This window comes from Streptomyces sp. NPDC008238 (assembly GCF_042956445.1).
Taxonomy (GTDB): Bacteria; Actinomycetota; Actinomycetes; order Streptomycetales; family Streptomycetaceae; genus Actinacidiphila.
This window is the reverse complement of sequence record NZ_JBIBGK010000018.1, coordinates 1-53,884: the sequence shown is the minus strand read 5'-3', so window position 1 is coordinate 53,884 and position 53,884 is coordinate 1. Positions and strand designations below refer to the sequence as shown.

The following is a 53,884-nucleotide window of genomic DNA, read 5'->3' as shown; positions in this document are numbered from 1 at the left end:
CACGGCCGTCGACGAACTGGTCACCACCGGCCTGCTCGTCCGGCGCCACGGGAGCGGCATGTTCGTCGCCCCAGCGAAGATCACCCAGGAACTCGCACAGGGGGAGAACGCCTTCAGCCTGCCGCAGGCCTCCGGCCACTGGCTCAGCCGCGTCCTGGAGTTCGCCACGGTGCGGGCGGGCGCCCGCGTCGGCCGCAAGCTCCGGGTGTCGCCCGCCGCCGAGATCGTTTACATCGCCCGGCTCCGCCTCGTCGACGGCGAGCCGATGGCCGTCGAGTACCTGCACGTACCGGCCGACCTCGTACCGGGCCTGCGCGCGGCCGACATGGAGGCCGGGGACTTCTACGCCTGCCTGCGGGAACGGCACGGCGTCCACGTCCACGAGGCCGTCCAGTCCATCGAGCCCACCGTCGCCAACGAGGAAGAGGCCCGGCTGCTGCAAGTGCCGGTGCTCTCCCCCGCGCTGCTCTTCGACCGCCTCACGAGCGACGCCGCCGGCCGCCCCGTGGAGTACGTGCACTCCCTCTACCGCGGCGACCGCTACCGCATCGTCTCCCGCCTGTCCCTCGCCGGCTCGGCGTCCGCGACCCTGCCCGTGACGGCGGGCCACCACCCGGGCATGCCCCCCGACGAACGCGCCGCCCCGGCCGGCACGCTGGCCCACGTGGTGGGGGACGTACAGCCCCGCGGATGAGGACCCGCGACCCCGTACACACGTGCGCCCCGCAGCCCCTATGATCACTCCGCTCCCGTGTCCACCGGAGCCGCGCACGACCCGAGACAGGCCATCCACGATGTCCAGCAAGTCCCCCAAATCCCCCTTTCTGCTTGCCCGTTGCGCACAAACGGCGATAGCCGCGGCCGCGATCCTGGACGTGTTCCGGGCGGTGGCGCTCCGTGACCACTACCTCCATCCCACGCGGCACAGCTCGGGCATGGTCTCCATGGTCTTCGTCTACGCCATGAACCTCGCGATCGTGCTCTTCCTCGTCTGGCTCGCACGGGCACGGCACAACGCGCACCTGCTGACGCCTCAGGCGTCCCTCCCGAGCCGCGGCTGGACCATCGGCGTGTGGTTCGTCCCGCTGGTCAACTTCTTCGTCCCGCGTCAGGTGCTCCTGGACATCGGGCGCGCGAGTTCGGTCTCGTGGCAGGAGACGCGCGACAGGACGCTCGTGAACCTCTGGTGGGCGGCCTGGATCGGACACGGGCTGGCGCTCTGGACCGCGGGCTACGTCGATCCGACCTCGATCCCCCTGGTCGCGCTCGCGGAGGCGTTCATGATCGCCGCAGCCGCACTCGCGGCCATCCTCATCGAGCGCATCACCACACTCCAGGACGCCGCACTCGGCACCCCGGGCGCCCTCTCCCCCGTCGCGCAGTCATGAGGCAGGCCACGGCCGTGACCGGCTACGACATCGTGCGGGTCTTCTGCGGACCCGACGGCGGACACGGCGACCGGATCGCCGTGGTGCGCGACGGGAGCGCCGTCACCGACGAGCAGGACCGCCTCGCCTTCGCCCGGCGGTCGGGCTCCGGCGAGACCGTGTTCGTCGACGATCCCGAGCGGGGCATCATCGACATCCGCTCCACCGACGGGCGGCTCCCCTTCGCCGGCTCCCCCTGCATGGGCGCCGCCTGGCTGCTGGACGCCCCCGAACTCATCACCCCCGCCGGCGTCGTGGGCGTGCGCCTGGACGGCGAGTTCACCTGGCTGGAGGCCAGCCCCGCCTGGGCCCCGCCCCGCACGCTGCGGCAGTACGACTCGCCCGAGGAGGTGGACGCGCTGCCCGTACCGCCGCCCGGCGAGTGGGTCTACGCCTGGGCCTGGGAGGACGAGCCCGCCGGACGCGTCCGCGCCCGCGGCTTCCCGGGCCGCGGCGACGGCGTCGCCGAGGTCGAGGCCACCGGGTCGGCGGCGCTCCTGCTCACCGACCGCCTCGACCGCGCCCTCAACATCGCCCAGGGCCGCGGCTCCCAGATCCTCACCGCCCCCGCACCGGACGGCCTGGTGGAACTCGGCGGCCGCGTCCACCTGGAGCGCGCCATCCCCGGCACCCCCACCAGGACCCGCCCCGCGATCACCCTGGCCACCCCCGGATCGTCCCGCCGCCGCATCCATCTGCTCGACCTCTGACCCGAGCACTGCTCTCCTCGTCCACCGCCGGGGCGGCGCATGCCCTGTGCCGCCCCGGTCCGGCGCCCTGGACGCATCACCGGCGGACGCAGGGGATGAACGGCCGCCGGCGGTCGGTCAGCCGGGGCGGGCTCCATGCGGCAGATCATCGGCCACACACCGATATTCCCTGGCCGCTGCATCCCGCCCCACCGCATCATGCACGCATGACCGAACGGTTGTTGGACAGCGCGTGGCAGTACGTCGGGGGGATCCTCCACCTCGAGGACCTGCCGATGCTCGCGGCGCACGCACTGGCCGACGGAGACGACTCGACCGCGCTGCGGGAACTCGCGGGACTCTCGCGCCGCGACGATCCGGCCGGGATCCGCGAGCTGTACCACCGGGCCCTGCACGAACTGGACATCGCGCTACCGGACGACGAGACCGCCGGCAGGCGTGTGCTCCTCGACCGTGCGCAGGGGCTCCTCCAGGGTGACCTGACCGCGGTCGAAGCGGCGAACGGCCTCTTCGGAGCCGCGGCCCTCACACCGGAGGAGACGCACTTCCTGGACACCGCAGCCGTGTACAGCGAGTGGCTGCTCCCCGCACTCCTGCCCGGCTGGGAACGTGAACTGCGCGCCGCGGCGCTCGCCCTGGTGGCGGCCGCCGGCCGGCCGTGACCCGGCGCCGGCTACGACCGGCGGGCGTACCACGCGTGGCCCAGCGCCAGCACGCTCAGGCCGAACATCAGCACGCCCAGGGGGACGTGGAGCGCGGGCCGGTGGGCGATGCCCAGCACCACTTGGACCGAGGCGAGGGCGAGGAAGCCCGAGGCGTACAGGATCGGGCGGGGCGATCCGCCGCCCGGCCGCCAGGCGAGGACCGCGGCGAGCACGTACAGCATCGACGCCGCGTACATCACCCGCGCCCCGGCACTGTGCAGCGCCTCGCCGTGGGACGAGGACAGCAGCAGCCCGGCGGTGGCCGCCTGGAAGAAGATCGCCGCTGTCTGCAGGGCGACGGCGACCTGCAGGAACGTGAGGCTGCGGTGTTCTGCCGTTGTGGGTGTGGCCATGGCTCGGTCCCTCGTCTTCCCTCTCGCGGCGGCGGACCGGTACGGTCCCCGTCAGTCCGACGACCCGGACCCGCGAACTGTCAGGAGGCGCCCCGCCTGACGAACGGCGGCGTTTGTTCGTCGTAGGGGTGGGAGCGGAAGCGGACGGGACGGACGAGGGAGCGGTCAGGGCGATGAGCACCCCATTCCAGCCGGGGAGGGACGGGTCCGAGCCGGGCCTTCGCGCGGTCGTCGGCGAGCGGCGTCAGTTGATCAACCTCGCCTACCGGTTGCTCGGTTCGCTGGCCGAGGCCGAGGACGCCGTGCAGGAGACGTACGCCCGCTGGTACGCGATGTCGCGGGAGCAGCAGGAGACGATCGCGTCGCCCGGGGCCTGGCTGACGACGGTGGCGAGCCGCGTGTGCCTGGACCTGCTCGGGTCGGCGCGCGTCCGGCGCGAGCGCTACGTCGGCTCGTGGATACCCGAGCCGCTGCCGGACCGCTCGGAGTGGACCGGTGGGACGGCCGGTGGCGGCGCAGGGCCCGGGTCGGCCGACCCCGCCGACCGGGTCACCCTGGACGAGTCCGTGACGATGGCCTTCCTCGTCGTGCTGGAGTCGATGACGCCGGCCGAGCGCGTGGCGTTCGTCCTGCACGACGTCTTCCGGTTCCCCTTCCCCGAGGTCGCCGGGATCGTCGGGCGGACGCCGGCGGCCTGCCGGCAACTGGCCTACTCGGCCCGGCGGCGGGTCCGCGCCGCGCGGGGTCCGGCGGCGCCGGCGGCCGGGCAGGCCGGGGTGGTGCGGGACTTCAAGGAGGCGTGGGAGGCCGGGGACATCAAGGCCCTGGTCGGCCTCCTGGATCCCGACGCCACGATGGTCGCCGACGGCGGCGGGCTGGCCGGCGCCGTGCTCCGGCCGGTCGAGGGCGGCGAGCGCATCGCCCGCTACCTGGTCCACATGGCCGGCCGGACCCCGGGGCTGACGCTGCTGGAACGGACGGTCAACGGCCGGCCCGGCCTGGTCGCCCGGCACGCCGGGGTCACCGTGACGGTGGCGGCGTTCGACCTCGCCGGCGGCCGCGTCTCCCGCATCTGGGCGGTCCGCAACCCGGACAAGCTCCGCCCGTGGGCCGGGAGCGACCCCTCCTGACGACGGCGCTTCCGCTCGGGCCCGGGCTCAGGCGACGTCCGCGCTGCCCTCGCGGTACACCTTCGCCCAGGCGATGCGGCCGTCCCGGAGCCCGTAGAACGCCGCGATGGGGCAATTGCGGCGCTCGCCGCGGTGGGTGAGGGTCTCGGTCATCCGGCAGGCCGCGCGGTCCCCCTCGGCGATGACGTCGTGGACCTCCGGGGTGGGGAGCAGCCCACGCATGGCCTCGTCGAAGAGCGCGGTGAGCGCGGCGCGGCCGCGCACCGTGGTGGTGCCGGTGATCCACACGGCGTCGTCGGTGTAACCGGCCAGGAGGGCTTCCAGGTCACGGGCGTTGAAGGCCCGTACGTGCGCGTGTATCGCCGCCGCCGCGTCGGTTGTCGTCACGGGGGCCAGTGTGGCAGGGACCCGTGGGACCGGCCTGGCGGTGGCCGGTCCCACGGGTCCGCGGATCCGCCGGGTGTCAGTTGACGCTGACGGCGGACCAGGCTGCGGCGACGGCCGCGTACTCGGCGCTCGCGGCGCCGTAGAGGTCGGTGGCGGCCTTGAGCGTGGCGGTGCGGGCGCCCGCGTAGTTGGTGCCGGAGGTCATGTAGACCGTCAGGGCCCGATACCAGATCTTGCCGAGCTTGTCGCGGCCGATGCCGGACACCGTGGAGCCGTTGCAGGTGGGGCTGTCGTAGCTGACGCCGCCCACGATCCTGGCGCCGCTGCCCTCGGCGAGCAGGTAGGCGAAGTGGTTGGCGACGCCGGACGAGTAGTGGACGTCGAGGTTGCCGACCCCGGAGCTCCAGCAGTCGGCGGAGCTGCCGTCCTTGGAGGGCTTGTCCATGAAGCGCAGCGCGGGCTTGCCGAAGCCGGGCTTCACGATGCGCTCGCCGATGAGGTAGTCGCCGGTGTCGGAGGAGTTGCCGGCGTACCACTCGACCAGGGTGCCGAAGATGTCCGAGGTGGCCTCGTTGAGGCCGCCGGACTCCCCGGAGTAGGTGAGCGCCGCGGTGCGCGAGGTGACGCCGTGCGACATCTCGTGCCCGGCGACGTCGAGCGCGACCAGCGGCCCGAAGGTGGTGCCGTCGCCGTCGCCGTACGTCATGCAGAAGCAGCTGTCGTCCCAGAAGGCGTTGTTGTAGTTGTTGCCGTAGTGGACGCGGTTGTACGAGCCCTTGCCGTCCCCGGCGATGCCGCTGCGGCCGTGGACGGACTTGTAGTAGTCCCAGGTCTCGTCGGTGCCGTACTGGGCGTCGACGGCGGCCGTCGCGCGGTCGGCGGTGGTGCCGGTGCCCCAGTGGTTGTCGGCGTCGGTGAAGAGGACCGCGGGGGCCCGGGAGAAGCAGATGCCGAAGATGCACAGGTCGGTCTTGTTCTGCGCGTCGCCGGTGTAGGTGTTGCCGCGGGTGGGGTCCTTCAGCTGGTAGGTGCTGCCGCTGAGGGTGGTCTCCAGGGACACGGTGCCGCCGTACAGCGACGCGCCGTCGCCGGTGGCGGTCTCCAGGGCGTCCCAGGCGTCGATGCGGGCGCCCGAGCGGGCGTCGGTGAGCAGGACGCGGGCGGCGGGGTTGCCCAGGCTGTCGAGGCCGACGGCGGTGGTGCGCCAGGCCAGCCGGGGTGTGCCGTGCAACGCGTCGACGACGAGCTGCGGCTTCGCCTTGGCCTGCCGGAACGTGGTCCCGCGGTGGGCGGAGCGCAGGGCCGCCACGCCCTTGTCGGCGGCGGTGGCGGCCGGGACGGCCGGGGTCGTGCCGGGCACGGCCAGGTCGGAGCGGGTGGCGCGTTCGGCGCCCTCGTAGGCGCCGCCGGGGGCGAGGTGGACGACGAGGTCGCCGCCGAGGACGGGCAGTCCGCGGTAGGTGCGGTCGTAGCGGATGTGCTGGGCGCCGTCCGCGTCGGTGACGACGTCGCGCACGGTCCGGCCCTGCGCGGGCGTGACGGCGAGCCGGGTCGCGTGGGCGGTGACGGCGGCGTCGGCGCGGGCGACGCCGGTGGCCCGGGAGGGGAGGTCACGGCCGGACGCGGTCGCCGAGGACGGCGTCAGCAGGGCGGCGGTGACGGCGGTCGCGGCCAGCGCCGCGGATATGACGGTCGCGGCACGTCTGGTGCTGGGCTGCATCGTGCTCCTCTGGTGGGGGCGTGCGCGGTCCCCGCATCTGCGTCCGGCCACGGTGGGGCGGGCCCGGGTGCGGAGGTGAGGCGGTGCCAGATTTAAGTGCCCATGACATTCGGATGTCCAGAGCGCGTCCGTGGTCCACACACGGGAATCGGCCGAAGCACACACGGTGGTCACGCGTCGGGCGCGGTCAGCCCGTTGACCGGCGCGGAGCGGCCGCGCGGTTCAGCCCGGTGACCGGCGCGGACCGGCCCCCGTCGGTCGGTCCGCGCCGGTCAGCTCCGGTCGAACGCGCCGTGCCTCCCCGCTCCCGCGGAAAAGCGTGCCGCGCCCTCCCCCGCTTCCGCGAGGGACACCCTGCCGTGCCGCAACTCGGCCTCCAGCGCGGCCGTTTCCCCCAGCCCCTCGGCCTCCAGCACCGCGAGCCGGTCGTGCCGTACGCAGGTCTGCGGGAAGGCCGCGATCTCCTCGGCGAGCCGTTCGGCCGCGGCCCGCGCCCCGCCGGCCGGGACGACCCGGTTGACCAGGCCCATGGCGTACGCCTCGGCCGCGTCAACCGGACGTCCCGTCAGGATCAGGTCCATCGCCCGCGAGGTGCCGATCAGCCGCGGCAGCCGTACCGTCCCGCCGTCGATCAGGGGCACGCCCCAGCGTCGGCAGAACACTCCGAGCACCGCGTCCTCCTCGGCGACCCGCAGGTCGCACCAGAGGGCCAGTTCCAGGCCGCCGGCCACCGCGTGACCCGAGATCGCCGCGATGACCGGCTTGCCCAGCCGCAGGCGGGTGGGCCCCATGGGCCCGTCCCCGCCGCTCCCCTCGGTCACGTCGGTCACCTCGTTGCCGCGCGGGGTGCCGATGGCCTTGAGGTCGGCACCCGCGCAGAAGGTGCCGCCCTCGCCCCACAGCACGGCGACCGAGGCGCCGGGGTCGGCGTCGAACTCTCGGAAGGCGTCGGCCAGTTCGCGCGCCGTCGGACCGTCGACGGCGTTGCGCGCCGCGGGGCGCGAGAGCACCACCGTGGTGACGGGTCCGCTGCGCTCGACACGTACGGGCATGGCCTGTTCCCTCCGCCGCCGATCACCCCTGCCGGGTCAGGAGAGGTTATCGCCGTGGGTCAGGGTCTCCCAGGCGACGAAGAGGTTGTTGCTGCCGGCCGGACGCTGGGACTGGGTCAGCGCCTGGGTGTTGGTCATGGCGATGCCGAGCCGGTTGTGCAGCGCGTTGTAGCCGACCTCGGTCACCGGTCCGAGCCCGAGGTTGAGGTGCCCGCCGCACAGCCAGGACGGCACGGCCTCGCCCCGCTGGTACTTGGACTGGAAGCCCAGCGCCTGCCGGAGCCGCTCGCCGACCTGCGGGTAGAGGTCCTCGCCCTGGATGCGGCTGGTCTCCGCGACGTGCGAGATCGAGGAGATGCCGTAGCCGGTGTGCGTGAAGTCCCGGCAGGTCTCCTGGGTCAGACCGGTCACGAAGGTGGACTGCCCCTGCCAGTAGCCGACGATCTTGTCCCGGGTGTCGAGCCCGCTGCCGGGCACGGTCCTGGGCAGCGCGCCGTCGGTGTCCAGGTACACGTACGCGGCCACGCGGTTCAGGTAGCGCGTGACGGCCTTGTCGTACGAGGCGCGGTCGTCAAGGAAGACGGAGATGCCGACGGCGGCCTCCATCATGCTCAGCTCCCAGTTGCCGTTGCTCTTGGAGCCGTTGATGACCTCGGGGAGGTAGACGTTGCGCAGCATGGTGGCGAAGCGGTTCACGTTCGGCCAGCCGGTGTAGGTGTAGCGGATGATCTCCGCGGCGCGCGGCCACACCGAGCCCGCCCAGCCGGTCTGCAGCGGGGCGTTGCTGTTGGTGTGGTCGGTGATGGTGGCCGACCAGGCGTCCATCAGCTGGATCGCCTTCTGCGCGTACTTGGCGTCACGGGTGACGTACCAGGCCAGCGCGTTGGTGTAGGCCGCGATGGCGTCCTCGCGCTCGTCGGTGCAGCCGTAGTTGGGGTTGGAGTACGAGCCGCACTCGACGACCGCGCGCGGCTTGGGGGTGCGCGACTGCGAGGCGTAGGCCGACGCCATCATCTGGTCGTACGCGCCCTTCCAGGGCTGTGCCCCGGCCTGCACCTTTCCGCGTACGAAGTCGAGTTGGGCACGGCTGACCAGGACGCCGGGGTGGCTGAACGCGGCCGGCGCGGCCTCGGCGCGGCCGCCGCCGGGCAGCGCGGCCAGAAGGGCGGCGACCAGCGCCGCGACGAGGGCGAAGATGCCCTTGGTGAGGAGACCTTGGGACCTGTGGGACATGGGGGGACGCCTTCCCAGGAGACGGCATGTTCACATGGGTGAACTGTGAATGCACCCGTGAACACTGCGATTGAGGGATGACGGTAGGACTAGACCAATACGCCGTCAAGTCCCCTGGCATGGACGGCTGATACCTGCCACCGCGCCCCGTACGGCTGTGCGACACCGCCGCGGCGGAAGGACACGTATCTGACCCGCGCTCACCCCCCGGCACCGCCGGCGGCCCTCGGCCGGCGGCGCTCCGATGGCGGCCCCGTCCCCCCTCCCCCAGGCTCGATACGCATCCGTCCTCCCGAAGGGGTCCCCATGGAACTGCACCTCGTGGGCAAGGTCGCGGTCGTCACCGGAGCCGGCCGGGGCATCGGCCTGGCGGTGACGCGGGCGCTCGCGCGAGAGGGGGTCCGCGTCGTCGCGGGCAGCCGCAGTGTCACCCCCGAGACGGAGGCCCTCGTGGAGGCATACGAGGTGACCCCCGTGGCCGTGGACCTCGCCGACCCGGAGGGCCCCGCCGAGCTCGTGCGGCAGGCCGCGGAGCGTTACGGCTCCGTCGACATCCTGGTCGGCAACGTGGGCTCGGGGACGTCCCGCGGCGGCTTCCTCGAGGTGGACGACGAGGAGTGGCGGCGCGTGTTCGAGATTTCCTTCTTCAGCGCCGTCCGCACGGCCCGCGCCGCGATCCCCCACATGCTGGAGGCGGGCGGCGGCGCGATCGTCAACGTCACCTCCGTCAACGCGCGCCTGCCCTTCCCGACGGTCGTGGACTACTCGGCCGCGAAGGCCGCGCTGGCGAACCTGACGAAGTCCCTGTCCGAGGAGTTCGCCCCGCACGGCGTCCGCGTCAACGCGGTCGCCCCCGGCCCCGTCCGCACGCCCTTCTGGACGGCCCCGGGGGCCTTCGCCGACCAGGCGGCCGCGGCGGCGGGGACCACCGCCCAGGAGGCGCTGGACGAGGTCGTGCCGCGCAGCATGGGCATCTCCACCGGGCGCATCACCGAGCCCGAGGAGGTGGCCGCCCTGATCGCCTTCCTCGCCTCCCCCGTCGCCGGCAACGTCACGGGGGCGGAGTTCACCATCGACGGCGGCCAGGTCAAGACGACCTGACGCCGCGCCGGAACGGGAAAACAGGGGCGGCCGACCCCGTCCCACGAGTCGGCCGCCCCCTCACAGGGCTCTCCCCCACGGTGAACCCCGTGGCCTTGGTTCACGGCATCGACGTCAGAAGGCGAAGACGCCGGCCGTGTCGCTGCCGCGCAACACGCACGGGTTGCCGAAGGTCTGCGCGAAGGTGACGCGCCGGCCCTCCCAGACCCCGTCCGCGGTGACCACGACCGGGTCCCAGATCCGGGTGCAGACGACCCCCTGCGAGCCCGCCGTCATCGCCGCGAAGTCCCCGTGGACGGCGGCGAGTTCCGCACAGGCGGCGACCGGGTCGGGGTGGTCGCCGTACGGGGTGGGCCGGCAGCGCAGCACGACTGCCCGCTGTATCGTCGCCGTCGCGGGGTCTTCTCCCTTCCCCAGGGACAGGACGAGCGCGGACGGCGCGTACAGGCTCGTCGCCCCGGCCGGCCGGGCCTCCGCCGAGCCGGCCACGACCCCCGCCGAACACACCGCCGCCACCAGGGCCAGGCAGGTCCCCACCGCACTGAACCGCATAGCGAACACTCCTTCGGCACTCGATCCGGATATCGGACGTCGAGGAGTGTTGTGCATCGGGCGCCCGCCCGTCACATCGCCTCCGCGACTTTCGGTCACCGGTTGTTCACAGTGTGTACTATCCGTTGTGTCGCACTTGCGGTGGGCTGGGCGTCCGGGTGAATGGACTCAGTGGAACCCGGGCCTCCGTGAAAGCGCCTTCACGGATCGGCACATCGTCTCCACATCGGCCGAAAGCAGCGGGCCGCCGCCGTGTTCAGCACACGACGACGGCCCGCGGGGACGGTGCCGGGAGGCGCTATCCGGTGTAGCCCGCGAAGATCCGCGAGAACTCGTAGGGCGACTGGGGGATGTTGGTGCACATGTACAGCGCGCCGGTGCAGGCGTTGCGGTCCCGGGTGGTCTCCCAGAAGGCGAGCATCCCCAGATGCTTGCCCTGGGCGAAGCCCACCAGCTGGCGGGCGTCGGCCTGGTCGTAGATCCGGCCGTCGTCGTTCTGCCCGAGCATCGGCGTGACGCCGACCATCGCCCACACCTGGGCGTCGGACTTGCCGGGGTAGAGGGACTTGAGCTGGGCGAAGGTGCTGTTGGCCGCCTGGATCGCGGCGTCTCCGTAGTCGGCGCTGCGGTAGTAGTCCATCGCCATGATGTTGACGACGTCGAGGTTCACCCCGGCGTCGCGGGCCGAGCGCACGACGCCCAGGCCGTCCGCCGTGAGCCCCTCCGGCAGGACGGGCAGGGTGAGGGAGATCCGCAGCCCGGGGTGGGCCTGCTGGAGGCGGGCCAGCGCCTGGGAGCGACGGGCGACGGACGCCGGGTCGGCGGTGGCGGCGCCCTCGATGTCGAAGTCGGCGTAGGTCAGGCCGTAGGCGTTGACGACCGCGTTGTACTCGGCGTACAGCGCGTCCACGGAGCCGCAGGCCTGGGCGAGTTCGATGCCGGTGGCGCCGCCGAAGGAGATCTTGACGTCACCTCCGGCCGCGCGGATCGCGTCGATCTGGTCCTTGTTCCAGCCGTCGCGCGGGTCGTAGGCGTTGAACCACATCGCCTTGCACGACGAGGCGGTGATGAAGGCCATGGTGAAGCTCTTCAGGCCGCTCGCCGAGGACAGCGTGGTGAGGCTGGGCGTCGGCCAGGCGCCCATGTCGACGTAGGGGGCGGTGCGCACGCCGCCCGGGGGCGGGTTGGTGCCGCCGGAGGTGGTCGTCCCGCTGACCGCGCCGCTGTACGCGGAGGTGTTGCCCGCCGCGTCCTTGGCGCGGACCCGGAAGGAGTAGCCGGTGCTCGCCTGCAGCCCGGTGGCGGTGTAGGAGGTGCCGGTCACGGCGACGGGCGTGCCGCCGTCCCGGGAGACCTCGTAGCCGGCGACGCTGCCGGAGTTGTCGGTGGAGGCCGTCCAGCGGACGGTGAGGGAGGAGGAGGTGGCCGAGCCGACGCTCACCCCGCCGGGGACACTGGGCGCGGTGGTGTCCGGGCCACCGCCGGAGCCGGTGCAGGAACCGCCGTTGAGCTTGCAGTTCGCGGGCGCGCCCGTACCCGAGGAGACCCAGCCGAAGGCGGCCGTCGCGCCGGGCGCCAGCGTGCCGTTGTAGTCGCGGTTCTTGAAGGTGTAGTGGCTGCCGCTCTGGGTCATCAGGGTGTCCCAGTACGAGCCGACGCTCGTCCCCGACGGCAGGTCGAACTCGACGGTCCATCCGCTGAGGGTGGTGGTGCCGCCGTTGGTGATCGTGTACTGCCCCTGGTATCCGGTGTCCCAGGTGGCCGTCTTGACGAAGGCCGCGCTCGGGGCGGCCGCGGCGGCGGGCGGGGCGAGGAGCAGGACGAGCGCTCCGACGAGCGCGGTGACCGCGGCCAGAGTTCTTCGCATCCGGGCCTCCCGTGGGGGGAACACGCAGTTGGTCTGTACCAAATGCATTTGGTGTAGACCTATCGAGTTGATGCGTGCGCGTCAAGACGTGGGGCGGTCCGGGATCCGGCGGCCGTACCACCCAGGGGCGGCCGGGCCGGTGCGATCGGGTGACCCGGCGGCCGGGCGCGCCCGCGGGCACCCGCCGGGCGGGCATCATCGCTGGAGGCCGGGGCCGGTGCTCCCCCTCCCCGATCGTGCCGGGCGGCCGGGAGTCGTCATGCACATCCTGCTCATGGCGTCGGCGTTCAACAGCCTGACGCAGCGCGCGTACACGGAACTCGGCGAGCTCGGACACACCGTCGCCGTGGAGGTCACACCGGACGGCGACGCGATGCGCGCGGCGGTCGCCCGCCACGAACCGGAACTCGTCGTCGCGCCCATGCTGACGGCGGCGATCCCCGAGGACGTCAGGACCGCCCGCACCTGCCTGATCGTGCACCCGGGACCGCCCGGCGACCGCGGCCCGTCCTCCCTGGACCGCGCCGTGCAGGAGGGCGTCGCCACCTGGGGCGTGACGGTGCTGCAGGCCGAGGAGGAGATGGACGCGGGCCCCGTGTGGGCCGCGGTGGCCTGCGCGGTGCCGCCGGTCGGCAAGAGCGACTGGTACCGGGGAGAGATCTCTGACGCGGCGATGGAGGCCGTCCTGCTCGCGGTCGACCGGTTCGCCTCCGGCGCGTACGTCCCCCGGCGGCAGGGCGACCCGGCCCTCGGGGCGGTCGTCCGGGTCCGCCCGGTGCTCCGGCAGGACGAGCGCCGCATCGACTGGGCCGCCGACCCGACCGCGACCGTGCTGCGCAAGCTGCGTGCCGCCGACTCGCGGCCCGGCGTCCTGGACGAGCTCCTCGGCGCCCCCTGGTTCCTGCACGGCGGCCACCCCGAGGACCGGCTGCGCGGCGAGCCCGGCCGGCTGCTGGCCACCCGGGCGGGCGCGGTGTGCCGGGCCACCCGGGACGGCGCCGTGTGGATCCCCCGGCTGCGGCCCCGTCGCGCGCCGGGCGGCCCGCCCACGTTCGCGCTGCCCGCCGTCACCGCCCTCGGCGCGCTCCTGCCGCCGCTGCCGGAGGACCCCCTGCCCCCGCAGTGCGCCGGCGACCGGGACAGCTGGGCCGACATCCGCTACCACGAGAACGGCGCCGCGGGCGTCCTGTCGTTCACCTTCGCGGGCGGCGCCATGTCCGCCGCCGCCTGCCGGCGCCTCCTCACGGCGTACCGCCACGCCTGCACGCGGCCCACCTCGGTACTGGTGCTGGGCGGGGCCCGGGACGTGTTCTCCAACGGCATCGACCTGAAGGCCATCGAGGCCGCAGCGGACCCGGGGGCCGAGTCCTGGGCGGCCATCACGGCCATCGACGACCTCGTCGAGGCCGTCCTCACCACCACCGACCGCCTGGTGGTCGCCGCGCTCGGCGGCAACGCGGGCGCGGGCGGGGTGATGCTCGCCCTCGCCGCCGACGAGGTCTGGTGCCGCCAGGGCGCCGTGCTCAACCCGCACTACCGCCTGATGGGCCTGTACGGCTCCGAGTACTGGACGTACACCCTGCCGCGCCGGGTCGGCCCCGCCATGGCCGCACGCCTGACCGAGCGGGCGCTCCCGGTCGGCGCGGCCGCCGCCCTGCGGATCGGCCTGGTGGACCGGCTGCTGATGTGCGGCCCGCAGGAGTTCGGCGCCGACGTGGCCCGCCTCGCGGCCCGCCTGGCCCGTACGGCGGGGACCGGGCCCCGTATCGCCGCCAAGAAGGCGGAGGCCGAACGCCGGGAGGCGGAGCGTCCCCTGGCGTCCCACCGCGCCGAGGAGCTGTCCCGCATGCGCGAGGCTTTCTTCGACCCCCACGCCCCCTACCACTCCCTCCGCTCCGCCTTCGTCCACCGCCGCACCCCCACCGGGACCCCGCCGCACCTGTGGGAGACCCCGGCCCCCTCCTGCCCCTGAGACCGCCGCCCCCGGCACGTGAGGCCGGGCGCCCGTCACCTGTCACGACACCCAGCCGGGAGCGCCCCAGGAGCCCACGCCGGAGCCGCGCGGGAACCCGGAGAACGCCGCCCCCACTCGGGATACGGTCCTGGCCACCGCCGCGGCGACGACCGCCCCGCAGCGCGGGAGGTTGCGCGCGCTCGGACGGCCCGGCGCCCCGCGACAGCGAACGGCCGGGAGCGAGAGGGCCAGGAGAGCCGGCCACCGGCGCCCGGCAGCTCCCCCGCGCGCCTGGCCGCGCGGGAGCACCCTTGGCCATGGCTCAAGGGTCTGCGCCAGGCACCGCGGGGCGGTCACCGTATTGGCCCTCTTCGACGTCCCCTCCCGGCGAGCCACTCGCTATCAAGGGGGATAGATGCCTTTATGTGGCATTTGTCGCTCGATGAGGAGGCATCCCGATGGATGCGACTGCTTCGACCCAGAACGACGCCGCGCGGACCCCGGCAGCGGGGGACGAGGAAGCCCCGATCCACATTCTCTGGATCAACGCGGGGCTGAGTTGCGACGGCGACTCGGTGTCGCTGACCGCCGCGACCTTGCCCAGCATCGAGGAGATCGTCCTGGGCGGCCTTCCCGGCCTCCCCAAGATCCAGGTGCACTGGCCGCTGATCGACTTCGAGTGCGGTCCGGTGGGGGGCGCCGACACCTTCATCGAGTGGTTCTTCAAGGCCGAGCGCGGCGAGATCGAGCCGTTCGTCCTGGTCGTCGAGGGGTCCGTCCCCAACGAGGCGATCAAGGCGGAGGGCTACTGGTGCGGCTTCGGCGACAACCCCGAGACCGGCCAGCCGATCACCACCAGCGAGTGGATCGACCGTCTCGCGCCCAAGGCCCTGGCCGTGGTCGCCATCGGCACGTGTGCCACCTACGGCGGCATCCACGCCATGGAGGGCAACCCGACCGGCGCCATGGGCGTGCCGGACTACCTGGGCTGGGAGTGGAAGTCGAAGGCGGGCATCCCGATCGTCTGCGTGCCCGGCTGCCCGATCCAGCCCGACAACTTCGCCGAGACGCTGACGTACCTGCTCTACCAGGCGGCCGGCTCCGCGCCGATGATCCCGCTGGACGACAAGCTGCGCCCGGCCTGGCTGTTCGGCGCGACCGTGCACGAGGGCTGCGACCGGGCCGGCTACTACGAGCAGGGCCAGTTCGCCGACCGCTACGACTCGCCGCAGTGCCTGGTGAAGATCGGCTGCTGGGGCCCGGTCGTCAAGTGCAACGTCCCCAAGCGCGGCTGGATGGACGGCATCGGCGGCTGTCCCAACGTCGGCGGCATCTGCATCGCCTGCACGATGCCCGGCTTCCCGGACATGTTCATGCCGTTCATGGACGAACCGCCCGGTGCGCGGCTGTCGAGCACCGCCAGCGGCGCGTACGGCGCCGCGATCCGGCGGCTGCGCTCCATCACGGCCAGGACCGTGGACAAGGAGCCCAAGTGGCGTCACACCGGCCGGAAGCTCACCACCGGCTACAAGGCGCCCTGGTGACCCCACGGCACCGCCCCGGCCACCGGCCACCCCCCTCCCCCGCCTGACGAAGGGCACGCACACACCATGGCTCCGAAGACGAAGACGGCCGGAGACGGCAGTGGCCTGATGGAGATGTCCTGGGATCCGATCACCCGGATCGTGGGCAGCCTCGGCATCCACACGAAGATCGACTTCAAGCAGAAGCGCGTCGCGGAGTGCTACAGCACCTCGTCGGTCTTCCGCGGCTACAGCGTCTTCATGCGGGGCAAGGACCCCCGCGACGCGCACTTCATCACCAGCCGGATCTGCGGGATCTGCGGCGACAACCACGCCACCTGCTCGGTCTACACGCAGAACATGGCGTACGGGGTGAAGCCGCCGCACCTCGGCGAGTGGATCATCAACCTCGGCGAGGCCGCCGAGTTCATGTTCGACCACAACATCTTCCAGGAGAACCTGGTCGGGGTCGACTACTGCGAAAAGATGGTCCGCGAGACCAACCCGGGCGTCATGGAGCAGGCCGACCGCACCGAGGCCCCGCACGCCGGGGACCACGGCTATCGCACCATCGGCGACATCATGCGCTCGCTGAACCCGCTCGAGGGCGAGTTCTACCGCGAGGCGCTCCAAGTGAGCCGCTACACGCGGGAGATGTTCTGCCTGATGGAGGGCCGGCACGTCCATCCCTCCACCCTCTACGCGGGCGGCGTCGGCACCATCGCGTCGGTGCAGCTGTTCACCGACTACCTGACCCGGCTGATGCGGTACGTGGAGTTCATGAAGCGCGTCGTGCCGCTCCACGACGACCTCTTCGACTTCTTCTACGAGGCCATGCCCGGATACGAGGAGGTCGGCCGGCGCCGTGTCATGCTGGGCTGCTGGGGCGCGTTCAACGACCCCGAGCACTGCGACTTCACCTACGCCAACATGACGGACTGGGGACGGAAGATGTTCGTCTCCCCCGGCATCGTGGTGGACGGGAAGCTGGTCACCAACGACCTCACGCAGATCAACCTGGGCATCCGCATCCTGCTGGGCAGCTCCTACTACCAGGACTGGGAGGGCCAGCAGCAGTTCGTCACCCACGACCCGCTCGGCAACCCGGTCGACCCGCGCCACCCGTGGAACCAGCACACCATCCCCGCGCCGCAGAAGCGCGACTTCGGCGACAAGTACAGCTGGGTGATGTCCCCGCGCTGGTTCGACGGCAAGGACCACCTGGCGCTGGACACCGGCGGCGGCCCGCTCGCCCGGCTGTGGTCCACCGCCCTCAACGGCCTGGTCGACATGGGGTACGTGAAGGCCACCGGGCACAGCGTGGTGATCAACCTGCCCAGGACGCTCACCAAGCCGGAGACCACCCTCGAGTGGAAGATCCCGCAGTGGAGCAACGCCCTGGAGCGCAACCGGGCCCGCACCTACTTCCAGGCCTACGCCGCAGCCTGCGCCCTCCACTTCGCCGAGATGGGGCTGGAGGAGGTCCGCGCGGGCCGCACCCAGACGTGGGAGAAGTTCGAGGTCCCGGACGAGAGCATCGGCGTGGGCTTCACCGAGGCGGTGCGCGGTGTCCTCTCGCACCACATGGTCATCCGCGACGGCAAGATCGCCAACTACCACCCGTACCCGCCGACCCCGTGGAACGCCAGCGTGCGCGACTCCTACGGCACCCCCGGCCCGTACGAGGACGCCGTGCAGAACACCCCGATCTTCGAGGAGAACTCCCCGGAGAACTTCAAGGGCATCGACATCATGCGGGCCGTGCGAAGCTTCGACCCGTGCCTGCCCTGCGGCGTCCACATGTACGTAGGCGGCGGACGCACGGTGGAGAAGCTCCACGTCCCCACCGGCCTGAGCGGTATGGCCGGATGAGCGCCGAGCAGACGGCGCGTCGCGTCGAGGAGATCCTCGACGCGTTCGCGGCCTCCGGCGACGGCGAGACGGCACGCGCCGCCGAGGAACTGGTGCGCACCCTCATGGAGTTCTACGGCGCCGGCCTCGCCCGTGCGGTCACCCTCCTCGAGAACGGCTCGACGGATCCGCTCGCGGTGCTGATGGCCGACGAGATGGTCGCGGGCCTGCTGACCCTCCACGACCTGCACCCCGAGGACACCCTCACCCGGGTCGGCCGTGCCGTGGAGGCCGCCCGCGCCGGGGCGACGGTGGGCGTCGAGCACTTCGACCCCGACACCGGCACGCTGCGGCTGAGCGCCCGCGAGGACGGCGGCTGCGGCTGCCCCAGCACCATGGACGCCACCCGGCAGCGCATCGAGGCGGCCCTGTCCTGCTTCGCCCCGGAGGTGTCGGTGGTCGAGATGCCGGCCTCCGGCCCGGCGGCGGGCGAGCCCGCGCTGCTGCAGATCGGCAACCGTCCGCCGGGGGCGCCGTGAGTCCCCGTACCACCGGGGCCGGACTGCGCCGTTTCGTGGCGCCCCGGCAACCCACGCCCGAACGCTGCGAACTGTGCGGGGTGGAGCTGACGGGCCCGCACCGGCATCTGGTCGACGCCGGACAGCGCGCGCTGGCCTGCGCCTGCGTGCCGTGCGCGCTGCTCCTCGAACGGCCGGGCGCCGGCGGCGGCCGTTTCGCCGCCGTGCCCGACCGGGTGCTGAGCGACCCCGGGTCGGTGCCCGACGCGGCCACCTGGCAGCAGCTGCGCATCCCCGTCTCGGTCGCCTTCTTCTTCCACAACTCGGCGCTCGGCCGGCCCGTGGTGCTCTACCCGAGCCCGGCCGGCGCCACCGAGAGCGAGGTCGAACCGGCCACCTGGCAGGCCGTGTTCGGCGGCTCGCCGCTGGCCGGCACCCTGCGGCCGGACGTGGAGGCCCTGCTGGTCCGCCGGGACGACGGCGCGCAGGACGGCGGCGAGTGCTTCCTGCTGCCGGTCGACCGCGCCTACGAACTGGTGGGCCGGCTCCGGCTGAACTGGCAGGGGTTCGACGGCGGTTCCGGCGCCCGCGCCGAACTGGCCGCCTTCTTCGACGACGTACGACAGCGGGCCGCGACCGCGGCGCCGCGGGAGGGGTTGCCGACGTGACCGAGCTGGACTTCGGCTGCACGGGCGTACGGGCCGATCCGTACGCCGCCGGACCGACGCTGGTCTTCCGGCTGCGCATCACCGCCTCCGGCGGGGAGCGGGTGCACGCCCTCGCGCTGCGCTGCCAGTTGCGCATCGAACCGGCACAGCGGGCCTACGGCGACGACGCGGAGGCCCGGGGCCTCGGCGACCTCTTCGGCGAGCGGGCGCGCTGGGGCAGCACCCTGCAGCCCCTGCAGTTCGCGCAGGTGCCGCTGATGGTGCCGGGCTTCACCGGCGAGACCGAGGTGGACCTGCCGGTGCCGTGCACCTACGACATGGACGTCGCCTCCGCGAAGTACTTCGAGGCCCTGGAGAACGGCGAGGCGCCGCTGCTGCTGCTCTTCTCCGGCACCGCCTTCGTCGGGCCGGGCGGTTTCCAGGTGCGGCCGGTGCCCTGGGACAAGGAGGCCGTGTGCCGCATGCCGGTGAGCGTGTGGCGCGAGGCGATCGACGCCCACTTCCCCGGGTGCGGCTGGATCCGGCTGCCGCGCACGGCGCTGGAGTCGCTGCGGTCCTTCCGCAGCGCCCACGCCCTGCCCTCATGGGAGGCGACCGTCGAGGCCCTGCTCGCCGGCGCCGCCGCCCCGGCGGGGGGTGCCCGGTGACGGCAGCGACGGAACACTTCGCGACCGCCCGTCAGGCCGCCGACGCCGTCCTGTTCGAGGGCTACGTGCTCTACCCGTACCGGGCGTCCTCGGCGAAGAACCGCATGCGCTGGCAGTTCGGCGTGCTGGTGCCCCCGGTGTGGGCGGCCGCGTCCGGCGAACCCGTGCTGCAGCGCACCGAGATCCTCATGGAGCCGCGCGCGGACGCCGCGCTCCACGCGGAGCTGCGCTTCCTGCACGCCCAGCGGCGCACCGTGGAACGGGTCCTGCTCGACGGCGAGTTCGAGCTCGTCGACGAACTCCCGCTGCCGGACCGGGTGCTGGTCCCGTGGGACGAGGGCGTGGAGGAGCGCGTCGAGCTGTCCGTCGACGTCACGGCGCTGACCGCCGAGGACCTGGTCCTGCCGTTCACCGTCCCCGCGACGGAGGACAGCGAGATCGTCACCGGCGAGGGCGGCTTCCCCGCCGGGCGCGTCGTGCGCCGCCGGGCACGCCTCGAGGGCGTCCTGCGGCTGTCGGCGGAGGAACTGCCCGGCCCCTACCGGGTGCTGCGGCTGACCGCCGTGGCGGAGAACACCGGGAGCGCCCTGGCCTCGAACCGGGAGGAGGCGCTGCCGCACGCACTGGTCTCCGCGCATCTGATGCTGCGGCTGACCGCCGGCTACTTCGTGTCCATGACCGACCCGCCGGAGTGGGCGAAGGCCGCCGTCGCCGAGTGCCGCAACGAGAACACCTGGCCGGTGCTGGCGGGCGACCACGCCGCGGCGAACGTGGTGCTGTCCTCCCCCATCATCCTGGAGGACCATCCGCGGATCGCCCCGGAGAGCCCCGGCGCGCTCTACGACGCCACCGAGATCGACGAGATCCTGGCGCTGCGCACCGCCGCCCTCACCGACGAGGAGAAGCGGCAGGCGCGCGGCACGGACGAACGGGCCGCGGCGGTGATCGACCTGGCGGACTCCATGCCGCCGGAGGTGATGGAGCGTCTGCACGGCGCGGTGCGCGAGCTGCGCCAGGTCACCGGTCCGCAGGCCCCGGCCGCGCAGGCGCCGGCGACGCCCTGGTGGGACCCGGGCGCCGACGCCTCGGTCGACCCGGCCCGGGACCGCGTCATGGTCGGCGACACCTGGGTGGCCGCCGGCAGCCGTGTCGTGCTGCGCCCGGGGCGACGGCGCACCGACGCGCAGGACCTGTTCCTGCAGGGGCGCAGCGCCCAGGTCGAGGCGGTGCTGCACGACGTGGACGGCGGGGTGCACCTCGCGGTCACCGTGGACGGCGACCCCGGCGCGGAGATCCGCCGCGAGCAGGGCCGCTTCCTGTACTTCCAGCCCGACGAACTCGCCCCCCTGGAGGACGCGTGAGCACGGGAGGCGTGCTGGTCGCGGGCATCGGCAACGTCTTCCTGGGGGACGACGGCTTCGGCGTCGAGGTGGTGCGCCGGCTGTCGGGGCACCCGCTGCCCGACGGTGTCCACGTCACCGACACCGGCGTCCGGGGCGTGCACCTGGCGTACCAGCTCCTCGACGGCTATCGCAGCGTGGTCCTCGTCGACGCCGTCGCGCGCGGCGGCTCCCCCGGCACGCTGCACCTGATCGAGGCGCCGCCGCCCGGCGGCGAGGGGCCCGGCACGGCCCTCGTCGACGGGCACCGGATGACCCCGGACACGGTGCTGGCGCTCCTCGACACCCTCAGCGCGGGGACGGGTGCCCCCAGGCCCTCCCGGGTCCTGGTGGTGGGCTGCGAGCCGGCCTGCCTGGAGGAGGGCATCGGCCTGAGCGCTCCGGTGGCCGCGGCCGTGGACGAGGCCGTGCGCCTGGTGCTGCGCGTCGTCGGCGAGGAGAGCGACCGGCCCGCCGACCCGCACGCGGTGGCCTGACCGGCCCGCCGCGCCGCGGAACGCAGCGACGAGCAGAAAGGAGCACCCCGCCATGTGGAAGATCGCCCTGAGCGCGGTGGGCGCGGCCGTGGCCGCCCTCGCCATGTCCCGCGTCCTGCCGGACGTGAAGCGGTACCTGCACATCCGGTCCATGTGAGGCCGAACGGGTAGGCCGGTGCCGGCCCGGCGGCGTGGCGGGCCGGGTGTCCCGGGAGCCGGGCCTTCAATGGAGCCGCGTGAGCCGCCGGCACCGCCCGCCGGCCCGCCGGCAGCCGGGGCCCGGCCGGTACCCGCACACCGGAGAAGAGGCCGATGCACGAGATGTCCATCGCAGTGGCGGTGGTGGAGCAGGTCGAGGAGGCCGCCGCCCGGCTCGCGGAGGGTACGGGCGCGGCGCCCTGCGCGGAGTCCGTCCACCTGGAGGTCGGCGAACTCGCCGGTGTCGTGGCGGACGCCCTCGCCTTCAGCTTCGACCTCGCCTGCACCGGCACCGTACTGGAGGGCGCGGCCCTCACCACCGAGACCGTCCCCGGCCGGGCCCGCTGCGCGCGCTGCGCGCGGGACTGGCCCACCGGCATGCCCCCGCGGCTGACCTGTCCCGGCTGCGACGGCGCGGCGACGGAGCTGCTGTCCGGCCGTGAACTGCGGATCACCGAGGTGCGGTGGGCCGGGCAGCGGCAGCCGGCCGCCACACTCCCCGAGGAGCGCTGAGAGCCATGTGCAAAGTGACCGATCTGCGGCAGTCCGTGCTCGCCAGGAACGACCGCGGCGCACAGGACCTGCGGGAGGAACTCGCCGCACGCGGGACCGTCATGGTGAACCTGCTGTCCAGCCCGGGCAGCGGCAAGACGGCGCTGCTGGAGTCGGAACTGGGGCTGGCCCGGCTGCGCGGGGTGCCGGTGGCGGCGCTCACCGCCGACCTCGCCACCGAGAACGACGCGACCCGGCTGGCCCGCTCCGGTGCCCCGGTGCGGCAGGTGCTGACCGACGGGCTGTGCCACCTGGAGTCGGCGATGGTGCGGCGCCACGTCGACAGCTGGCTGCCGGAGGGCACGCACCTGCTGTTCGTGGAGAACGTCGGCAACCTGGTGTGCCCCGCCTCGTACGACCTCGGCGAGTCGCTGCGGGTGGTGCTGGCCTCGGTGACCGAGGGCGAGGACAAGCCGCTGAAGTACCCGACGGCCTTCGGGCTGGCGCATCTGGTGGTCGTGACGAAGTCCGACATCGCCGAGGCGGCCGGCTTCGACGAGGCGGCCTTCCTGGCGGCCGTGGCGCAGGTCAACCCGGGTGTGGAGGTGGTCCGGACGTCCTCGCGGGACGGCGAGGGTGCCGGGGTGCTGCTGGAACGGGCGCTGGCCGTGCACGCGGGCGCCGCGGTACACCGTCCCGTGATGGCGCGCACCGCCGTCCAGCACGGTCACGCGCACGACCACGACCACGGTCAGGTGCCCGCGGGTGAGAAGGCGCACCCGCACGAGGACTCCGCCGGGCACACCCGCTCCGTGGGCCACACGCACTGATGCCCGGGCAGCCGGGGCCCGCGGCCCGGACCGCGCAGCGCCGCCGGGTGCTGGTCCGGGGGGTCGTGCAGGGGGTCGGCTTCCGGCCGTTCGTGTTCGGCCTCGCCTGTGAACTGGGGCTCGCCGGGCACGTCGGCAACACCGGGGACGGGGTGGTCGCCGAGGTCGAGGGCGCCCCCGGCGCGGTCGCGGCCTTCTGCGACCGGATCGGCCCCGAGGCACCGCCGCTGGCGGTGGTCGAGTCGGTCTCCCACCGCCCCGTGCCCCTCGCGGGCGGCGCGGACTTCACGATCAGCCCCTCCCGCCCCGGCGACACCGCCTCCCGCACCCTGGTCTCCCCCGACACGGCCACCTGCGAGGCGTGCCTGGCCGAGCTGCGCGACCCCGCGGACCGCCGCCACCGGCACCCGTTCATCACCTGCACGCACTGCGGACCGCGCTTCACGATCGTCACCGGCCTGCCCTACGACCGGCCCAACACCACCATGGCCGGCTTCCCGATGTGCGCGGCCTGCCGGGCCGAGTACGAGGATCCCGCCGACCGCCGCTTCCACGCGCAGCCGGTCTCGTGCCACGACTGCGGTCCCCGGCTGCGGCTGGTCGTGCCCGGCGGCGTGCGCGCCGGGCTGGAGGGTGAACCGCTCGCGGGGGCACGGCGGTTGCTCGCGGCGGGCGCGATCCTCGCGGTGAAGGGCCTGGGCGGCTACCACCTGGCCTGCGACGCGGGCAACGAGGAGAGCGTGCGGCTGCTGCGGACGCGCAAGGGCCGCGGTGACAAGCCGTTCGCCCTGATGGCCCGGGAGCTCGCGGACGTCGAACCACTGGCCCATCTCGGCCCGGCGGAGCGGGAGTCGCTGACCGGCAACCGCCGGCCGATCGTGCTGCTGCGGCGCCGCGCGGGGGTGCGCGCGGTGGCGGAGGCCGTTGCGCCGCGGGTGGCCGACCTCGGTGTGATGCTCCCGTACACACCCGTCCACCACCTGCTGCTGGGGCTGCCGGGCGACCCGCCGGGGCCCCGGCTGCTGGTGATGACCAGCGGCAACCTGGGGGGCGAGCCCATCGTCACCGACGACGGGCAGGCCCTGGAGCGGCTGGCGGGGCTGGCGGACGCCTGGCTCACGCACGACCGGCCCATCCATGTGCCCTGCGACGACTCGGTGGTGCGGATCTGCGACGGCGAGGAACTGCCCGTGCGGCGTTCGCGCGGCTACGCGCCCCTCCCCGTGCCGCTGCCCGTCCCGGTGACGCCCGCGCTCGCCGTGGGCGGCGACCTGAAGAACACCTTCTGCGTGGGCGAGGGCCGGCATGCCTGGCTGTCGGCCCACGTCGGCGACATGGACGACCTGGCGACGCTGACCGCCTTCAGCGACGCGGAACGGCAGTTGGAGCGGATCACCGGGGTCAGGCCCGAACTGCTGGCCGCGGACCGGCACCCCGGCTACCGCTCGGTGGGCTGGGCGGTGCGCGCCGCGGGCGGCCGGCCGCTGCGGCAGGTGCAGCACCACCACGCACACGTCGCGGCGGCGATGGCCGAGGCCGGACTGGACGGCACGGGCCAGGTCGTCGGCGTCGCCTTCGACGGCACGGGCCACGGCGACGACGGCGCGGTGTGGGGCGGTGAGTTCCTGCTCGCCGACTACGCGGGCTTCCGGCGGGCGGCGCACCTGGCGTACGTCCCGCTGCCCGGCGGTGACGCGGCCGTACGCCGCCCCTACCGGATGGCGCTGGCGCACCTGAGGGCGGCCGGGCTCCCCTGGACGCCCGGCCTGCCGTGCGCGGACGCCTGCCCGGAGGGCGAACGAGCCGTCCTGGACGTTCAGTTGGCGCGCGGGCTGCACTGCGTCCCGACCTCCAGCATGGGCCGGCTCTTCGACGCGGTCGCCTCGCTGGCCGGGGTGTGCCATGTGGCGGGGTACGAGGCGCAGGCCGCCGTCGAGCTGGAGGCGGCGGCCGTCGCGGCGGGCGGTGTGCCCCCCGAGGGCTACGCCTTCGTACCGCGGGAGGGCGCCGGTGCCGGCGGGGCGACCGTCTGCGACCCGGGCCCGGTGCTGGCGGCCGTCGTCGCGGACCTGGTCGCGGGAGTGCCCGCCGGGGTGATCGCCGGACGATTCCACCGGGCGGTGGCCGACCTCGTCCGGGGTGTGTGCGGCGCCCTGCGGGAACGTCACGGCCTCGGCACGGTGGCGCTCACCGGCGGCGTCTTCGCCAACGCGCTGCTGTCCTCCGCGTGCGCCCGCGACCTGCGCGCGGACGGGTTCACGGTGCTGCGCCACCGGCTCGTGCCGCCCAACGACGGGGGCCTGGCGCTCGGCCAGCTCGTCGTCGCTGCCGCCGCCCGCGGCATCCCCCACCATCTACAGCGAGGAGACAGCTGATGTGCCTGGCGGTACCCGGCAAGGTGCTGGAGATCGAGGAACGTGACGGCACCAAGATGGCGGTCGTCGACTTCGGCGGCGTGGTGAAGGACGTGTGCCTGGAGTACCTGCCCGACCTCCAGGTCGGCGAGTACGCCATCGTCCACGTCGGCTTCGCGTTGCAGCGGCTCGACGAGGAGTCGGCCCGGCAGACGCTCGCCCTCTTCGGGAACCTCGGGCTGCTGGAGGAGGAGTTCGGCGACCCCTGGCAGCAGGCGGCCGCCGACGCGGGAACGACGGCGGAGGCGGAGCGGTGAAGTACATCGACGAGTTCCAGGACCCGGAGCTGGCCCGGAGACTGCTGGACGACATCCACGCGACGGTGACCAGGCCCTGGGCGCTGATGGAGGTGTGCGGCGGCCAGACCCACACCATCATCCGGCACGGCATCGACCAGCTCCTGCCGAAGGAGGTGGAACTCATCCACGGCCCCGGCTGCCCGGTCTGCGTGACCCCGCTGGAGGTCATCGACAAGGCGCTGGAGATCGCCTCCCGGCCCGGGGTGGTCTTCTGCTCCTTCGGCGACATGCTGCGCGTCCCCGGCACCGGGCGCGACCTGTTCGGCGTGCGCGGCGAGGGCGGTGACGTACGTGTCGTCTACTCCCCGCTGGACGCGCTGCGGATCGCCCGGGAGAACCCGGACCGCGAGGTCGTGTTCTTCGGGATCGGCTTCGAAACGACCGCCCCGCCCAACGCGATGACGGTGTACCAGGCGCGCAGGCTCGGCATCCCCAACTTCAGCCTGCTGGTGTCCCACGTCCGCGTCCCGCCGGCGATCGAGGCGATCATGCGCTCCTCGGACTGCCGGGTGCAGGGGTTCCTGGCGGCCGGCCACGTGTGCAGCGTGATGGGGACGGAGGAGTACCCGGAGCTGGCGGACGGCTTCGGCGTGCCCATCGTCGTCACCGGTTTCGAGCCGCTGGACATCCTGGAGGGCGTCCGGCGCGCGGTGCGCCAGCTGGAACGCGGCGAGTACCGGGTGGAGAACGCCTACCCGCGCGCGGTGCGGCCGGAGGGCAACCCCGCGGCCAAGGCGATGCTCGCGGACGTCTTCGAGATCACCGACCGCGCGTGGCGCGGGATCGGCGTCATCCCCGACAGCGGGTGGCGGCTGTCGGAACGCTACCGGGAGTACGACGCCGAGCACCGGTTCTCCGTCACCGGCATCACCACGCGGGAACCGGCGGAGTGCCGCAGCGGCGAGGTGCTGCAGGGTCTGATCAAGCCCCACGAGTGCGAGGCGTTCGGCGGTGTCTGCACACCCCGCACCCCGCTGGGCGCCACGATGGTCTCCAGCGAGGGGGCCTGCGCCGCGTACTACCTCTACCGCCGGCTCGGCGGGACCAGCGCACCCCTGGAGGCGAGCCCCGTTGGCTGACTTCACCGAGACCCTCGCCGCCCCGGACTTCTCCGGCTGGACCTGCCCGGCGCCGCTGCGCGACCAGCCGCGGGTGGTGATGGGCCACGGCGGCGGGGGCGCGCTGTCCGCGGAACTCGTACGGCACGTCTTCGCCCCGGCCTTCGGCGGCGAGGTGCTGTCCGGGCTCGCCGACTCCGCGGTCGTGACGCTGGGCGGGGCCCGGCTGGCGTTCTCCACCGACTCCTACGTGGTGCGGCCGCTGTTCTTCCCCGGCGGCAGCATCGGCGACCTCGCCGTCAACGGCACCGTCAACGACCTGGCGATGAGCGGTGCCAGGGCCCTCTACCTCTCCTGCGGCTTCATCCTGGAGGAGGGCGTGGAGATGCCCCTGGTGGGGCGGGTCGCCGAGGCGCTGGGCGCGGCCGCGCGCACCGCGGGGGTGGAGGTCGTCACCGGGGACACCAAGGTCGTCGAGGCCGGCCACGGGGACGGGCTGTACGTGAACACCGCGGGCATCGGGCTGGTCCCCGACGGGGTCGACATCCGTCCGCAGCGCGCCGCGCCGGGCGACGTGGTCATCGTCAGCGGGGAGATCGGGGCGCACGGCGTCGCCGTGATGAGCGTGCGCGAGGGCCTGGAGTTCGGGGTCGAGATCGAGAGCGACACGGCGGCGCTCGGCGGGCTCGTCGAAGCCGTGCTGCGCGTCACGACGGACGTGCACGTGCTGCGCGACCCCACGCGCGGCGGTCTGGCGGCCGCCCTCAACGAGATCGCCGCGGCCGCGGGTGTCGGGGTCGTCCTGCAGGAGCGGGCGGTGCCGGTGCCGCCCGCGGTGGCCAACGCCTGCGCGGTGCTGGGCCTGGACCCGATGTACGTCGCCAACGAGGGCCGGCTCGTGGCCTTCGTGCCCCGCGCCGTGGCCGACGAGGTGCTGGCCGCGATGCGCGCGCATCCGCTGGGCGCCGGCGCGGCCGTCGTCGGCGAGTGCGTGACGGACCACGCGGGCATGGTCGTCGCCCGTACCGGGCTGGGCGGGACGCGGGTGGTGGACCTGCCGCTGGGTGAGCAACTGCCCCGCATCTGCTGACCGCGCGGGGCACCCGGCCGGCCCACGCGGGCCGGCCGGGTGCCCCGCGCGCCGCACCGCCGCATCGTCGGCGATCACCCCCGGGAGGACGGTGTGACGTTCCGGCATCCCGCCGAACGGACCGACGACGCGACCGGGCGCGGCCGGTTCGAGCGGCTCGCCGAGGCGGCGTCCAACTTCACGGCGTCGCCGCTCTTCTACTCCGTCTGCCTGCTCCTGGTGGCCGGATTCCTCGTCGTGCACGCCCTCGGGCTGCCCCTGAACTGGCAGTTGTTCGCGGCGGATCTGATGACGGCGGTCACCCTGCTGCTGCTCGCGCTGCTGAAGAACGCCGAACGCCGCGCCGAGCACGCCGTCCAGCGCAAACTGGACGCGATCGCCGCGGCGCTGCTGGAGCAGGGCGGCAACTCGCACGAGGCCCGTGACGCGCTGCGCGAGGTGATCGGCCTCCACAAGGACGCCTGACCGCCCCAGTTTATGACGATCCGTCAATCTACTTTTGGTGTCCGCGATCTGTCGGTCCGTCACCTGTTTGCGGGTAGGCGCGACGGTGATCGCGTAGCGGCGGACGCACGCCTCCTGACCTGCGGTGACGTGCCGGACAAGTGGCCGTGTTCGCCCAGGTGCGGCATCACAGGCGGCGGCTTCGGGTGGCAGGTGCCCCGGGGTGCTGTTTTGCTCCGCGTGGAGCGGACCGCCAGGGACCGCTCGCCCACCCTGCCCGTTCGACCTGGAGCTGCCTCATGCCTACAACACGCGTTCTTGGCGGCGTCGCCATGGCCGCGGCCGTCATCGGTCTCACCATCCCCAATGCCTCCGCCAATGACATCTCCGATGCCTGGGTCACCCCCTACTACGCCGTCCCCGGAATGCGGCTGACCGTCACGACCACGGCCTGCGGTCGCGACGCCAACTACTCCAAGGGCCAGTCCGAAGCCGGCGGCCAGATCAACCTGCTGCCCCTGGGCAGGAGCGGCCTGCTGGCGGGCACCTTCCGGGTGCCGAAGCACACCCGTCCCGGCTGGTACACCGTGACGCTGCGGTGCCCCCCGCGCATCCAGACCACCGCGTCCTTCCGGGTGGTCCGGGGTCCCGGGCACGGGTTCTCCGGCTTCGACCGCGGCTTCTCCGACTTCGGCCGCGGGTTCGCCGACCTGGACTGCGGCGACTCCGGTTCCTCCGGCCGCCGGTCCTCCGGGCGCTGACCCCCCGGAGCCCGGGTCTCCGGACCGCCGCCCCGGCCGCCGTGCAGCACGACTGCGGCGCGGCCGGGGCGGCGCGGCACGGGACCGCGGGTGAAGGTCCGGGGAACGTTCCCGCACCGGCCCTTTTCACGCTTCCGGGTGGCGATCGGCGTCCGGACGGAAGAGTGTGGAGGGGAGAGGGGGCGCGCGGCCCGCAAGGCGGCGCCTAGGCGGTGCCGGCGCGTGAGCGAGGAGACGGACATGCGAGACAACGAGATGGGTGACGAGGTCTACCAGCCGGACGGGTCAGAGGTGCAGGACGACGCCGGGCTGCTGGAGCCCGAGGACACCCTGGACTACCACGGTGTCGACCAGATACTCGACGAGGGCTACTCGCCGCCGGAGCGGCCCTGGGCGGTGAACAAGCCCGCCATCACCGCGGCGGGCCGGCTGCGGGGCGAGACGCTCGACGAACGCCTGGCCGAGGAACTCCCGGACCTGCCCGTCCCCGACGGCGACGGCATCGGGGACGCGTGGGACACCGACGGCGAACTGATCGACGGCGAGGTCGGCGGGCCGCGCGCCGGACGGCTGGTCGCCCCCGACGAGGGGGCGCACTACGACACCGACGGCATGGTCGCCCAGGACATCGGCATCGACGGGGCGGCCGCCTCCGCCGAGGAGGCCGCCATGCATCTCGTACCGGAGTCCGAGGAGTACTGACCCCCCGGCGGGGGCACACGACGCAGCCGGGTCAGCCGGCAGCAGGGGGGCCTTCCTCGCGGCTCCCGGGCCCGGCGCCGGCCGCCTTCCCGTGGACGGGTTCCACGTCGCTCTGCAGGGGTGGGGCGCCGATCGCACAGTAGTGCTTGCACGGCGGGACCGGCTTCACCGGCTCCTCGGGGGTCTCGCGGAGCACGTCGGAGCGGACGCCGAACCAGGCCAGCAGCGAGCCCACCACCAGCATCCCCGCGCAGATCACGACGGCGACGCGGAAACCGTGGCCGAAGGCGGCCGGGTCCTCGTAGTCGTCGCCGGAGAGCCCGGCCATGAGCGGCAGGGCCGCCACCGCGAGCAGGCCCGCCGCGCGCGCCACGGCGTTGTTGACGCCCGAGGCCGTCCCGGCGTGCCGTACGTCGGCGGCGCCGAGGACGGTGGCGGTGAGCGGGGCGACGGTGGCCGCCAGGCCGAGGGCGAACACGCACACCGCGGGCAGGACGTCGGCGACGTAGGACGCGTCGGCGCCGATCCGCAGCATCAGGAGCAGGCCGAGGGCGGAGACCGCCGGGCCCACGGTCATGGGGATGCGCGGCCCGATGCGCTCGGCGAGCCGGCCAGCGCGTTCGGACAGCGCCAGCATGATGACCGTGATGGGCAGCAGCGCCGTCCCGGAGGCCAGGGGGGAGTACCCGGCCTCGGTCTGCAACTCCAGCACCAGGAAGAAGAACAGCCCCCCGAGCGCCGCGTAGACGGCGAAGGTGACCAGATTCGCGGCGGTGAACTGGCGGTTCGCGAAGAGGCTGGGCGGCAGCATCGGGTGCTGGCTGCGCCGCTCGGTGACCACGAACCCGGCGAACGCGGCCACACCCACCACTCCGGAGACGCAGACGGCGGCGATGTCCGGGTGGCTGCCGCCCGCGGCGATCAGGGCGTAGGTGACCCCGGCGAGGCCGACCGCGCCGAGCACGGCGCCCGTGACGTCGAAGCCGCCGGTGACGCTCTCGTCGCGGCTCTCCGGGACGTGCCGGGACGCGACCGCGACGACCACGGCCGCCAGCGGGAGGTTGATGAAGAAGACCCAGCGCCAGCTGACGGCGTCGACCAGCCAGCCGCCGAGCAGCGGCCCCAGCGCCCCCGCGATGCCGCCCAGGCCCGACCACACCCCGATCGCGCGGGCCCGGTCCTGGGAGGCGAAGGACGCCTGGATCAGGGCCAGCGAACCGGGGGTGAGCAGCGCACCGCCGACCCCTTGAAGGGCGCGGGCGCCGATCAGCACCTCGATGGTGGGCGCGATGCCGCACAGAAGGGACGCCAGGGCGAACCACACCGTGCCGATCACGAAGAGCTTGCGGCGGCCGAAGCGGTCGCCGAGCGAGCCGCCGAGCAGGATCAGCGCGGCGAGGGTGAGGGTGTAGGCGTTGATCGTCCACTGGAGGCCGGCGAGCGTGGCACCGAGGTCCTTGCCGATGGTCGGGAGGGCGACGTTGACGACAGTGCCGTCCAGGAGCGTCATGCCCGATCCCAGGACGACCGCCGCGAGGACCCACCGCCCGCTCGCCCCGCTCAGCGTCAGCGGCCCGGCCCGGCCCGTCGCGCCCGCGGCTTCCGTCATCGCAGCCTCCGCCATCCCCCGCTGTGCCCGTCGGTCGTCAACCGAGAATCTACTCCGGGGGCCGTCGTACCGCGTGGCGGTGGGGTACCCGCGCACGCTATTTTGGCCCCGGCCGACGATCATCGCGTACCGGGGGGATGCATGCGCGGGCTGACGTATTTCGTGGCGTCGACGATCGACGGTTTCGTGGCCGGCCCAGGGGGCGAGTACGACTTCCTCGCCGCCGTGGGCGACCACATGGAGACGGTCCTCGCGGAGTACCCGGAGACCCTGCCGGTGCAGGCCCGGGGTCCGCTGGGCGTCGCCGACGCGCCGAACCGGCGGTTCGACACGGTGCTCATGGGCCGGGCCACCTACGAGGTGGGGCTTCCGTTCGGGCTGACCAGCCCGTACCCGCACCTGCGGCAGTACGTCGTGTCGGGGAGCATGGACGCGAGCCCGGACCCCGCGGTGGAGCTGGTCACCGGTGACCCGGTGGAGTTCGTGCGCGGGCTGAAGCGGCAGGACGGCGCGGGCATCTGGCTGTGCGGGGGCGGCCGGCTGGCGGGCTCGCTGCGGCCGGAGGTCGACGAGCTGGTCGTCAAGATCAACCCCGTGGCCGTGGGCACCGGTGTGCCGCTGTTCGCGGGCGGTTTCGCCCCGCAGGCGTACGAGGTGACCGAGGCGCGGACGTACAAGAGCGGCGTGCTGATCGTGACGTACGCCCGCCGGGAGGACTGAGCGCCCGCCGGGGCTCCGCGGTGCGGGAATCCCGTACCGCGGTGGGCGTTGGACAAGAGGTGATCGCACCGCAGCTGCCCCCGGTCCCCTTCTCGCTCCTCGACCGCTCCCCCGTGCGCGCGGGCGCCGGGCCCGCGCAGGCGCTGCGGGACACCGTGTGGCTGGCGCGGCACGCCGAGGAGCTGGGCTACCACCGCTTCTGGGTCTCGGAGCACCACGGGGTGCCGGGCGTCGCGGGGTCCGCGCCCGCGGTGCTGGCCGCGGCGGTCGCGGCGGCCACGTCGCGGATCAGGGTCGGCACCGGCGGGGTCATGCTGCCCAACCATCGTCCGCTGGTGGTGGCGGAGCAGTTCGGGGTGCTGGAGTCGCTGTTCCCGGGGCGGATCGACATGGGGCTGGGGCGGTCGGTGGGCTTCACGGACGGGGTGCGCCGGGCGCTGGGACGTGACGCCCGCGCCGCCGACGACTTCGAGGAACTGCTGACCGAACTGCTCGGCTACTTCACCGGCACGACGGGCCCCGGAGCGGCGCACCCCAGGCCGCCGGAGGGGATGCGCGTCCCGGCCTTCGTCCTGGCGACGGGCGCGGGGGCGGCCACGGCCGCGGCCTTCGGGCTGCCGCTGGTGATCGCCGGGGTGCGGGGCGAGCAGCGCATGCGCGAGGCGATCGAGGGCTACCGCGGGGCGTTCCGGCCGTCGGCGTGGGCGGCGCGGCCGTACGTCGTGGTGTCGGCGCCCGTGTCCGTCGCGGAGACGACGGAGGCGGCCCGGCGGCTGCTGGTGTCGGAGGCCTGGTCGCTGGCGCACGCGCGCACCCGGGGTGAGTTCCCGCCGCTGGCGCCGCCGGAGGAGGTGCTGGCCAGGCGGATGACGGCGCGCGAGCGCGAGGTGTTCGAGGGGACGCTGTCGAACGGCGTCCACGGCACCGAGGACGAGGTGACGGCCGCGCTGTCGGGGCTGGTCGCCCGCACGGGGGCGGACGAGGTGCTGGTCACCACGGCCGGCCACGACCGGTCGGCGCTGCTGGACTCGCACCGCCGCCTGGCCCGGCTCGCGGGGCTGGACACGCGGGCCGTGACGGCGGGCTGACGCACCGTCAGTGGGCGCGGGGGGCGGCGGCGCCGCTTACCTGACGATACGTCAACTACGCTCGCGCGGGGCCCGGATCGCGGACCCGTCAGACCGAGGGACCCTCGTACACGTCGTCGTTGCGGCCCTCGGCGAACTCCCACCACGACAGCGGCAGCCAGTCGCCGTCCACGAAGGCGTCCACGGAGGAACCGAGACCGCTGATGGCCACGCGCGTGCCGACCGGGTACAGCGTGCCGGACAGACCGGGCACGGGGACGAGCAGCGTTCCTGAGCGCTGGGCCATGCTTCCCACTTTCCTCGCGGTCAACCACAAATCGGCATATTTACGTGAAGAATAGCTGGCTTGTCTCGCGGTGCCCAAGGAGGGAGCATGAGAAATAGGTCACGTAAGCCACGAATCAGACACCAATCGGAGGTGTCCACGTGAAGGCCGTCGTCTACAAAGGACCGTTCGAAGTAGCCGTCGAGGAAGTCGACAACCCGCGCCTGCAGCACCCCAACGACGTGGTCGTCAGGGTGACCTCCACCGCGATCTGCGGCTCCGACCTGCACATGTACGAGGGCCGGACCGCCGCGGAGCCCGGCATCGTCTTCGGCCACGAGAACCTGGGAATCATCGACCAGGTCGGCGAGGGGGTCACCACCCTCAAACAGGGCGACCGCGTGGTCATGCCCTTCAACGTCGCCTGCGGATTCTGCAAGAACTGCTCGGCGGGTTTCACCGGTTACTGCCTCACGGTCAATCCGGGGTTCGCCGGGGGCGCTTACGGCTATGTGGCCATGGGCCCCTGGCCGGGCGGTCAGGCGGAATACGTGCGCGTTCCGTACGCGGACTTCAACTGTCTGAAACTGCCGGAGGGCACCGCCAACGAGTCCGACTTCGTGCTCCTGGCCGACATCTTCCCGACCGGTTACCACGGGTGCGAACTCGCCCAGGTCTCCCCCGGTGAGAGCGTCTCGGTGTACGGCGGCGGCCCGGTCGGGCTGATGGCCGCCTACTCGGCGATGCTGCGCGGGGCGGCCAAGGTCTTCGTCGTGGACCGGGTGCCGGAGCGGCTGCAGAAGGCCGAGGAGATCGGGGCGATCCCGGTCGACTTCACCAAGGGCAGCCCGGTGGACCAGATCAAGGAGCACACGAAGGGCGAGGGCACCGACAAGGGCGTCGACGCGGTCGGCTACCAGGCCCAGGCCGGCGGCGCTGGCCGCGAGGAGCCCGCGGCGGTGCTGAACTCGCTGATCGACACCGTGCGCCCCACCGGCGCCCTCGGCATCCCCGGCCTGTACGTGCCGTCCGACCCCGGCGGCCCGGACGAGCAGGCCAAGAGCGGGCGGCTGCTGGTCGCCATCGGCCGGCTCTTCGAGAAGGGCCTGCGGCTGGGCACCGGGCAGTGCAACGTCAAGCGCTACAACCGGCAGCTGCGCGACATGATCATCGAGGGCCGCGCCCGCCCGAGCTTCGTGGTCTCCCACGAGCTGCCCCTGGCGGACGCGCCGTCGGCGTACGAGAAGTTCGACAAGCGGATCGAGGGCTACACCAAGGTCGTCCTCCACCCCGGCCAGGGCTGATCCGCCACGAACGCGCCCGGGACCCGGTCAGCAGCTCTCCGGGCCCTGGGCGTCGTACGGCCCGGAGGGGCTGACCTCCTCCAGGGTGTACGTGTACAGGTCGAACTCGACCAGCCCGTCCGCGTTCGTGGTCACCCGTGGCGGACGGGTCCCGGGATACCGGGAGGCGATGACGTCGGCGACCCTGTGGGCGGTCGCCGCGTCCGCCGCGGCGATGCGCACGTAGGCCACGCCCGGTTCGTACAGCGGTCCGAGTTGTCCGGTCATGCTGCTCCCCTTGTCCCGTCCGTCCGGCGGATTACCGCTGGAGACAGCCCGTCGGTCGTCGCGGTTGCCCGCGCGGGCCGTGTTCACTCGAAGATGTCAGTCCGGGGCTTCAGGACAACAGGAAGTCGGCCTTCCCGTCCTTGGCGCCCTGGATGAACATCCTGATCTCGTGGTCCGTGTAGATGAGTGCCGGCCCTTCGGGGTCGGTGGACTGCCGCAGTGCGACCCTGCCGTCGGCCAGCTTCATGGCCTCCACGCAACTTCCCCCGTTGCCGCCGCTCCACGGCTTGTGCCAGCCCTCGGTGCCGAGGTCGCGGGCGCGCATGCCGTTGTATATGCGGTCGTCCATGTGTGTCAGATCTCCTTGCGGATGCCATCGAGGATGGCTGCGGTGCCGTGTGCGGGCGCGGCTTGCGCGCACATCCGGTCCAGCGCCTCGAGGTAGGTCGAGACGTCGTCCACGTCGTCCAGGTAGGCGGCGCCCACCAGGCTCTCGGTGAAGACGACGTCCGGCAGCTCGCGGATCTGGAACCGGAAGATGTGGAACGGCCCGTACATCGCCGGGTGCGGCCCGGCGTCGAAGGGCATGATCTGCAGTCTGACCTGCGGCTGCTCGCACGCCTCGGCCAGCCGGTCCAGCTGGGCGCGCATGACCTCGGGGCCGCCGATCGGGCGGCGCAGCACGGTCTCGTCCATCACCACCCACAGCAGCGGGGCGTCCGGCCGGGCGATCAGCGCCTGCCGCTCCCGGCGGAGCGCGACCAGGCGCTCCAGCTCGTCGTCGGTGGCTCCGGGACGGCCGGCCCTCAGCACGGCGCGCGCGTACTCCTCGGTCTGCAGCAGCCCGGGGACGTAGTGCGGCTCGTAGGCGCGGATGATGGCCGCCTCGCCCTCCAGGCTGACGAAGGCGCTGAACCAGGACGGCAGCACGTCGCGGTAACGGTGCCACCAGCCGGGGCGGTTGCCCTGCCGGGCGAGGTCGATGAAGGTCGCCGCCTCGGCGGGGTCGACGCCGTACAGCGCCAGCAGCTTCTCCACGTACGGGATGCGCAGGCCGACCTCGGCCTTCTCCATCCGGCGCACGGTGGCGTGGGTGACGTCCAGCTCGCGCGCGGCCCGCTCGTACGAGCAACCCGCCTTCTCCCGCAGGTCGTGAAGGCGCTTGCCGAGGATCACACGGAGGACGGTCGGCGCCCCGCTCGCCCTCGTCTCAGCCACGCTGCAACTCCCGCATGGCAGAAGTGTGCCATGTCACGAATGGAACCCACACCCTGATACTGGCGATTGTGCAATTTGCAGAATGACCCTTGCCTTCTGTGTAAGCAGTGGCCATAGTTGCCTGTGTGCTCTATGCCATCAGCGCCCGGGACACCTTCCGGCTCCGACTGCCGGCGCAGCCCTCGTCGGTCGGCGTCGCGCGCCGCCAGGTGCGCTCCGCGCTGAGCCGGTGGGGCCTGGCGGGGCTGGGCGACGACGCCGGCCTCGTGGTGAGCGAGCTCTTCACCAACGCCGTGGTGCACAGCGGCAGCGACCACGTCGCGTGCCTGCTCTGGACGGCGCGCGGCACCCTGCACATCGAGGTCGTCGACGAGGGACGCGAGCCGGCCGGCCCCCTGTCCCGCACGGCCGCCGACGGCGACGAGAGCGGCCGCGGGCTCGCCCTTGTCGCCCATTTGGCCGAAGGGTGGGGCGTGCGCCCGCCGGCCCACGGCACCGGTCGCGCCGTGTGGGCGACCTTCTCCTGCGCCCGTACCGAGGCGGCCAGGCGCAGCGGTTGAGCGCCGGGTGACGTACCGCCGGCGTACGCGGGACGGGTGGCCGTCACCCCAGCGCGCCGGTATCGGGATGCCGCCACCCCGCCTGCGGGCATAGGCTTCTCCCGACGGAAAGGCCTTCGGGGGCGCACCAACACCCCCTGCCTCCGCCCCGGGAGGAACCGCCCACCGCGGTCCCCGCCCGGTTCCGCAACCGGCGCCACCGCGTCCGCTCAGCCATCAGCCCGACCGGGCGGTCGGCGTCCGGCAGCGGCCGGGCCGGCGTCCGGCTCACCCGACACGAAGGAGTGCGCGGTGACACCCGAGAAGTCCAAGCGGAACCAGCTCCCCAAGGAGCCCGACGATCAGCCCGCACAACAGCGGGAGGTGCGGAACCTGGACGTCTGGGCCAGGTCGGCACCGATCCGACTGGCCGGCTACGAGGACGACCTGAACGAGCCGCACATCCTGCGCAGCATCGACTGACCCTCAGGCACGGCCGGTTCACGGGCCGTACGGGCGACGAAGCCCGTACGGCCCCTGCCGTGCCGGCCGCAACTCCGCGGGCGGCCGGGCGAGGTGTCCCGCGCGGAGGTGACCGGGCGGGGGCTCGGCCTCACGACCGGCGGCCCGGGGCGCCGCGCCGTCGCTCAGGGCGCCGCGTCCGCCGCGTCCACGGCGCGGCCGCTGGGCGGGTCCATGGCGTAGAGGTCCAGCACGGCGGGCGGCGCGACGCGGCCCGGTCCCCCCGCGCGCACCCACGAGACGATGTCGCCGACGGCGTCCGGGTCGTTGACCAGACCCAGCCAGACCGGCCGACCGCCGGCCACGCGCCCCTCCGGCGAGGGCTGGACGACCACCACGTTGGCCTGTTCGCACACGTCGAGGCACTCGGTGACGCGCACCCGGCAGACCCCGGCGAGTTCCCGCCGCAGCCGGTCGAGTTGGGCGTCGTGGTCGACGCCGGGGACCTTCTCCGTACCGCAGCAGCAGTCGCGGCAGACGCTCACCGTGCACGCGCCCTGCCGCGGCACACCGCCGCTCACGTGAGGGTGATCCGCACGCCCACGGTGCCCTCGCGGCCGCGGCGCAGCCGGCTGCCGAGGAGGGTCAGCCGGCCGAACAGCCCGTACTTGCGGGCGACCAGCGAGCGGTAGCGCTCGGTCTCCTCGGGACCGAGCAGCTCGGCGCGCGCGGGCACCTGCTCCCCGGTGGGGTTGCCGCGCACGTCGCACGGGCCGACCAGCACGTCGGCGCGGTTGCGGATCCGCTTGACCTTGCCGGAGCCGGCGGCGGTCCACGCGCCGAGTGCGTCGCCGTCGCGGACCACCCAGACCGGGGTGGGCACGGTACGGCCGTCCCGCCGGTAGGTGGTGACCAGTAGGTACTTGCCCGCCGCGAGCCGGGCGGACGCGCTGTCCTCGATCATGGACCAAGGCTACGCGGGAACGGCCTCCACGGCCGGTGCGGGAAGCGACTTGCCGAGGCACACGCTGAGCGGACTGTCCTTGTAGTGGCCGAACTTGGTCACCGGCGTGTAGCCGCAGGAGGCGTACAGGGCGATCGCCTCCGGCTGCATCTGCCCCGTCTCCAGCACCATCCGGGTGCGGCCCGCCGCGGTGGCGCCGGCCTCCAGCGCGGCGAGCATCCGGCGCGCGAAACCGCGGCCCCGGGCGTCCGGCACCACGTACATCCGCTTGACCTCGGCGTCGCCGTCCTCGAAGCCCTCCGGGGAGGCGTCCTGACCGCGCCAGCCGCCGGTGGCCACGGGGGCGTCGCCCAGGTAGCCGACCATGAACTGGCCCTGCGGGCCGTCGAAGTGGTCGGCGTCCATCGCGGTCTCGTCGGGGCCCCCGTACCGCTCCACGTACTCCTGCTGCACCTGCGCGGTCAGCTGCACGGCGTCGGGGTGGTCGTAGCGCGTCTTCCGGATCTCCACCCGCACATCGTACTGGTGTGCGGCCTACACCCCGGTACGGGCACCCTCCGGCGGCCGGTATCGTCCCCGTCATGCTCACCGTGACCACCGTGAACGTGAACGGGCTGCGCGCCGCGGCCAAGAAGGGCTTCCTCCCCTGGCTGGAGGCGACCACGGCCGACGTGGTGTGCCTGCAGGAGGTCCGCGCCGAGGCCGCGCAGCTGCCCGAGGAGGTCCGCGCCCCCGAGGGCTGGCACGTGCTCCACGCGCCCGCAGCCGCCAAGGGGCGGGCCGGGGTGTCGCTCTACTCGCGGCGGGAACCGTCCGCGAGCCGGATCGGGTTCGGCTCCGAGGAGTTCGACGGCTCCGGCCGCTACGCCGAGATCGAACTGCCGGGCGTCACGGTAGCCAGCCTCTACCTCCCCTCCGGCGAGGTGGGCACGGAGCGGCAGGAGGAGAAGGAGCGCTTCATGGAGGCGTTCCTCGAGCACATGGTGAAGCTCCGGGAGAAGGCCGCCGCCGAGGGCCGCGAGGTGCTGATCTGCGGCGACTGGAACATCGCGCACACCGAGCGCGACCTGAGGAACTGGCGCGCCAACCAGAAGAACGCCGGCTTCCTGCCCGCGGAGCGGGCCTGGCTCTCCCGGGTCTACGACGAGGCCGGGTACACCGACATCGTGCGCCACCTCACCCCGGAGGGCGAGGGCCCCTACACGTGGTGGTCCTACCGCGGTCGCGCCTTCGACAACGACAGCGGCTGGCGCATCGACCTGCACGTCGCCACCCGGGGCCTCGCGGCCCGGGCGTCGCAGACCCGGGTCGAGCGCGCGGACACCCACCCCGAGCGCTGGTCCGACCACGCGCCGGTGACGGTCACCTACGATCTCGGTTAGCCGGGGACGGTTCTTCCGGGGGGAGCATGGTGCGGCTCGGCCTCGTCCGGGAACGCGGCTGCGCGGCCACGGCTGCGACGCGCCCCGCCGGTCCGGCCGCGCGTGTACGAGCTGGACGGCCGGCACATCACCGACGAGCCCGGTCTCCACCTCGCGCTGGGAGAGGCGTTGGGCGGTCCGGGCGGAAACCTCGGCTGCAACGCCGACGCCCTGGCCGACTGCCTGCGCGGCGGCTTCGGGGTGACCACGCCCTGCACCCTGGTGTGGCGGGACTCCGCCGTCGCCCGGCGGGCCCTCGGGACGACGCTGAACGACCCGGGGGAGCCGGACAGCCGGTTCGGCGTGGTCCTGGAGGTGCTGGTGAGGGCGGTGTGGAGGTCGTCCTCGCCTGAGGCCGCCGCGACACCCGGTGCCACCGTCCGGGACCGCCGGGGCCGCCGTCGCCGTATCGTCTAGTCAGCTGCCGTTTTCCCGAGGAGTAACCATGGCGCCGCCCGTCGTCCGCTCTCTGCGCGAGCAGATCCGCGAGTTCATCGTGGACGGCATCGTCAGCGGCCGCTGGAAGCCCGGGGAGCGGATCGTCGAGCGGGGCATCGCCACCGAGCTCAAGGTAAGCCAGACGCCGGTGCGGGAGGCACTTCGCGAGCTGGAGGTCATGCGGCTCATCGAGTCGTCCCCCAACAAGGGCGTGCGGGTGCGCCGGCTGACCGCCGCGGACCTGGAGGAGATCTACCCGGTGCGGGCCGGCCTGGAGCAGATCGCCGCGGAGCTGGCCGCGCCGCGCCTGCGGCAGGACCTGTCCTCGCTGGAGGCCGAGGTCGCCCTGCTGCAGGAGGCGGACGCGGCGGGCGACGCCGGGGCCCAGGTGCGGCACACCGTGGCGTTCCACCGCGAGCTGGTGCGCGCCTCGGGCAACAGCGTGCTGCTGCACACCTGGGAGTCGCTGGGCATCGAGGTGTGGACGGCGCTGTCCATCCGCTGGCTGGGCACCCGGCAGCGGCTGTACGCGGAGGAGCACCAGGCGGTGGTGGAGGCCTTCCGCAGGGACGATCCGCGGGTCGGCGAGCTGGTCAAGGAGCACGTGCTCGGCTGTGCCCCGCAGGGCGGCTGACGCCGCCCGGAGGCACCGGAGTTCCCCTTACGTGTGACCCTCGTCACAGGGTATTTGATCGATCATCGATCAGACTTACCCTGTGAGAGACGGGGACACCCTGCCCGCACGGAACCATCTGGAAGGCGTTCACCATGACCGACGCCACGCTGAGCGCACTCGGCCACCTGCCGGACCCCGACCCCGAGGAGACCGGTGAATGGGCCGCCTCCCTCGACGCGGTCAGCCGTGCCGCCGGTCCGGAGCGCGCGGCCTACCTGATGCGCCGCACTTTCGACCACGCGCAGGCGTCCGGACTGTCGGTGCCCTCGCTGCTGGAGACCGAGCACATCAACACCATCCCGACCGCCGCGGAGCCCGAACTCCCCGGTGACCCGGAGATGGAGCGGCGCATCGCCGGATGGAACCGCTGGAACGCCGCCGCCATGGTGACCCGCGGCAGCCGCCTGGGCCTGGGCGGCCACATCGCCACCTTCGCCTCCGCGGCCTGGCTGTACGAGACGGGCTTCAACCACTTCTTCCGCGGCAAGGAGGGCGACGGCTCCGGCGACCAGCTGTACGTCCAGGGCCACGCCTCCCCCGGCATCTACGCCCGCGCCTTCCTCGACGGCCGGCTCACCGAACGGCAGCTGGACAACTTCCGCCAGGAGGCCGGCGGCGACGGCCTGCCCTCCTACCCGCACCCGCGGCGGCTGCCCTGGCTGTGGGAGTTCCCGACCGTGTCGATGGGCCTCGGCCCGCTCGCCGCGATCCAGCAGGCGCGCTTCAACCGCTACCTGACCCACCGCGGCATCAAGGACGTCTCCGGCTCGCACGTATGGGCCTTCCTCGGCGACGGCGAGATGGACGAGCCCGAGTCGACCGCCGCCCTCGGCCTCGCCGGCCGCGAGGGCCTGGACAACCTCACCTTCGTGATCAACTGCAACCTGCAGCGTCTCGACGGCCCGGTGCGCGCCAACTTCAAGATCGTCCAGGAGCTGGAGGCGAAATTCCGCGCCGCCGGCTGGAACGTCGTCAAGTCGCTGTGGGGCAGCGCCTGGGACGAGCTGTTCGCCCTCGACACCACCGGCGCGCTCGTGCGGCGGCTGCGCGAGGTCCCCGACGGGCAGTTCCAGACGTACGCGACCCGCGACGCCGCCTACATCCGGGAGCACTTCTTCGGCGCCGACCCGGCGCTGGCCGAGATGGCGAAGCTGCTGACCGACGCCAGGATCACCGAGTGCTTCCACACCTCCCGCGGCGGCCACGAGCCGCGCAAGGTGTACGCCGCCTACCGCGCGGCCACCACGCACAAGGGCGCGCCGACCGTCGTCCTCGCGCAGACCGTCAAGGGCTGGACGCTGGGCCGCGGCTTCGAGTCGCGCAACGCCAACCACCAGATGAAGAAGCTCACGGTCCCCGAGTTCCGCACCATGCGGGACCTGCTGGAGCTGCCCATCCCGGACAGCGCGCTCTCCGGCGACCTCGTGCCGTACGCCCACCCGGGCCCGGACTCCCCCGAGGTCCGCTACCTGCAGGAGCGCCGCGCGGAGCTCGGCGGCCCCGCGCCGGCCCGCCGGGTGCACGCCGTCGCACTCCCCGAGCCGTCCGCGAAGCCCTTCGACGCGCTGGCCAAGGGCTCCGGCGGCCAGGAGATCGCGACCACGATGGCCCTGGTCCGGCTGCTGAAGGACCTCATGCGGGAGAAGGAGAGCGGCCGCCGCTGGGTGCCGATCGTCCCCGACGAGGCGCGCACCTTCGGCATGGAGTCGCTCTTCCCGAGCGCCGGCATCTACTCGCCGCTCGGCCAGACCTACGACCCGGTCGACCGCGACATGCTCCTGTACTACAAGGAGGCGGAGAACGGGCAGATCCTCAACGAGGGCATCACCGAGGCCGGTTCCATGGCCTCCTTCACCGCCGCGTCGACCTCGTACGCCACGCACGGCGAGCCGATGATCCCGTTCTACATCTTCTACTCGATGTTCGGCTGGCAGCGGACCGCCGACCAGATGTGGGCCCTGGCCGACCAGCTCGGCCGCGGCTTCCTGGTCGGGGCGACCGCGGGCCGTACGACGATGACGGGCGAGGGCCTGCAGCACGCCGACGGCCACTCGCACCTGATCGCGTCCACCAACCCGGCGGCGCTCTCGTACGACCCGGCGTTCGGCTACGAGATCGGCGTCATCGTCCGCGAGGGCCTGCGGCGCATGTACGGCCCCGACGCGGAGGACGTCTTCTACTACCTGACGGTCTACAACGAGCCCAAGATCCAGCCGGCCATGCCGGCGGAGCCGGGCGTCGAGGAAGGCATCGTCAAGGGCCTGTACCGCTTCCGCGCCGCCGACACCGCGGGGCTGTCCGCCGACGCGCCGCGGCTGCAGCTGATGGCCTCCGGCACGGCGATCCACTGGGCCCTGGAGGCGCAGCAGCTGCTGGCCGCGGAGTGGGGCGTGGCGGCGGACGTGTGGTCGGCGACCTCGTGGAGCGAGCTGCGGCGCGGCGGCCTGGAGTACGACGCGGCCCGGCTGCGCGGGGAGGACGCGCCGCTCCCCCACGTCACGCGCGTGCTGGAGGGCGCCCCGGGCCCGGTCCTGGCGGTCAGCGACTGGATGCGCGCGGTGCCGGACCAGATCAGCCAGTGGGTGCCGCAGGACTGGCACTCGATCGGCACCGACGGCTTCGGCCTGTCGGACACCCGGGAAGCGGCCCGCCGCCACTTCGGCGTGGACCCCCGGTCGGTGGTCGTCGCCGCGCTGGCCGCGCTCGCCGGCCGCGGAGAGGTGAAGCGGGAGACCGTCCAGGAGGCCCGGGAACGCTACGGCCTCTGAGCAGCTCCGAACTCCCACCCCGCCCCGGGTGGGGCCACGAGGGCCGGGCGCGCCGCCACAGGCGCGCCCGGCCCTCCGCCGTTCCCGCCAGCGTGGTCGACGTGTACTTCGCCGCTCACTCCGTCTTCAGTTGGTCGAGGTAGGCACGGAGCGCGTCGCGGCGGGCAGCCATGCAGTCGACGCATCGGCACATGCGTTCCCACTCGCTTTCGACGGCGGTCACCGTTGCCGGGTCGACATGCTCGGGATAGATGCCATCGTTGTCGGTCAGGGCGTCCAGTAGTCGACGCACAAGCGTTGCCGGCAGGCCCGAGGCCAGCAGTGCCTGGATCTGCCGCGCCCGAGGCAGCTGCTCTTGTGCGTACACCCGGTACCCGTTGGCGTCTCGCCCAGTTGGCAGGAGGAGCCCGGTGTCCTCGTAGTGACGCAGCATCCGAGGTGTCGTACCAGCGTGTGAAGCGAATTCCCCGATCAACATGACGCCATTGTCTCTGGGGCGGCTCGTGGGCCCGGAGTTGACCTTGCCACTAGTGACAACCCTGCATGCTGCAGCGTATGAGCCACCAACTGCATGGAGTCGAGTACGGCGACGGAACGCCGCTGATCTTCATCCACGGTTACACCGTGGACCATCATCTACTGCTGCCGTTCGAGTCCGCGTTCACCGACCATCCTCGGTGGCGCCGGATCTATCTGGACCTTCCCGGGCACGGGCGTACGCCGGCCGGCTCCATCGCTGCGACGGCCGATGCCATCGCGGCCACCGTCGCTGACACGGTCGATCGGCTGCTCGGGGACGTCTCGTTCGCGGTCTGTGGTAACTCCTTCGGTGGACAGATCGCACGAGACCTGGTCGCGCGGTTCGGCGACCGGGTGCTGGGGCTGGCCTTGATCGCCCCGGTCGTGACGCCACGAGAACACCGCCGGCGTGGCGTCCACCGTACGTTCCATGACGTCGAGTCGGACCTTGACCTCACCGCGCAGGACCCGGAGCTGGTCGCTGAGTTCACCGAGACCGCGATTGAACACACCGCGACAGCCTGGGCCGACTTCAATCGATACGTCGCACCCGGCCTGGCCACCTACGACCGGGCTTTCGCGCAGCGACTCCGCCAGTCGTTCGACCTCACAGTTGCCCCTGAACAACGATTCCGAACGTTCGAACGCCCGGCACTGGTGATCACCGGCCACCAAGACGACGCAGTTGGGTACCACGACCAGTTCGACCTACTGACGACCTACCCTCGGATGACCTACGTCGCCCTTGACCGTGCCGGTCACAACGCGCACCTCGATCAACCAGCCATCACACGCGCGCTCTTCGCCGACTGGCTCAGGAGGATGTCGTGAGGGTCTCTCGACGTGCGCGGCACGACCCTTGGCGCCGAGTTCGCCGGCCCTGACCTCATCAGGTTCTGCTGCCTCGACGAGCTCGGCCTCGAAGTCGTCGGGCAACGACTCGAACCTGGTCGCGCCATCCTGGCGCGCCGGGTCGTCGACGCCGATCAGTGGTACCGCCGCTGCGGCTGCGAAGGCGTTCCGCGCGACACTGTCACTCGGCGGCTGGCCCACGAGCCGCTGGGCCGGCGACCCACGACCCTGGAGGTGACCGTCCGCCGCTACCGGTGCACCGGCTGCGGACACGTGTGGCGCCAGGACACCACCAAGGCCGCCGAGCCCCGGGCGAAGCTGTCGCGCCGTGGGGTGCGGTGGCAGCCCGCGTCCGCTACCGGGCCGACAAGGTTCGTCAGAGCGTCGGCTGCACAGTTCGCGCGCGTCACCGCGGCCGATGGGAACAGCTCTCCCGTTCCGCTTCGCGCCTCCCGTGCTACGACGGGCCCCAAGGACACGCGAGGGACGCCCCCGGGGGCACCCCTCCCCAGATACATAAGGCAGTGATATAAGTGTCTTATGCATCTTCCCGGTGACGACCTGGACCACGGCCACGCCGTCGACGTGGCGCGGGCACTCGAGCGGCTCTACCGCATGCTGCGCAGGCTCAGCCAGCCGAGCGAGTTGTCCCTGACCACCGTGGCCACGCTGTCCACGCTGGAGCAGTCCGGACCGCTCCGGCTGACCGAACTGGCCACTCTGGAGGGCGTCACGCAGCCGGCGATGACCCAGGTGGTGTCACGGCTGGCCGAGGCGGGCCTGGCCGGTCGCGCGGCAGACCCGGCGGACGGGCGCGTGGTGCTCGTCCACATCACGGACGCGGGCCGGGAGGCCATCGCCCGGCGCCGCGCCGTGCGTGCCGAGCGGCTCGGGGAGTTGCTGCAACAGCTGAGCCCGGACGAGCGGTCGGCCCTGGTGGCCGCACTGCCGGCCGTCGAGGCACTGACCCGGCTGGGGCAACCCCCGGCCTCGTCCCGCCCCGCCCAGCGGAGCAATTGACCAGGCATCCGTTCTACGTCGGAGCAGCCACATGACCGCGCACGCGCAATCGTCCCGTCCCGTGAGTCCGTTCAAACAGCCGAAGGCCGTGTTCGCGGTCGCCTTCGCCTGTGTGGTCTCGTTCATGGGGATCGGGCTGGTCGACCCGATCCTGCCCGCGATATCGGATCAACTGGACGCCACTCCCAGCCAGGTGACGCTGCTGTTCACCAGCTACCTCGTGGTGACCGCGGTCGCCATGCTCATCACCAACTGGGTCTCCAGCCGGATCGGGGCCAAGCGGACGCTGATCGCGGGCCTCGCCCTGATCGTGGTGTTCGCGGCCCTGGCCGGCACCTCGGGGAGCATCGGCGGCATCGTCGGCTTCCGCGCGGGCTGGGGCATCGGCAACGCCCTGTTCATCGCCACCTCGCTGGCGGTGATCGTGGCCAGCGCCAGCGGCGGCTTCGTGGGCGCGATCATCCTCTACGAGACCGCGCTGGGCGTCGGCATCGCCGTGGGCCCGCTGCTCGGCGGAGTGCTGGGCAACGTGAGCTGGCGCGGCCCGTTCTACGGCGTCGCCGTGCTGATGGCCATCGCCCTGGTCGCCACCGTCGTCCTCGTGGAGCCGATCCCGCTGCCGGCCCGCAAGACCGGGCTGAGCGAGCCGCTGCGCGCGCTGCGCCACCGCGGCCTGCTGACGATGTCGCTCACCGCCCTCTGCTACAACTGGGCGTTCTTCACCGTGCTCGGCTACGCACCCTTCCCGATGGGACTCGGCGCGATCCAGCTCGGCCTGGTCTTCACCGGCTGGGGCGCCCTCGTCGCGGTCTTCGCCGTCTTCGGTGCCCCGCGCCTGCAGGCCCGGCTGGGCATCGCGCGGACGCTCTACGCCAACCTCGCGCTGTTCGCCCTCACGGTGCTGGCCATCGCGATCTGGACCAACGAGCGGACCGTGCTGATCGTCTGCGTGATCGTCGCCGGCGTCTTCATCGGCGTGAACAACACGGTCACCACCCAGGCGGTCATGACCGTCGCGCCGGTCGACCGCGCCGTCGCCTCCGCCGCCTACGGCTTCGTCCGCTTCATCGGCGGCGGTCTGGCGCCGTTCGCCGCGGGCAAGCTGGTCGAGGCGTTCGGCATCCACGTGCCGTTCTACATCGGCGCCGGGGCGCTCGTGCTGGGCATCGTGATCCTCTCCACGGCGCACGGGCTGCTCAACGAGGCTGAGAAGGTCCAGGCCGAACAGGTCGACGCCACGGCGGAGCCGGCGCCCGGGGCCGACTCCCTCCCCTCACTGGTGCCGGTCGAGCACGACGCCGTGGTGTCCGGCGACACGGGCCGCGGTGCCATCGTCGCCGCCGTGGACGGCTCCGCGAACGCCGAGCGGGTCACCGAGGCGGCCGGCCGCCTCGCGACGATCAACGGCCGTACGGTGCACGTCGTCCACGCCGAGGAGTCCGCCGTCGCGGGTGACGCGGCCGCCGTCGCGGAGGACCTGGAGGCCCTGGAGGCCGCCCGGACCGCCGTCCGCAAGCACCTGGACCGGCTCGCCGCCCTCGGCATCCCGGCCGTCGGCCATGTGCTGCGGAACGCCGCCGGCCACGGGGAGGTGGGCCGTCTGGTCGCCGAGCACGCGGAGCGCACCGGGGCCCGCGCCATCGTCGTCGGGGCGCCCACCCACGGCGGGCTGTCGGCGCTGCTGGACGCGAGTGCCGGGCAGGCCCTGCTGCGGCACGCGACCTGCGACGTCGTACTGATCAACCCGCGCTCGGCGGAGCTGGGGGCCGCGGCCTGAGCCACGGCGGGAGAGCACGGTGACCGCGCCGTCGAAATAACGACGAACCCGACGTATGGTGGCCAGACGGTGTCATGTGCCGGGGGACGCGGTCACCGTGACACCCCATGATCGTGACGGCGGCGCCGGAGGCGGCCATGGCCGATCCCAAGGGCTTTCTCACCACCCCCCGCCGCACCCAAGCGCGCCGCCCCGTCTGCGAACGTGTGGAGGACTGGCACGAGGTCTACGCCGGCCAGAGCCTGCTGCCGATCGTCTCCGCGCAGGCCGGCCGGTGCATGGACTGCGGCATCCCGTTCTGCCACGAGGCCTGCCCGCTGGGGAACATGATCCCCGACTGGAACGACCTGGTGTACCGCGAGGACTGGACCGCCGCCGCGGAACGGCTGCACGCCACCAACAACTTCCCCGAGTTCACCGGCCGGCTGTGCCCGGCGCCCTGTGAGAGCGCCTGCGTCCTGACGATCAACGCCGACCCCGTCACGATCAAGAACGTCGAGGTCGCCATCGCCGACCGCGCGTGGGAGGAGGGCCTCGCCCGCCCCCGTCCCCCCGAGCGGCGCTCCGGCCTCAGCATCGCGGTGGTCGGCTCGGGGCCCGCCGGACTCGCCGCCGCCCAGCAGCTCACCCGGGTCGGCCACACGGTGACCGTCTACGAGCGGGCGGACCGGCTCGGCGGGCTCCTGCGCTACGGCATACCGGAGTTCAAGATGGAGAAGCACCATCTGGACCGGCGCCTGGCGCAGATGCGCGCCGAGGGGACGCTCTTCCGCACCGAGGTCGAGGTGGGGGCGGACCTCGACGCCGAGCGCGTCGTCGCCGAGCACGACGCGGTGCTGCTGGCGGTGGGTGCCACGGCCTGGCGCGAGCTGCCGGTGCCCGGACGGGAACTGGCGGGCATCCACCAGGCGATGGAGTACCTGCCGCTGGCGAACCGGGTCCAGGAGGGGGACCTGGCCGAGTCGCCGGTCAGCGCCGAGGGCAAGGACGTCGTCATCGTCGGCGGCGGCGACACCGGCGCCGACTGCCTGGGCACGGTGCTGCGGCAGCACGCGGCCTCCGTCGTGCAGCTCGACATCAACCCGCTGCCGGGCGAGTGCCGCCCCGAGCACCAGCCGTGGCCGGTGTACCCGCACGTCTACCGGGTCTCCCCCGCCCACGAGGAGGCCCGCGAACTGGCCCGGCGGGGCGTCTGGGACCCGGCGGAGCACGGCGGCGTGCCGCTGCCCGGCCCGGAGGGCGACATCCGGGTGTTCTCCGCCTCGACCTTCCGCTTCGAGGGCGACGACGAGGGGCACGTACGGTCACTGCACCTGGTCGGGGTCGAGCCGCGGCACCGCCACCCGCAGCGGGGCACCGAACGCGTCATCCCGGCCCAGTTGGTGCTGCTGGCCCTGGGGTTCTCGGGGGTCGAACGCGACTGCGGGCTGGTGAACCGGCTCGGCCTGGAACTCGACCGGCGCGGCCACCTCGTCCGCGACGCCTGCTTCGCCACCGGGGTGGAGAAGGTCTTCGTCGCGGGCGACGCGGGCCGCGGTCAGTCGCTGATCGTCTGGGCGATCGCCGAGGGCCGCTCAGCCGCGGCGGCGGTGGACCGATGGCTCACCGGCAGCACGTGCCTGCCCGCCCCCATCACACCGACGACCCGGCCCCTGGTCGCCTGACGGCGCCAAGGGGGCGTCGACCCGCGACCCGGCCGGCCGCGCCGCCCGCGGCGGTCGGCGGTTCGCCGGCGGCGCGAGCCTGCCGACACCGAACACGCCGGCTACCCGCCGGCCGTAGACGGCGGCGACACGGACGCGGCACGACGCCAGCCGGTGACCCGGCCCGGGCACACCGTCCGCGACGGCCACCTCGCCACTGGGTAAAGAAGGTGCACGTCGCGCATGACGCGTCCAGTCGATCGCCGGCCACCGGCGACGGCACCGGTCGTCGATCACTCCCACGCCCCGGCCACCGGTCCCCCGCCGGCGGCCAGCGACTCGGCCCGGCCGCGCCGGTCGGCGGTTCGCCGGCAGCACGAGCCTGCCGACACCGAACACGCCGGCTACCCGCCGGTCGCCCGACGGCAGCGACACGGACCCCGTACGACATCAGAGCCCCTGACCCGGCCCGGGCACACCGTCCGCGACGGCGACCTCGCCACCGGGGTGAAGAAGAAGCGCCCGAGGGCCGACCGGCGGAGGCACCGGTCGCCGGTCACTCCCACGCCGGGCAGCGTGGCCGCGGACGCGAAACCGGCACGGAGTCAGGGCAGGTGACCGTCCCCGTTCTCCGCCGGGGTACGCCGCCCGCCCGCCGCCGGGCGGAACGCGGACGCGGCTCCACGCCGGATCCGGCGACCCGGCCGGAGCCCGTCCTCGCGGGCGCGGGCGACGCGGGCGGCCGGTCAGCCGGCCGCCGGCGGCGTGACGGCGGCGGAACGCGGACGGGGCTCGAAGCCCGCGGCGCGGTAGCAGTCGTCGATCATGCGCATCGTCTCGACGGCGTCGTCGGCGTCCGTCGGAAGCGGCGCACCGTCGCGCAGGGTCGCCGCGAACGCCTCGAGCTGGTAGGCGTACGACGGCCGGCTGCCGAGCTCCTCGGTCCGCTCGCCGTCCGGAGTGCGGACGACGACCCGGTCGTCGTTGTGCGGCAACACGAAGCAGGGCGCGGTGGCCTCGCCCCGGCTGCCGACGATGCGCCAGGTCATCTCGAGGGCCTCGGCGTCCATGTGGCAGCGGGCCGAGGCGGTGGCGCCGCCCGGGTACTCCAGGTCCGCGTCCAGCCACTCGTCCACGCCGGGCGCCACGGCGCGCTCGCCGCCGCGCGCCGCCACCAGGCGCGGGGCGCCGCCGGCGAACGGGGCCAGGGCACGGACCGCGTGGAGGGAGTAGCAGCCGAGGTCCATCATGGCGCCGCCGGCCAGCGGCAGCGACCAGCGCGGGTCCTCGGCCGCGGGGGCGGGGATGTTGACGACGGTCTCCACGTGCCGCAGCTCGCCGAGCTCCCCGGACTCCAGCAGCTCGATCATGCGGCGGGCGACCGGGTGGTAGAGGTAGTGGAACGCCTCCATGACGACCACGCCCGCCTTGGCGGCCGCGTCGCGCACCTCGACGGCCTCCTCGAGGTTGCTCGCGGAGGGCTTCTCGCTGAGCACGTGCTTGCCCGCCGCGATGGCGGCCAGGTTCCAGGGACCGTGGAGGCCGTTGGCGAGCGGGTTGTAGACGGCCTCGACCTCGGGGTCGGCGATGACGTCGGCGTACGTGTCCAGCACGCGCTCCACGCCGTGCTCGGCCGCGAAGTCCGCGGCCCGGGAGCGGTCGCGGGCGGCCACGGCGACGAGGCGGTGGCCGGTGGTGCGGGCCGGGCCGGCGATGGCGGCCCCGGCGATACGGGCGGCGCCGAGCACGCCGATGCGCAACGGTTCGGTGGTCATGCGGTGCGTACCTCTTCCATGCGTACGGGACGGTGGTCCCCGAGGGACCACCTGCAGGCCTCGGCGCGAACCATCCGGCCTCGACCCCGTCGGCGACGGTACACGGCGCGGGCGAACGGCCCGTGACGGCCCCGGGCAGGGGCCTGGGCAGGGGTGGGGGCAGGGCCCGGGGCGCCGTCGCGGGCGGAGCACCGGCACCCGCTCGACGACATCGGATATCGTCCCGGATGTGAGAGACATCGATCCCGCATCGGTCGACGCGCGCCTGGCAGCGCGCCTCGCCGAGCTGCGCGACGAACGCGGCTGGTCCCTGGACGAGCTCGCCACGCGCACCGGAATCAGCCGCTCGACGCTCTCCCGCCTCGAACGCGCCGAGATCAGCCCCACGGCCGCCCTCCTCGGGCGCCTGTGCACCGCGTACGAACGCACCATGTCGCGACTGCTGGCCGAAGTCGAGAGCGGCAGCGAGCCCGCCCAGCTCGTACGCGCCGCGGACCAGCGTGTCTGGACCGACGCCCCCTCCGGCTTCGAGCGGCGCTCCGTCTCCCCGCCGCAGCCGGGGCTGCGCGCCGAGATCGTCGAGGGCGTGCTGGACCCGGGCGCGGACATCGCGTACGAGGGGCCGCCCGTCGCCGGACTCGAGCACCACGTGTGGCTGCGCGAGGGCACGCTCGAGGTCACCGTCCAGGACCGCGCCCACCGCCTGGCCCCCGGCGACTGCCTCCGTTACCGACTCTGGGGCGCCTCCCGCTTCCGCTGCCCCGGCCCGGATCGCGCGCGGTACGCCGTGGTGGTCGTACTGCCGTGAAGGACGCCCCCGCCCCCGTGCACACCATCGACCCGCTGTCCGCCGCGGCCTTCCCGGACGCCGTCGACGGCCTCGCCGCCCTCCTGGTGGACGCCGTCGAGGGCGGCGCCTCCCTCGGCTTCCTGGCCCCCTTCACCCACGCCGAGGCGGCAGCCTGGTGGCGCACCCGCGCCCGCGCCGTCGCGTCCGGCGACCTGGTCGTCTGGGCCGCCCGCGACGCCGCCGGCGTCACCGGCACCGTCAGCCTCGCCCACGAGGCGAAGCCCAACGGCCGCCACCGCGCCGAGGTGCTCAAGCTCATGGTCCACCGCCGCGCCCGCGGCCACGGCCTCGGCCGCGCCCTCCTCACCACCGCCGAACACGCCGCGGCGGCCGCGGGCGCGGCGCTTCTGCTGCTCGACACCGAGACGGACAGCCCCGCGGAACGCCTCTACCGCACCGCCGGCTGGACCCCCTACGGCACCGTTCCCGGCCACGCCGCCGACCCCGCGGGCATGCTCAGGCCGACGACCTTCTTCTTCAAGGCGCCGGCGTCCGCGTGCCCCGTCGCGACGACCCCCTAGGCTGAGCACCCGTCCGCACCGCTTGGGGGAGAAATGACCAGCAGGTTCACCGAGTTGACCGTCGACTGCCACGATCCGGAGCGCCTCGCGGCCTTCTGGTGCGCGGTACTGGACTTCGAGGTCATCGACCGGGGCGAGGACAAGGTCGAGATCGGCTCCTGGGTGCCGACCGTCGAGGAGGTCCGGGCCCGCCAGATGCCGCCCACCCTGGTGTTCATCCGGGTCCCCGAGGACAAGGCCGTGAAGAACCGGCTCCACCTGGACGTCAGCCCGGTCGACGGCAGTACCGACGACGAGGTGGCCAGGCTCCTCGCCCTCGGCGCCACGAAGGTGGACGTGGGCCAGGGCACCGGCCGGAGCTGGGTGGTCATGGCCGACCCCGAGGGCAACGAGTTCGACGTCCTGCGGAGCCTGGCACCGTCCGCTTGAGGACCGGCGCCGCAGCCGGGGCCCTGTCCGCGCCGGGGGATCAGCCGGGCAGGGTGAACAGCCGGTACTCGGAGACCGTCGTGAAACCGAAGCGGCGGTAGAGGGGCTCGCCGGCCGGGCTGGCGAGGAGGGCGGCGAGGCCGGTGCCGCGCTCGTGGGCGACGCGGAGGGCGGCCGTGGTCAGTGCGGCGCCGATGCCGCGACGGCGGTGGGACTCGGCGACGTGCACGAGGAAGATGCCGGCGACGCCCTGCGCCGTGATCACCACCGTGGTCCCGACGACGTCACCGTCCAGCACGGCGGCGAGGCGCACGATGTCCGCGTTGTCGGCCCGTTCGGTCTCGGACCGTACGAGCCCGGACTCGAGTTCGGCGGCGATGCCCATGGAGGTGCGGTACGTGCCGACCAGCCCGGCCAGCCGGTCCGGGGTCGCGACCGCCTCGACGCGCAGGCCGGCCGGTGGGTCCTGGGGGTCGGGTGCGTGGTCGACGGGCCGCACCATCAGGGGCAGGGCGCCGAGCGGGACCGCGCCGTGCCGGGTCAGGGCGGCGGAAGTGCCCTCGGGGCTGTCGGGGCCGGCCCACCACCACCAGGGGACGCCCGCGAGTTCGGTGCGCGCGGTGGCCACCGCCCCGTCGAGCGCCTCCAGGGACCGTATCCGGACCACGCCGTTGAACTGCGGCGTGGCGAGACCGCTGCGGTAGCGGTCGAGGCCGCCGTCTTCGCGCCGGGTCCCGCCCCAGCCCATCAGATACTGGCGGAAGTTGGCGGTGACCGCTGCCAGTGCCTCCGTGCTCGCCGTACCGGTCGTGCTCGCCGTGCTCAACGCGTCTCCTTCGCCTGCCGCCGTCCCGCGCGCGAGCATGCTGTCACACGTGTCAGGCGCCGGGGCTTCCGCACCCGCGTGCGAAAGCCCTTCCTCGCAGGCGGGGACCCCCCATTATGCTGACCGGCATGAGTGAGGGACTGCTGGAACGGCGTGAGGGCCCGGCGGGCGACGGGGCGGCCTCCGAGGCGATGGTCGTGGTCGAGGACCTGGTGCGCACCTTCGGTGCCGGGGACACCGCGGTGCACGCCCTGGGCGGGGTGTCGTTCTCGGTGGCCCGCGGGGAACTGGTGGCGCTCAAGGGCCGCTCGGGCTCGGGCAAGACCACCCTGCTCAACATCATCGGCGGCCTGGACCGCGCCGACGCCGGCC

59 protein-coding genes and 1 pseudogene (1 of these 60 cut by a window edge) are annotated in these 53,884 nt (G+C 73.3%); 42 read left to right on the top strand and 18 right to left on the bottom strand.

Annotated features, from left to right (window positions below; all coding sequences use genetic code 11):
- The 4 genes from ACFZAU_RS29165 to ACFZAU_RS29150 form a co-directional block, all read left to right on the top strand.
- On the top strand, positions 1–694 hold the 3' portion of the coding sequence (locus tag ACFZAU_RS29165; RefSeq protein ID WP_500554580.1) for a GntR family transcriptional regulator. The gene continues 149 nt to the left of window position 1, outside the view; the window shows 694 of its 843 coding nt (coding positions 150–843); the start codon falls outside the window, past its left edge; the stop codon is at positions 692–694.
- Positions 695–875: 181 nt separating this feature from the next.
- Positions 876–1,388 (top strand): DUF4328 domain-containing protein, encoded by a 513-nt coding sequence (locus ACFZAU_RS29160; protein ID WP_500554579.1) that lies wholly within the window; start codon positions 876–878, stop codon positions 1,386–1,388.
- A complete protein-coding gene (locus tag ACFZAU_RS29155) occupies positions 1,385–2,137 on the top strand; it encodes a PhzF family phenazine biosynthesis protein (protein WP_500554578.1) in 753 nt (250 codons plus the stop codon). The genes ACFZAU_RS29160 and ACFZAU_RS29155 overlap by 4 nt, the downstream gene beginning before the upstream one ends.
- A gap of 206 nt (positions 2,138–2,343) precedes the next feature.
- On the top strand, positions 2,344–2,799 hold the full coding sequence (locus tag ACFZAU_RS29150) for a hypothetical protein (RefSeq protein WP_500554577.1): 456 nt from the start codon (positions 2,344–2,346) through the stop codon (positions 2,797–2,799).
- Between the two features lie 11 nt (positions 2,800–2,810).
- On the opposite strand, the gene ACFZAU_RS29145 is transcribed toward ACFZAU_RS29150, so the two are convergent.
- Complete coding sequence (locus tag ACFZAU_RS29145) at positions 2,811–3,194, bottom strand: hypothetical protein (RefSeq protein WP_500554576.1); 384 nt, start codon at positions 3,192–3,194, stop codon at positions 2,811–2,813.
- Positions 3,195–3,367: 173 nt separating this feature from the next.
- Here ACFZAU_RS29145 and sigJ point away from each other — a divergent pair, with 173 nt between their 5' ends.
- On the top strand, positions 3,368–4,324 hold the full coding sequence (sigJ, locus tag ACFZAU_RS29140) for an RNA polymerase sigma factor SigJ (RefSeq protein WP_500554575.1): 957 nt from the start codon (positions 3,368–3,370) through the stop codon (positions 4,322–4,324).
- Positions 4,325–4,351: 27 nt separating this feature from the next.
- Here sigJ and ACFZAU_RS29135 read toward each other — a convergent pair whose 3' ends face one another.
- The 4 genes from ACFZAU_RS29135 to ACFZAU_RS29120 form a co-directional block, all read right to left on the bottom strand.
- Positions 4,352–4,711, bottom strand: coding sequence for a nuclear transport factor 2 family protein (locus ACFZAU_RS29135; RefSeq protein WP_500554574.1), 360 nt, complete (start codon positions 4,709–4,711; stop codon positions 4,352–4,354).
- 76 nt (positions 4,712–4,787) lie between these two features.
- Positions 4,788–6,431 (bottom strand): M4 family metallopeptidase, encoded by a 1,644-nt coding sequence (locus ACFZAU_RS29130; RefSeq protein ID WP_500554573.1) that lies wholly within the window; start codon positions 6,429–6,431, stop codon positions 4,788–4,790.
- Positions 6,432–6,703: 272 nt separating this feature from the next.
- Positions 6,704–7,483, bottom strand: a complete 780-nt coding sequence (locus ACFZAU_RS29125; RefSeq protein WP_500554572.1) for a crotonase/enoyl-CoA hydratase family protein — start codon at positions 7,481–7,483, stop codon at positions 6,704–6,706.
- A gap of 36 nt (positions 7,484–7,519) precedes the next feature.
- Positions 7,520–8,716: an alginate lyase family protein gene (locus ACFZAU_RS29120; protein ID WP_500554571.1), complete on the bottom strand. Its 1,197-nt coding sequence runs from the start codon at positions 8,714–8,716 to the stop codon at positions 7,520–7,522.
- A 306-nt stretch (positions 8,717–9,022) separates the two neighbouring features.
- Here ACFZAU_RS29120 and ACFZAU_RS29115 point away from each other — a divergent pair, with 306 nt between their 5' ends.
- Positions 9,023–9,817 (top strand): SDR family NAD(P)-dependent oxidoreductase, encoded by a 795-nt coding sequence (locus ACFZAU_RS29115; RefSeq protein WP_500554570.1) that lies wholly within the window; start codon positions 9,023–9,025, stop codon positions 9,815–9,817.
- Between the two features lie 114 nt (positions 9,818–9,931).
- Here the strand turns inward: ACFZAU_RS29115 and ACFZAU_RS29110 are convergent, their stop codons facing one another.
- Positions 9,932–10,369 (bottom strand): subtilase-type protease inhibitor, encoded by a 438-nt coding sequence (locus ACFZAU_RS29110; protein ID WP_500554569.1) that lies wholly within the window; start codon positions 10,367–10,369, stop codon positions 9,932–9,934.
- A 298-nt stretch (positions 10,370–10,667) separates the two neighbouring features.
- Positions 10,668–12,236, bottom strand: a complete 1,569-nt coding sequence (locus ACFZAU_RS29105) for a cellulose binding domain-containing protein (protein WP_500554568.1) — start codon at positions 12,234–12,236, stop codon at positions 10,668–10,670.
- A gap of 259 nt (positions 12,237–12,495) precedes the next feature.
- Here ACFZAU_RS29105 and ACFZAU_RS29100 point away from each other — a divergent pair, with 259 nt between their 5' ends.
- The 18 genes from ACFZAU_RS29100 to ACFZAU_RS29015 all read left to right on the top strand — a co-directional run bounded on the left by ACFZAU_RS29100 (position 12,496) and on the right by ACFZAU_RS29015 (position 29,561).
- Positions 12,496–14,208 carry a hydrogenase maturation protein gene (locus ACFZAU_RS29100; RefSeq protein WP_500554567.1) on the top strand — a complete coding sequence of 571 codons (1,713 nt, stop codon included), beginning with the start codon at positions 12,496–12,498 and terminating at the stop codon, positions 14,206–14,208.
- A 440-nt stretch (positions 14,209–14,648) separates the two neighbouring features.
- Positions 14,649–15,734 carry an NADH-quinone oxidoreductase subunit B family protein gene (locus ACFZAU_RS29095; RefSeq protein WP_499609812.1) on the top strand — a complete coding sequence of 362 codons (1,086 nt, stop codon included), beginning with the start codon at positions 14,649–14,651 and terminating at the stop codon, positions 15,732–15,734.
- A gap of 66 nt (positions 15,735–15,800) precedes the next feature.
- A complete protein-coding gene (locus tag ACFZAU_RS29090; protein ID WP_500554566.1) occupies positions 15,801–17,585 on the top strand; it encodes a nickel-dependent hydrogenase large subunit in 1,785 nt (594 codons plus the stop codon).
- Positions 17,582–18,103: a NifU-related iron-sulfur-binding protein gene (locus ACFZAU_RS29085; RefSeq protein ID WP_499609817.1), complete on the top strand. Its 522-nt coding sequence runs from the start codon at positions 17,582–17,584 to the stop codon at positions 18,101–18,103. Before ACFZAU_RS29090 ends, ACFZAU_RS29085 begins: the two co-directional genes overlap by 4 nt.
- Positions 18,100–18,750, top strand: a complete 651-nt coding sequence (locus tag ACFZAU_RS29080; protein ID WP_500460040.1) for a DUF5947 family protein — start codon at positions 18,100–18,102, stop codon at positions 18,748–18,750. The genes ACFZAU_RS29085 and ACFZAU_RS29080 overlap by 4 nt, the downstream gene beginning before the upstream one ends.
- Positions 18,747–19,397 carry a DUF6084 family protein gene (locus ACFZAU_RS29075; protein WP_500554565.1) on the top strand — a complete coding sequence of 217 codons (651 nt, stop codon included), beginning with the start codon at positions 18,747–18,749 and terminating at the stop codon, positions 19,395–19,397. The genes ACFZAU_RS29080 and ACFZAU_RS29075 overlap by 4 nt, the downstream gene beginning before the upstream one ends.
- Positions 19,394–20,758: a hypothetical protein gene (locus tag ACFZAU_RS29070; protein ID WP_500554564.1), complete on the top strand. Its 1,365-nt coding sequence runs from the start codon at positions 19,394–19,396 to the stop codon at positions 20,756–20,758. The genes ACFZAU_RS29075 and ACFZAU_RS29070 overlap by 4 nt, the downstream gene beginning before the upstream one ends.
- On the top strand, positions 20,755–21,273 hold the full coding sequence (locus ACFZAU_RS29065) for a hydrogenase maturation protease (protein ID WP_500554563.1): 519 nt from the start codon (positions 20,755–20,757) through the stop codon (positions 21,271–21,273). Before ACFZAU_RS29070 ends, ACFZAU_RS29065 begins: the two co-directional genes overlap by 4 nt.
- A gap of 52 nt (positions 21,274–21,325) precedes the next feature.
- Positions 21,326–21,430, top strand: coding sequence for a DUF6893 family small protein (locus tag ACFZAU_RS29060; protein WP_499609831.1), 105 nt, complete (start codon positions 21,326–21,328; stop codon positions 21,428–21,430).
- Between the two features lie 155 nt (positions 21,431–21,585).
- Positions 21,586–21,984 carry a hydrogenase maturation nickel metallochaperone HypA/HybF gene (locus ACFZAU_RS29055; RefSeq protein WP_500554562.1) on the top strand — a complete coding sequence of 133 codons (399 nt, stop codon included), beginning with the start codon at positions 21,586–21,588 and terminating at the stop codon, positions 21,982–21,984.
- 5 nt (positions 21,985–21,989) lie between these two features.
- Entirely contained in the window at positions 21,990–22,793 is an 804-nt protein-coding gene (gene hypB / locus ACFZAU_RS29050) for a hydrogenase nickel incorporation protein HypB (protein WP_500554561.1), read from the top strand.
- Positions 22,793–25,168, top strand: coding sequence for a carbamoyltransferase HypF (gene hypF / locus ACFZAU_RS29045; protein ID WP_500554560.1), 2,376 nt, complete (start codon positions 22,793–22,795; stop codon positions 25,166–25,168). Before hypB ends, hypF begins: the two co-directional genes overlap by 1 nt.
- Positions 25,168–25,464 (top strand): HypC/HybG/HupF family hydrogenase formation chaperone, encoded by a 297-nt coding sequence (locus tag ACFZAU_RS29040; RefSeq protein ID WP_499609842.1) that lies wholly within the window; start codon positions 25,168–25,170, stop codon positions 25,462–25,464. Before hypF ends, ACFZAU_RS29040 begins: the two co-directional genes overlap by 1 nt.
- The gene (gene hypD, locus ACFZAU_RS29035; RefSeq protein ID WP_499609845.1) at positions 25,461–26,585 is read left to right on the top strand and encodes a hydrogenase formation protein HypD; all 1,125 of its coding nucleotides are present in this window, start codon (positions 25,461–25,463) and stop codon (positions 26,583–26,585) included. The genes ACFZAU_RS29040 and hypD overlap by 4 nt, the downstream gene beginning before the upstream one ends.
- A gap of 79 nt (positions 26,586–26,664) precedes the next feature.
- Complete coding sequence (hypE, locus tag ACFZAU_RS29030) at positions 26,665–27,654, top strand: hydrogenase expression/formation protein HypE (RefSeq protein ID WP_499609929.1); 990 nt, start codon at positions 26,665–26,667, stop codon at positions 27,652–27,654.
- Positions 27,655–27,747: 93 nt separating this feature from the next.
- Positions 27,748–28,119: a low affinity iron permease family protein gene (locus ACFZAU_RS29025; RefSeq protein ID WP_500554559.1), complete on the top strand. Its 372-nt coding sequence runs from the start codon at positions 27,748–27,750 to the stop codon at positions 28,117–28,119.
- Positions 28,120–28,397: 278 nt separating this feature from the next.
- On the top strand, positions 28,398–28,859 hold the full coding sequence (locus ACFZAU_RS29020) for a hypothetical protein (RefSeq protein ID WP_499609851.1): 462 nt from the start codon (positions 28,398–28,400) through the stop codon (positions 28,857–28,859).
- A gap of 240 nt (positions 28,860–29,099) precedes the next feature.
- A complete protein-coding gene (locus ACFZAU_RS29015) occupies positions 29,100–29,561 on the top strand; it encodes a DUF5709 domain-containing protein (protein ID WP_499609854.1) in 462 nt (153 codons plus the stop codon).
- A 31-nt stretch (positions 29,562–29,592) separates the two neighbouring features.
- Here ACFZAU_RS29015 and ACFZAU_RS29010 read toward each other — a convergent pair whose 3' ends face one another.
- Positions 29,593–31,170 carry an MFS transporter gene (locus tag ACFZAU_RS29010; RefSeq protein ID WP_500554558.1) on the bottom strand — a complete coding sequence of 526 codons (1,578 nt, stop codon included), beginning with the start codon at positions 31,168–31,170 and terminating at the stop codon, positions 29,593–29,595.
- Positions 31,171–31,311: 141 nt separating this feature from the next.
- Between ACFZAU_RS29010 and ACFZAU_RS29005 the strand changes: the two genes are divergently transcribed.
- Together ACFZAU_RS29005 and ACFZAU_RS29000 are read left to right on the top strand one after the other, a co-directional pair.
- Positions 31,312–31,890 carry a dihydrofolate reductase family protein gene (locus tag ACFZAU_RS29005; protein ID WP_500554557.1) on the top strand — a complete coding sequence of 193 codons (579 nt, stop codon included), beginning with the start codon at positions 31,312–31,314 and terminating at the stop codon, positions 31,888–31,890.
- A 62-nt stretch (positions 31,891–31,952) separates the two neighbouring features.
- Positions 31,953–32,978: an MsnO8 family LLM class oxidoreductase gene (locus ACFZAU_RS29000; RefSeq protein WP_500554674.1), complete on the top strand. Its 1,026-nt coding sequence runs from the start codon at positions 31,953–31,955 to the stop codon at positions 32,976–32,978.
- A gap of 88 nt (positions 32,979–33,066) precedes the next feature.
- Here the strand turns inward: ACFZAU_RS29000 and ACFZAU_RS28995 are convergent, their stop codons facing one another.
- Complete coding sequence (locus ACFZAU_RS28995) at positions 33,067–33,264, bottom strand: hypothetical protein (RefSeq protein WP_499609863.1); 198 nt, start codon at positions 33,262–33,264, stop codon at positions 33,067–33,069.
- Positions 33,265–33,404: 140 nt separating this feature from the next.
- On the opposite strand from ACFZAU_RS28995, the gene ACFZAU_RS28990 reads away from it, so the two are divergent.
- A complete protein-coding gene (locus ACFZAU_RS28990) occupies positions 33,405–34,547 on the top strand; it encodes a glutathione-independent formaldehyde dehydrogenase (RefSeq protein WP_500460026.1) in 1,143 nt (380 codons plus the stop codon).
- A 27-nt stretch (positions 34,548–34,574) separates the two neighbouring features.
- Here the strand turns inward: ACFZAU_RS28990 and ACFZAU_RS28985 are convergent, their stop codons facing one another.
- The 3 genes from ACFZAU_RS28985 to ACFZAU_RS28975 all read right to left on the bottom strand — a co-directional run bounded on the left by ACFZAU_RS28985 (position 34,575) and on the right by ACFZAU_RS28975 (position 36,032).
- Positions 34,575–34,814, bottom strand: coding sequence for a hypothetical protein (locus ACFZAU_RS28985; protein ID WP_018560802.1), 240 nt, complete (start codon positions 34,812–34,814; stop codon positions 34,575–34,577).
- Positions 34,815–34,923: 109 nt separating this feature from the next.
- Complete coding sequence (locus ACFZAU_RS28980) at positions 34,924–35,163, bottom strand: DUF397 domain-containing protein (protein WP_499609870.1); 240 nt, start codon at positions 35,161–35,163, stop codon at positions 34,924–34,926.
- Positions 35,164–35,168: 5 nt separating this feature from the next.
- Positions 35,169–36,032, bottom strand: coding sequence for a Sco1979 family transcriptional regulator (locus ACFZAU_RS28975; protein ID WP_499609874.1), 864 nt, complete (start codon positions 36,030–36,032; stop codon positions 35,169–35,171).
- Between the two features lie 125 nt (positions 36,033–36,157).
- Between ACFZAU_RS28975 and ACFZAU_RS28970 the strand changes: the two genes are divergently transcribed.
- Together ACFZAU_RS28970 and ACFZAU_RS28965 are read left to right on the top strand one after the other, a co-directional pair.
- Positions 36,158–36,592: an ATP-binding protein gene (locus tag ACFZAU_RS28970; protein ID WP_500554556.1), complete on the top strand. Its 435-nt coding sequence runs from the start codon at positions 36,158–36,160 to the stop codon at positions 36,590–36,592.
- Between the two features lie 291 nt (positions 36,593–36,883).
- Positions 36,884–37,054 (top strand): hypothetical protein, encoded by a 171-nt coding sequence (locus ACFZAU_RS28965; protein WP_018560806.1) that lies wholly within the window; start codon positions 36,884–36,886, stop codon positions 37,052–37,054.
- Between the two features lie 164 nt (positions 37,055–37,218).
- On the opposite strand, the gene ACFZAU_RS28960 is transcribed toward ACFZAU_RS28965, so the two are convergent.
- Genes ACFZAU_RS28960 through ACFZAU_RS28950 form a run of 3 tightly spaced genes read right to left on the bottom strand, consistent with a single transcriptional unit; the run spans position 37,219 to position 38,507 of the window.
- Positions 37,219–37,614, bottom strand: a complete 396-nt coding sequence (locus tag ACFZAU_RS28960; protein WP_500554555.1) for a (2Fe-2S) ferredoxin domain-containing protein — start codon at positions 37,612–37,614, stop codon at positions 37,219–37,221.
- Positions 37,611–37,997 (bottom strand): PPOX class F420-dependent oxidoreductase, encoded by a 387-nt coding sequence (locus tag ACFZAU_RS28955; RefSeq protein WP_500460022.1) that lies wholly within the window; start codon positions 37,995–37,997, stop codon positions 37,611–37,613. Before ACFZAU_RS28955 ends, ACFZAU_RS28960 begins: the two co-directional genes overlap by 4 nt.
- Before the next feature lie 9 nt (positions 37,998–38,006).
- Positions 38,007–38,507 carry a GNAT family N-acetyltransferase gene (locus ACFZAU_RS28950; protein ID WP_499609886.1) on the bottom strand — a complete coding sequence of 167 codons (501 nt, stop codon included), beginning with the start codon at positions 38,505–38,507 and terminating at the stop codon, positions 38,007–38,009.
- A gap of 71 nt (positions 38,508–38,578) precedes the next feature.
- Here ACFZAU_RS28950 and ACFZAU_RS28945 point away from each other — a divergent pair, with 71 nt between their 5' ends.
- From ACFZAU_RS28945 to aceE, 4 genes are all read left to right on the top strand, one after another.
- The gene (locus tag ACFZAU_RS28945; RefSeq protein WP_500554554.1) at positions 38,579–39,379 is read left to right on the top strand and encodes an exodeoxyribonuclease III; all 801 of its coding nucleotides are present in this window, start codon (positions 38,579–38,581) and stop codon (positions 39,377–39,379) included.
- Between the two features lie 102 nt (positions 39,380–39,481).
- Positions 39,482–39,835 (top strand): barstar family protein, encoded by a 354-nt coding sequence (locus ACFZAU_RS28940; RefSeq protein ID WP_500554553.1) that lies wholly within the window; start codon positions 39,482–39,484, stop codon positions 39,833–39,835.
- A 28-nt stretch (positions 39,836–39,863) separates the two neighbouring features.
- A complete protein-coding gene (locus ACFZAU_RS28935; RefSeq protein WP_500554552.1) occupies positions 39,864–40,490 on the top strand; it encodes a GntR family transcriptional regulator in 627 nt (208 codons plus the stop codon).
- A 134-nt stretch (positions 40,491–40,624) separates the two neighbouring features.
- Complete coding sequence (aceE, locus tag ACFZAU_RS28930) at positions 40,625–43,300, top strand: pyruvate dehydrogenase (acetyl-transferring), homodimeric type (protein WP_500554551.1); 2,676 nt, start codon at positions 40,625–40,627, stop codon at positions 43,298–43,300.
- 115 nt (positions 43,301–43,415) lie between these two features.
- On the opposite strand, the gene ACFZAU_RS28925 is transcribed toward aceE, so the two are convergent.
- On the bottom strand, positions 43,416–43,778 hold the full coding sequence (locus ACFZAU_RS28925) for a MerR family transcriptional regulator (RefSeq protein ID WP_500554550.1): 363 nt from the start codon (positions 43,776–43,778) through the stop codon (positions 43,416–43,418).
- A 77-nt stretch (positions 43,779–43,855) separates the two neighbouring features.
- Between ACFZAU_RS28925 and ACFZAU_RS28920 the strand changes: the two genes are divergently transcribed.
- The 5 genes and pseudogenes from ACFZAU_RS28920 to ACFZAU_RS28900 all read left to right on the top strand — a co-directional run bounded on the left by ACFZAU_RS28920 (position 43,856) and on the right by ACFZAU_RS28900 (position 49,132).
- Positions 43,856–44,650, top strand: coding sequence for an alpha/beta fold hydrolase (locus tag ACFZAU_RS28920; protein ID WP_500554549.1), 795 nt, complete (start codon positions 43,856–43,858; stop codon positions 44,648–44,650).
- 12 nt (positions 44,651–44,662) lie between these two features.
- Positions 44,663–45,013: pseudogene (locus ACFZAU_RS28915) on the top strand (ISL3 family transposase); the annotation flags it as partial.
- Positions 45,014–45,211: 198 nt separating this feature from the next.
- Positions 45,212–45,691 carry a MarR family winged helix-turn-helix transcriptional regulator gene (locus ACFZAU_RS28910; RefSeq protein WP_500554548.1) on the top strand — a complete coding sequence of 160 codons (480 nt, stop codon included), beginning with the start codon at positions 45,212–45,214 and terminating at the stop codon, positions 45,689–45,691.
- A 31-nt stretch (positions 45,692–45,722) separates the two neighbouring features.
- Entirely contained in the window at positions 45,723–47,468 is a 1,746-nt protein-coding gene (locus ACFZAU_RS28905; RefSeq protein ID WP_500554547.1) for an MFS transporter, read from the top strand.
- A gap of 137 nt (positions 47,469–47,605) precedes the next feature.
- A complete protein-coding gene (locus tag ACFZAU_RS28900) occupies positions 47,606–49,132 on the top strand; it encodes a glutamate synthase subunit beta (protein ID WP_500554673.1) in 1,527 nt (508 codons plus the stop codon).
- Positions 49,133–49,857: 725 nt separating this feature from the next.
- Here ACFZAU_RS28900 and ACFZAU_RS28895 read toward each other — a convergent pair.
- The gene (locus ACFZAU_RS28895) at positions 49,858–50,886 is read right to left on the bottom strand and encodes a Gfo/Idh/MocA family protein (protein ID WP_500554546.1); all 1,029 of its coding nucleotides are present in this window, start codon (positions 50,884–50,886) and stop codon (positions 49,858–49,860) included.
- A 229-nt stretch (positions 50,887–51,115) separates the two neighbouring features.
- Between ACFZAU_RS28895 and ACFZAU_RS28890 the strand changes: the two genes are divergently transcribed.
- From ACFZAU_RS28890 to ACFZAU_RS28880, 3 genes are read left to right on the top strand one after another with little or no spacing between them, the layout of a single operon-like run.
- Positions 51,116–51,694 carry a helix-turn-helix domain-containing protein gene (locus ACFZAU_RS28890; protein WP_499609919.1) on the top strand — a complete coding sequence of 193 codons (579 nt, stop codon included), beginning with the start codon at positions 51,116–51,118 and terminating at the stop codon, positions 51,692–51,694.
- A gap of 17 nt (positions 51,695–51,711) precedes the next feature.
- Positions 51,712–52,257, top strand: a complete 546-nt coding sequence (locus tag ACFZAU_RS28885) for a GNAT family N-acetyltransferase (RefSeq protein ID WP_500554672.1) — start codon at positions 51,712–51,714, stop codon at positions 52,255–52,257.
- 33 nt (positions 52,258–52,290) lie between these two features.
- Entirely contained in the window at positions 52,291–52,686 is a 396-nt protein-coding gene (locus ACFZAU_RS28880) for a VOC family protein (RefSeq protein ID WP_500554545.1), read from the top strand.
- A 40-nt stretch (positions 52,687–52,726) separates the two neighbouring features.
- Here ACFZAU_RS28880 and ACFZAU_RS28875 read toward each other — a convergent pair whose 3' ends face one another.
- Positions 52,727–53,512 carry a GNAT family N-acetyltransferase gene (locus tag ACFZAU_RS28875; protein WP_500554544.1) on the bottom strand — a complete coding sequence of 262 codons (786 nt, stop codon included), beginning with the start codon at positions 53,510–53,512 and terminating at the stop codon, positions 52,727–52,729.
- 191 nt (positions 53,513–53,703) lie between these two features.
- On the opposite strand from ACFZAU_RS28875, the gene ACFZAU_RS28870 reads away from it, so the two are divergent.
- The coding region (locus tag ACFZAU_RS28870; RefSeq protein ID WP_500554671.1) for an ATP-binding cassette domain-containing protein at positions 53,704–53,884 on the top strand (181 nt) is incomplete at its 3' end.

What these genes read in the sequence shown, in the direction of transcription:
- ACFZAU_RS29085 (WP_499609817.1), top strand. Translation starts at nt 17,582, where the DNA reads ATGAGCGCCGAGCAGACGGCGCGTCGCGTCGAGGAGATCCTCGACGCG.
- ACFZAU_RS29100 (WP_500554567.1), top strand. Translation starts at nt 12,496, where the DNA reads ATGCACATCCTGCTCATGGCGTCGGCGTTCAACAGCCTGACGCAGCGC.
- ACFZAU_RS28900 (WP_500554673.1), top strand. Translation starts at nt 47,606, where the DNA reads ATGGCCGATCCCAAGGGCTTTCTCACCACCCCCCGCCGCACCCAAGCG.
- ACFZAU_RS29005 (WP_500554557.1), top strand. Translation starts at nt 31,312, where the DNA reads ATGCGCGGGCTGACGTATTTCGTGGCGTCGACGATCGACGGTTTCGTG.
- ACFZAU_RS28925 (WP_500554550.1), bottom strand. Translation starts at nt 43,778, where the DNA reads ATGTTGATCGGGGAATTCGCTTCACACGCTGGTACGACACCTCGGATG.
- ACFZAU_RS29015 (WP_499609854.1), top strand. Translation starts at nt 29,100, where the DNA reads ATGCGAGACAACGAGATGGGTGACGAGGTCTACCAGCCGGACGGGTCA.
- ACFZAU_RS28935 (WP_500554552.1), top strand. Translation starts at nt 39,864, where the DNA reads ATGGCGCCGCCCGTCGTCCGCTCTCTGCGCGAGCAGATCCGCGAGTTC.
- ACFZAU_RS29125 (WP_500554572.1), bottom strand. Translation starts at nt 7,483, where the DNA reads ATGCCCGTACGTGTCGAGCGCAGCGGACCCGTCACCACGGTGGTGCTC.
- hypE (WP_499609929.1), top strand. Translation starts at nt 26,665, where the DNA reads ATGGGCCACGGCGGCGGGGGCGCGCTGTCCGCGGAACTCGTACGGCAC.
- ACFZAU_RS29150 (WP_500554577.1), top strand. Translation starts at nt 2,344, where the DNA reads ATGACCGAACGGTTGTTGGACAGCGCGTGGCAGTACGTCGGGGGGATC.
- ACFZAU_RS29120 (WP_500554571.1), bottom strand. Translation starts at nt 8,716, where the DNA reads ATGTCCCACAGGTCCCAAGGTCTCCTCACCAAGGGCATCTTCGCCCTC.
- ACFZAU_RS28880 (WP_500554545.1), top strand. Translation starts at nt 52,291, where the DNA reads ATGACCAGCAGGTTCACCGAGTTGACCGTCGACTGCCACGATCCGGAG.
- ACFZAU_RS28910 (WP_500554548.1), top strand. Translation starts at nt 45,212, where the DNA reads ATGCATCTTCCCGGTGACGACCTGGACCACGGCCACGCCGTCGACGTG.
- ACFZAU_RS29020 (WP_499609851.1), top strand. Translation starts at nt 28,398, where the DNA reads ATGCCTACAACACGCGTTCTTGGCGGCGTCGCCATGGCCGCGGCCGTC.
- ACFZAU_RS29145 (WP_500554576.1), bottom strand. Translation starts at nt 3,194, where the DNA reads ATGGCCACACCCACAACGGCAGAACACCGCAGCCTCACGTTCCTGCAG.
- ACFZAU_RS28980 (WP_499609870.1), bottom strand. Translation starts at nt 35,163, where the DNA reads ATGGACGACCGCATATACAACGGCATGCGCGCCCGCGACCTCGGCACC.
- ACFZAU_RS28920 (WP_500554549.1), top strand. Translation starts at nt 43,856, where the DNA reads ATGAGCCACCAACTGCATGGAGTCGAGTACGGCGACGGAACGCCGCTG.
- ACFZAU_RS28995 (WP_499609863.1), bottom strand. Translation starts at nt 33,264, where the DNA reads ATGGCCCAGCGCTCAGGAACGCTGCTCGTCCCCGTGCCCGGTCTGTCC.
- hypB (WP_500554561.1), top strand. Translation starts at nt 21,990, where the DNA reads ATGTGCAAAGTGACCGATCTGCGGCAGTCCGTGCTCGCCAGGAACGAC.
- ACFZAU_RS29060 (WP_499609831.1), top strand. Translation starts at nt 21,326, where the DNA reads ATGTGGAAGATCGCCCTGAGCGCGGTGGGCGCGGCCGTGGCCGCCCTC.
- aceE (WP_500554551.1), top strand. Translation starts at nt 40,625, where the DNA reads ATGACCGACGCCACGCTGAGCGCACTCGGCCACCTGCCGGACCCCGAC.
- ACFZAU_RS28945 (WP_500554554.1), top strand. Translation starts at nt 38,579, where the DNA reads ATGCTCACCGTGACCACCGTGAACGTGAACGGGCTGCGCGCCGCGGCC.
- ACFZAU_RS29110 (WP_500554569.1), bottom strand. Translation starts at nt 10,369, where the DNA reads ATGCGGTTCAGTGCGGTGGGGACCTGCCTGGCCCTGGTGGCGGCGGTG.
- sigJ (WP_500554575.1), top strand. Translation starts at nt 3,368, where the DNA reads ATGAGCACCCCATTCCAGCCGGGGAGGGACGGGTCCGAGCCGGGCCTT.
- ACFZAU_RS28985 (WP_018560802.1), bottom strand. Translation starts at nt 34,814, where the DNA reads ATGACCGGACAACTCGGACCGCTGTACGAACCGGGCGTGGCCTACGTG.
- ACFZAU_RS29095 (WP_499609812.1), top strand. Translation starts at nt 14,649, where the DNA reads ATGGATGCGACTGCTTCGACCCAGAACGACGCCGCGCGGACCCCGGCA.
- ACFZAU_RS28905 (WP_500554547.1), top strand. Translation starts at nt 45,723, where the DNA reads ATGACCGCGCACGCGCAATCGTCCCGTCCCGTGAGTCCGTTCAAACAG.
- ACFZAU_RS29055 (WP_500554562.1), top strand. Translation starts at nt 21,586, where the DNA reads ATGCACGAGATGTCCATCGCAGTGGCGGTGGTGGAGCAGGTCGAGGAG.
- ACFZAU_RS29010 (WP_500554558.1), bottom strand. Translation starts at nt 31,170, where the DNA reads ATGACGGAAGCCGCGGGCGCGACGGGCCGGGCCGGGCCGCTGACGCTG.
- ACFZAU_RS29040 (WP_499609842.1), top strand. Translation starts at nt 25,168, where the DNA reads ATGTGCCTGGCGGTACCCGGCAAGGTGCTGGAGATCGAGGAACGTGAC.
- ACFZAU_RS28895 (WP_500554546.1), bottom strand. Translation starts at nt 50,886, where the DNA reads ATGACCACCGAACCGTTGCGCATCGGCGTGCTCGGCGCCGCCCGTATC.
- hypF (WP_500554560.1), top strand. Translation starts at nt 22,793, where the DNA reads ATGCCCGGGCAGCCGGGGCCCGCGGCCCGGACCGCGCAGCGCCGCCGG.
- ACFZAU_RS28955 (WP_500460022.1), bottom strand. Translation starts at nt 37,997, where the DNA reads ATGATCGAGGACAGCGCGTCCGCCCGGCTCGCGGCGGGCAAGTACCTA.
- ACFZAU_RS29130 (WP_500554573.1), bottom strand. Translation starts at nt 6,431, where the DNA reads ATGCAGCCCAGCACCAGACGTGCCGCGACCGTCATATCCGCGGCGCTG.
- ACFZAU_RS29155 (WP_500554578.1), top strand. Translation starts at nt 1,385, where the DNA reads ATGAGGCAGGCCACGGCCGTGACCGGCTACGACATCGTGCGGGTCTTC.
- ACFZAU_RS29115 (WP_500554570.1), top strand. Translation starts at nt 9,023, where the DNA reads ATGGAACTGCACCTCGTGGGCAAGGTCGCGGTCGTCACCGGAGCCGGC.
- ACFZAU_RS29090 (WP_500554566.1), top strand. Translation starts at nt 15,801, where the DNA reads ATGGCTCCGAAGACGAAGACGGCCGGAGACGGCAGTGGCCTGATGGAG.
- ACFZAU_RS29105 (WP_500554568.1), bottom strand. Translation starts at nt 12,236, where the DNA reads ATGCGAAGAACTCTGGCCGCGGTCACCGCGCTCGTCGGAGCGCTCGTC.